The organism is Desulforamulus profundi (assembly GCF_002607855.1).
In genome coordinates, this window is record NZ_AWQQ01000069.1 from 1 (window position 1) to 57,671 (window position 57,671).

Annotated in this window: 54 protein-coding genes, 1 tRNA gene, 8 pseudogenes and 2 riboswitches (1 of these 65 running past the window's edge); of the genes and pseudogenes, 15 read left to right on the forward strand and 48 right to left on the reverse strand. The window is 46.3% G+C overall.

From position 1 onward, the window contains the following. Positions 1-476 precede the first annotated feature (476 nt). The 3 genes and pseudogenes from P378_RS11700 to P378_RS11710 all read left to right on the forward strand — a co-directional run bounded on the left by P378_RS11700 (position 477) and on the right by P378_RS11710 (position 3,731). A complete protein-coding gene (locus tag P378_RS11700; RefSeq protein ID WP_099083375.1) occupies positions 477-1,421 on the forward strand; it encodes an Rpn family recombination-promoting nuclease/putative transposase in 945 nt (314 codons plus the stop codon). Positions 1,422-1,586: 165 nt separating this feature from the next. After that, positions 1,587-2,513, forward strand: a complete 927-nt coding sequence (locus tag P378_RS11705; RefSeq protein WP_099083376.1) for an RpnC/YadD family protein — start codon at positions 1,587-1,589, stop codon at positions 2,511-2,513. 298 nt (positions 2,514-2,811) lie between these two features. Further along, positions 2,812-3,731: pseudogene (locus P378_RS11710) on the forward strand (Rpn family recombination-promoting nuclease/putative transposase). 680 nt (positions 3,732-4,411) lie between these two features. Here P378_RS11710 and istB read toward each other — a convergent pair. The 4 genes from istB to P378_RS11735 form a co-directional block, all read right to left on the reverse strand. Further along, the gene (gene istB / locus P378_RS11720; protein ID WP_238473165.1) at positions 4,412-5,062 is read right to left on the reverse strand and encodes an IS21-like element helper ATPase IstB; all 651 of its coding nucleotides are present in this window, start codon (positions 5,060-5,062) and stop codon (positions 4,412-4,414) included. Between the two features lie 133 nt (positions 5,063-5,195). Continuing rightward, complete coding sequence (locus P378_RS11725; RefSeq protein WP_099083377.1) at positions 5,196-6,095, reverse strand: hypothetical protein; 900 nt, start codon at positions 6,093-6,095, stop codon at positions 5,196-5,198. 26 nt (positions 6,096-6,121) lie between these two features. Next, positions 6,122-6,361, reverse strand: coding sequence for a DDE-type integrase/transposase/recombinase (locus tag P378_RS11730; RefSeq protein WP_099083378.1), 240 nt, complete (start codon positions 6,359-6,361; stop codon positions 6,122-6,124). A 219-nt stretch (positions 6,362-6,580) separates the two neighbouring features. After that, the gene (locus P378_RS11735; RefSeq protein ID WP_099083379.1) at positions 6,581-6,766 is read right to left on the reverse strand and encodes a helix-turn-helix domain-containing protein; all 186 of its coding nucleotides are present in this window, start codon (positions 6,764-6,766) and stop codon (positions 6,581-6,583) included. 69 nt (positions 6,767-6,835) lie between these two features. On the opposite strand from P378_RS11735, the gene P378_RS11740 reads away from it, so the two are divergent. Next, complete coding sequence (locus P378_RS11740; RefSeq protein WP_143338475.1) at positions 6,836-7,348, forward strand: hypothetical protein; 513 nt, start codon at positions 6,836-6,838, stop codon at positions 7,346-7,348. 270 nt (positions 7,349-7,618) lie between these two features. Here the strand turns inward: P378_RS11740 and P378_RS11745 are convergent, their stop codons facing one another. From P378_RS11745 to P378_RS11775, 7 genes and pseudogenes are all read right to left on the reverse strand, one after another. Next, entirely contained in the window at positions 7,619-7,858 is a 240-nt protein-coding gene (locus tag P378_RS11745; RefSeq protein WP_099083381.1) for a hypothetical protein, read from the reverse strand. Next, a complete protein-coding gene (locus P378_RS11750) occupies positions 7,845-8,270 on the reverse strand; it encodes a hypothetical protein (protein WP_180261077.1) in 426 nt (141 codons plus the stop codon). Before P378_RS11750 ends, P378_RS11745 begins: the two co-directional genes overlap by 14 nt. A 1,049-nt stretch (positions 8,271-9,319) precedes the next feature. Continuing rightward, positions 9,320-9,433, reverse strand: coding sequence for an IS66 family insertion sequence element accessory protein TnpA (tnpA, locus tag P378_RS24185; RefSeq protein ID WP_420795999.1), 114 nt, complete (start codon positions 9,431-9,433; stop codon positions 9,320-9,322). 117 nt (positions 9,434-9,550) lie between these two features. After that, a pseudogene (locus P378_RS23035) lies at positions 9,551-9,778 on the reverse strand (transposase domain-containing protein); the annotation flags it as partial. 183 nt (positions 9,779-9,961) lie between these two features. After that, positions 9,962-10,345 (reverse strand): DUF1670 domain-containing protein, encoded by a 384-nt coding sequence (locus P378_RS11765; protein ID WP_099083384.1) that lies wholly within the window; start codon positions 10,343-10,345, stop codon positions 9,962-9,964. Positions 10,346-10,630: 285 nt separating this feature from the next. Continuing rightward, positions 10,631-12,340: an IS200/IS605 family accessory protein TnpB-related protein gene (locus tag P378_RS11770; RefSeq protein WP_099083385.1), complete on the reverse strand. Its 1,710-nt coding sequence runs from the start codon at positions 12,338-12,340 to the stop codon at positions 10,631-10,633. Beyond that, positions 12,303-12,968 carry an IS607 family transposase gene (locus P378_RS11775; RefSeq protein WP_099083386.1) on the reverse strand — a complete coding sequence of 222 codons (666 nt, stop codon included), beginning with the start codon at positions 12,966-12,968 and terminating at the stop codon, positions 12,303-12,305. Before P378_RS11775 ends, P378_RS11770 begins: the two co-directional genes overlap by 38 nt. A 196-nt stretch (positions 12,969-13,164) precedes the next feature. Between P378_RS11775 and P378_RS11780 the strand changes: the two are divergent. Continuing rightward, positions 13,165-13,463 (forward strand): annotated as a pseudogene (locus P378_RS11780) (IS1380 family transposase); the annotation flags it as partial. 707 nt (positions 13,464-14,170) lie between these two features. Here P378_RS11780 and P378_RS11795 read toward each other — a convergent pair. Genes P378_RS11795 through P378_RS11825 form a run of 7 tightly spaced genes read right to left on the reverse strand, consistent with a single transcriptional unit; the run spans position 14,171 to position 22,897 of the window. Further along, positions 14,171-15,493 (reverse strand): TIGR03111 family XrtG-associated glycosyltransferase, encoded by a 1,323-nt coding sequence (locus P378_RS11795; RefSeq protein ID WP_099083388.1) that lies wholly within the window; start codon positions 15,491-15,493, stop codon positions 14,171-14,173. Further along, on the reverse strand, positions 15,462-16,685 hold the full coding sequence (locus P378_RS11800; RefSeq protein WP_099083389.1) for an archaeosortase/exosortase family protein: 1,224 nt from the start codon (positions 16,683-16,685) through the stop codon (positions 15,462-15,464). Before P378_RS11800 ends, P378_RS11795 begins: the two co-directional genes overlap by 32 nt. Next, complete coding sequence (locus tag P378_RS11805) at positions 16,682-20,167, reverse strand: 6-pyruvoyl-tetrahydropterin synthase-related protein (RefSeq protein WP_099083390.1); 3,486 nt, start codon at positions 20,165-20,167, stop codon at positions 16,682-16,684. Before P378_RS11805 ends, P378_RS11800 begins: the two co-directional genes overlap by 4 nt. A 32-nt stretch (positions 20,168-20,199) precedes the next feature. Beyond that, complete coding sequence (locus tag P378_RS11810; RefSeq protein WP_180261079.1) at positions 20,200-20,667, reverse strand: DivIVA domain-containing protein; 468 nt, start codon at positions 20,665-20,667, stop codon at positions 20,200-20,202. A 39-nt stretch (positions 20,668-20,706) separates the two neighbouring features. Beyond that, entirely contained in the window at positions 20,707-21,741 is a 1,035-nt protein-coding gene (locus tag P378_RS11815; protein WP_143338476.1) for a hypothetical protein, read from the reverse strand. 8 nt (positions 21,742-21,749) lie between these two features. After that, positions 21,750-22,298, reverse strand: coding sequence for a hypothetical protein (locus P378_RS11820; protein ID WP_099083393.1), 549 nt, complete (start codon positions 22,296-22,298; stop codon positions 21,750-21,752). Continuing rightward, complete coding sequence (locus P378_RS11825; RefSeq protein ID WP_099083394.1) at positions 22,226-22,897, reverse strand: hypothetical protein; 672 nt, start codon at positions 22,895-22,897, stop codon at positions 22,226-22,228. Before P378_RS11825 ends, P378_RS11820 begins: the two co-directional genes overlap by 73 nt. Before the next feature lie 549 nt (positions 22,898-23,446). Then, a riboswitch (molybdenum cofactor riboswitch) is annotated at positions 23,447-23,569 on the forward strand. A gap of 96 nt (positions 23,570-23,665) precedes the next feature. Between P378_RS11825 and P378_RS21780 the strand changes: the two genes are divergently transcribed. Continuing rightward, positions 23,666-23,869 carry a hypothetical protein gene (locus P378_RS21780; protein ID WP_238473166.1) on the forward strand — a complete coding sequence of 68 codons (204 nt, stop codon included), beginning with the start codon at positions 23,666-23,668 and terminating at the stop codon, positions 23,867-23,869. Between the two features lie 18 nt (positions 23,870-23,887). Beyond that, the gene (locus tag P378_RS11835; RefSeq protein ID WP_099083395.1) at positions 23,888-24,769 is read left to right on the forward strand and encodes an ABC transporter substrate-binding protein; all 882 of its coding nucleotides are present in this window, start codon (positions 23,888-23,890) and stop codon (positions 24,767-24,769) included. A gap of 115 nt (positions 24,770-24,884) precedes the next feature. Here the strand turns inward: P378_RS11835 and P378_RS11840 are convergent. The 12 genes and pseudogenes from P378_RS11840 to P378_RS11895 form a co-directional block, all read right to left on the reverse strand. Continuing rightward, positions 24,885-26,440 (reverse strand): annotated as a pseudogene (locus P378_RS11840) (ABC-F family ATP-binding cassette domain-containing protein). A 63-nt stretch (positions 26,441-26,503) separates the two neighbouring features. After that, entirely contained in the window at positions 26,504-26,722 is a 219-nt protein-coding gene (locus P378_RS11845; RefSeq protein WP_099083396.1) for a hypothetical protein, read from the reverse strand. Between the two features lie 264 nt (positions 26,723-26,986). Next, positions 26,987-27,902 (reverse strand): annotated as a pseudogene (gene metA / locus P378_RS11850) (homoserine O-acetyltransferase MetA). Positions 27,903-27,933: 31 nt separating this feature from the next. Then, positions 27,934-29,214, reverse strand: a complete 1,281-nt coding sequence (locus P378_RS11855) for a homocysteine synthase (protein WP_099083397.1) — start codon at positions 29,212-29,214, stop codon at positions 27,934-27,936. Between the two features lie 73 nt (positions 29,215-29,287). Then, a riboswitch (SAM riboswitch) is annotated at positions 29,288-29,398 on the reverse strand. A 123-nt stretch (positions 29,399-29,521) separates the two neighbouring features. Next, complete coding sequence (locus tag P378_RS19645; RefSeq protein ID WP_180261080.1) at positions 29,522-29,761, reverse strand: hypothetical protein; 240 nt, start codon at positions 29,759-29,761, stop codon at positions 29,522-29,524. 180 nt (positions 29,762-29,941) lie between these two features. Then, positions 29,942-31,378, reverse strand: a complete 1,437-nt coding sequence (cshA, locus tag P378_RS11865; protein ID WP_099083398.1) for a degradosome RNA helicase CshA — start codon at positions 31,376-31,378, stop codon at positions 29,942-29,944. 169 nt (positions 31,379-31,547) lie between these two features. After that, the gene (locus P378_RS11870) at positions 31,548-31,775 is read right to left on the reverse strand and encodes a hypothetical protein (protein WP_238473167.1); all 228 of its coding nucleotides are present in this window, start codon (positions 31,773-31,775) and stop codon (positions 31,548-31,550) included. 179 nt (positions 31,776-31,954) lie between these two features. Further along, positions 31,955-32,401, reverse strand: coding sequence for a CBS domain-containing protein (locus tag P378_RS11875; protein ID WP_099083399.1), 447 nt, complete (start codon positions 32,399-32,401; stop codon positions 31,955-31,957). A gap of 935 nt (positions 32,402-33,336) precedes the next feature. After that, positions 33,337-34,011: a glucosaminidase domain-containing protein gene (locus P378_RS11880; protein WP_099083400.1), complete on the reverse strand. Its 675-nt coding sequence runs from the start codon at positions 34,009-34,011 to the stop codon at positions 33,337-33,339. Positions 34,012-34,129: 118 nt separating this feature from the next. After that, positions 34,130-34,471 carry a hypothetical protein gene (locus tag P378_RS11885; protein WP_099083401.1) on the reverse strand — a complete coding sequence of 114 codons (342 nt, stop codon included), beginning with the start codon at positions 34,469-34,471 and terminating at the stop codon, positions 34,130-34,132. A gap of 50 nt (positions 34,472-34,521) precedes the next feature. Continuing rightward, positions 34,522-34,986 carry an alpha/beta fold hydrolase gene (locus P378_RS11890; protein WP_099083402.1) on the reverse strand — a complete coding sequence of 155 codons (465 nt, stop codon included), beginning with the start codon at positions 34,984-34,986 and terminating at the stop codon, positions 34,522-34,524. Positions 34,987-35,348: 362 nt separating this feature from the next. After that, a complete protein-coding gene (locus P378_RS11895; RefSeq protein WP_099083403.1) occupies positions 35,349-35,870 on the reverse strand; it encodes an O-acetyl-ADP-ribose deacetylase in 522 nt (173 codons plus the stop codon). A gap of 394 nt (positions 35,871-36,264) precedes the next feature. Between P378_RS11895 and P378_RS11900 the strand changes: the two genes are divergently transcribed. Continuing rightward, positions 36,265-37,431 (forward strand): type III PLP-dependent enzyme, encoded by a 1,167-nt coding sequence (locus tag P378_RS11900; RefSeq protein WP_099083404.1) that lies wholly within the window; start codon positions 36,265-36,267, stop codon positions 37,429-37,431. Between the two features lie 142 nt (positions 37,432-37,573). Here P378_RS11900 and P378_RS11905 read toward each other — a convergent pair. Continuing rightward, positions 37,574-37,926: pseudogene (locus tag P378_RS11905) on the reverse strand (GatB/YqeY domain-containing protein). 382 nt (positions 37,927-38,308) lie between these two features. Then, complete coding sequence (locus P378_RS11910; RefSeq protein ID WP_099083428.1) at positions 38,309-38,596, reverse strand: DVU0772 family protein; 288 nt, start codon at positions 38,594-38,596, stop codon at positions 38,309-38,311. A 147-nt stretch (positions 38,597-38,743) separates the two neighbouring features. Here P378_RS11910 and P378_RS11915 point away from each other — a divergent pair, with 147 nt between their 5' ends. Beyond that, entirely contained in the window at positions 38,744-39,370 is a 627-nt protein-coding gene (locus P378_RS11915) for a hypothetical protein (RefSeq protein ID WP_099083405.1), read from the forward strand. Between the two features lie 30 nt (positions 39,371-39,400). Here the strand turns inward: P378_RS11915 and P378_RS23615 are convergent, their stop codons facing one another. From P378_RS23615 to P378_RS11925, 4 genes are all read right to left on the reverse strand, one after another. Beyond that, the gene (locus tag P378_RS23615; RefSeq protein ID WP_338013910.1) at positions 39,401-39,928 is read right to left on the reverse strand and encodes a glycosyltransferase; all 528 of its coding nucleotides are present in this window, start codon (positions 39,926-39,928) and stop codon (positions 39,401-39,403) included. Beyond that, the gene (locus P378_RS23620; RefSeq protein WP_338013908.1) at positions 39,913-40,149 is read right to left on the reverse strand and encodes a hypothetical protein; all 237 of its coding nucleotides are present in this window, start codon (positions 40,147-40,149) and stop codon (positions 39,913-39,915) included. Before P378_RS23620 ends, P378_RS23615 begins: the two co-directional genes overlap by 16 nt. Next, positions 40,119-40,568, reverse strand: a complete 450-nt coding sequence (locus P378_RS23625; RefSeq protein WP_338013909.1) for a glycosyltransferase — start codon at positions 40,566-40,568, stop codon at positions 40,119-40,121. Before P378_RS23625 ends, P378_RS23620 begins: the two co-directional genes overlap by 31 nt. Positions 40,569-40,740: 172 nt before the next feature. Further along, positions 40,741-41,817: a 6-phosphofructokinase gene (locus P378_RS11925; protein WP_099083406.1), complete on the reverse strand. Its 1,077-nt coding sequence runs from the start codon at positions 41,815-41,817 to the stop codon at positions 40,741-40,743. A 151-nt stretch (positions 41,818-41,968) separates the two neighbouring features. On the opposite strand from P378_RS11925, the gene P378_RS11930 reads away from it, so the two are divergent. Beyond that, entirely contained in the window at positions 41,969-42,148 is a 180-nt protein-coding gene (locus P378_RS11930) for a hypothetical protein (protein WP_099083407.1), read from the forward strand. A 79-nt stretch (positions 42,149-42,227) separates the two neighbouring features. Here P378_RS11930 and P378_RS11935 read toward each other — a convergent pair. The 4 genes and pseudogenes from P378_RS11935 to P378_RS11950 form a co-directional block, all read right to left on the reverse strand. Next, positions 42,228-43,417: pseudogene (locus tag P378_RS11935) on the reverse strand (ABC transporter substrate-binding protein). Positions 43,418-43,660: 243 nt separating this feature from the next. Continuing rightward, positions 43,661-46,455 (reverse strand): annotated as a pseudogene (locus tag P378_RS11940) (UPF0182 family membrane protein). Between the two features lie 42 nt (positions 46,456-46,497). Beyond that, entirely contained in the window at positions 46,498-46,692 is a 195-nt protein-coding gene (locus tag P378_RS11945) for a hypothetical protein (RefSeq protein ID WP_099083408.1), read from the reverse strand. A gap of 196 nt (positions 46,693-46,888) precedes the next feature. After that, the gene (locus P378_RS11950; RefSeq protein ID WP_099083409.1) at positions 46,889-47,827 is read right to left on the reverse strand and encodes a D-alanine--D-alanine ligase; all 939 of its coding nucleotides are present in this window, start codon (positions 47,825-47,827) and stop codon (positions 46,889-46,891) included. A 448-nt stretch (positions 47,828-48,275) separates the two neighbouring features. On the opposite strand from P378_RS11950, the gene P378_RS11955 reads away from it, so the two are divergent. Beyond that, a complete protein-coding gene (locus P378_RS11955) occupies positions 48,276-49,670 on the forward strand; it encodes a monomeric [FeFe] hydrogenase (protein ID WP_099083410.1) in 1,395 nt (464 codons plus the stop codon). 23 nt (positions 49,671-49,693) lie between these two features. Here the strand turns inward: P378_RS11955 and P378_RS11960 are convergent, their stop codons facing one another. Further along, a complete protein-coding gene (locus P378_RS11960; protein WP_099083411.1) occupies positions 49,694-50,044 on the reverse strand; it encodes a hypothetical protein in 351 nt (116 codons plus the stop codon). A gap of 144 nt (positions 50,045-50,188) precedes the next feature. Here P378_RS11960 and P378_RS11965 point away from each other — a divergent pair, with 144 nt between their 5' ends. Next, positions 50,189-50,482: a hypothetical protein gene (locus tag P378_RS11965; protein WP_099083412.1), complete on the forward strand. Its 294-nt coding sequence runs from the start codon at positions 50,189-50,191 to the stop codon at positions 50,480-50,482. Positions 50,483-50,592: 110 nt separating this feature from the next. Here P378_RS11965 and P378_RS11970 read toward each other — a convergent pair. Beyond that, positions 50,593-50,668 (reverse strand) — tRNA-Trp (locus tag P378_RS11970). A gap of 245 nt (positions 50,669-50,913) precedes the next feature. On the opposite strand from P378_RS11970, the gene P378_RS19650 reads away from it, so the two are divergent. After that, positions 50,914-51,081, forward strand: coding sequence for a hypothetical protein (locus P378_RS19650; protein WP_180261081.1), 168 nt, complete (start codon positions 50,914-50,916; stop codon positions 51,079-51,081). A gap of 46 nt (positions 51,082-51,127) precedes the next feature. Here P378_RS19650 and fusA read toward each other — a convergent pair whose 3' ends face one another. Further along, positions 51,128-53,134: an elongation factor G gene (fusA, locus tag P378_RS11975; protein ID WP_099083413.1), complete on the reverse strand. Its 2,007-nt coding sequence runs from the start codon at positions 53,132-53,134 to the stop codon at positions 51,128-51,130. A gap of 309 nt (positions 53,135-53,443) precedes the next feature. On the opposite strand from fusA, the gene spoVB reads away from it, so the two are divergent. Together spoVB and P378_RS11985 are read left to right on the forward strand one after the other, a co-directional pair. Then, positions 53,444-54,994: a stage V sporulation protein B gene (gene spoVB, locus P378_RS11980; RefSeq protein WP_099083414.1), complete on the forward strand. Its 1,551-nt coding sequence runs from the start codon at positions 53,444-53,446 to the stop codon at positions 54,992-54,994. A gap of 275 nt (positions 54,995-55,269) precedes the next feature. Beyond that, positions 55,270-55,464 (forward strand): small, acid-soluble spore protein, alpha/beta type, encoded by a 195-nt coding sequence (locus tag P378_RS11985; protein WP_143338477.1) that lies wholly within the window; start codon positions 55,270-55,272, stop codon positions 55,462-55,464. Here the strand turns inward: P378_RS11985 and surE are convergent. The 5 genes in view from surE to P378_RS21790 are tightly spaced (at most 51 nt apart) and all read right to left on the reverse strand, a layout consistent with a single transcriptional unit that may run on beyond the window. Beyond that, entirely contained in the window at positions 55,461-56,231 is a 771-nt protein-coding gene (surE, locus tag P378_RS11990; RefSeq protein ID WP_143338478.1) for a 5'/3'-nucleotidase SurE, read from the reverse strand. The two genes, P378_RS11985 and surE, sit on opposite strands and share 4 nt — an antisense overlap. Before the next feature lie 9 nt (positions 56,232-56,240). After that, positions 56,241-56,387: a YpmA family protein gene (locus tag P378_RS11995; protein WP_099083429.1), complete on the reverse strand. Its 147-nt coding sequence runs from the start codon at positions 56,385-56,387 to the stop codon at positions 56,241-56,243. A 51-nt stretch (positions 56,388-56,438) separates the two neighbouring features. Then, a complete protein-coding gene (gene folE, locus P378_RS12000) occupies positions 56,439-57,005 on the reverse strand; it encodes a GTP cyclohydrolase I FolE (RefSeq protein ID WP_099083415.1) in 567 nt (188 codons plus the stop codon). Between the two features lie 13 nt (positions 57,006-57,018). Then, complete coding sequence (locus P378_RS21785; protein ID WP_238473170.1) at positions 57,019-57,369, reverse strand: hypothetical protein; 351 nt, start codon at positions 57,367-57,369, stop codon at positions 57,019-57,021. A 35-nt stretch (positions 57,370-57,404) separates the two neighbouring features. Further along, a protein-coding gene (locus tag P378_RS21790; RefSeq protein ID WP_238473171.1) for a 7-carboxy-7-deazaguanine synthase QueE crosses the window boundary here: on the reverse strand, positions 57,405-57,671 show its 3' portion. It continues 90 nt past the right edge of the window; 267 of the gene's 357 nt are visible here — the last part of the coding sequence; the start codon falls outside the window, past its right edge; the stop codon is at positions 57,405-57,407.

Below are 57,671 nucleotides of genomic sequence, written 5' to 3' on the forward strand. Positions count from 1 at the left end.
CTGCAAAATACTATACAGAAAACTTGGTATTGAATCCTTTGAACTGCAGCAAATGGTTAAAGCCATCACCAGCGAACCCATACTGGACTGGGTATTTGAACAAATAATTGACGTTACGGATAAAGAAACCGCCAAAAACACCATTCAAAAGGCCTTGGCTCAAGCAAAACAATAGGGAGTGGGTGTGATAGGGAGTGGGTGTGCCAGGCACCAAACTTATTAACTTATTGTGAACGAGTCAGAAAAGGGCCTCCGGAGAGAACCTCCGGGGGTCTTCCCTTTTCCGCCGAAGGGGTCGTACATAATTCAGACAATTCAAAGACATAAAATTCAAGTCAGGGACGGTTCTTGACTTGAATTTGTTTAACTCTTGCCGGGGCTTTGTGCATTCCTGTATCAGGTAGGATATTAAGGAATAATTGAGAATCTGGTATAATGTTGGCAAGAGAAACAAAGGGAAAGGGGGGTAAAAAATATTGGAGTTTAAGCCCATCAACAGGACAAACGACTACGCCTTTAAAAGGATACTGGGATCGGAAGAGGGCAAAGAGGCGCTCATCAGTTTYCTTAACGCAGTTTTAAAGCCACCGCCGGGCCAGGAACTGCATGATGTAGAATTACTGGACCGGGAGCTGGACCCCARGTACCTGCTGGACAAAGCGGCCCGGCTGGACATACTGGCCAGGACAGCCGCAGGAGCGCTGGTAAATGTGGAGGTACAAATAGCCAATAAATACAACATTGACAAACGTACTTTATTCTACTGGGCAGGGCTCTACCACGGGCAGTTAAGCAGCGGGCAAGATTTCATCCACCTCAGGAAAACCATCACCATAAACATYCTGGGCTTTGATTGGTTCAAAGGCAAGACAAAGTACCAMCACACCTTCCGCATCAGGGAAGACGAGACCGGTGAGTTACTGAACGATGAACTGGAAATTCATTTTTTGGAGCTGGAGAAGTTCATCCGGCTGAAACGCAGGCCGAAGGATGCGCTGGAAGAGTGGCTTTTGTACTTCAATAACATTGTTGGAGAAGAAATGGAGGAGATCGCTATGGGAAACCCCGGCATTCGCAAGGCCATGACCATCGAGCAGATATTCTTCAAGAACCAGCAAGAGCGCCGGCTGTATGAATTGCGGGAAAAGGCTGCCAGGGACGAAATTTCTATGATAAGCGGCGCAAGGGCTGAGGGTAAGGCTGAGGGTAAAGCTGAGGGATTGGTAGAGGGTAAGGCAGAAATGGCTAAGGATGCCATCTGCAAATACCTGGAAGCCAGGTTCCCTAAGATGTCCATCGACTTGCAAGCTGAGGTCCAGAGAATTAATGACTTAGTAATCCTGGATAAAATCATTAACAAAATCTACACTGTTAACAGCCTGGAGGAAGCGGCAGCTATTGTCAGGGAGGCGAACAAATAAGCAAGAAAATGTCAGATAACCAAAAGCCATGGAAGGAGAATAATCTCTTGCCGGGGCTTTGTGCATTCCGGCCCGAGGTAATCCCTGGCACTTCACTAAACAATAACATCTCTGGAACTCAAAGGAATGTGGTACAATACAGATATAAAGGTGGGAACCCATCCAATGCTCAGCATAGACATACCCATGAAGCGGCTGTTTCAGCGCCGGCCGGCAGACTGGGTAAAATTTGTGGAACCGCAATGCCGGGAAGAATGGATACGGCCGTACCAAACAGAATACACCCCTAAACAGCAATCCCGCCTGGATCATGTGCTGGAAGTAGAAGACCCGGAACGTGGCAGTTATCTGATAAACTTTGAACCCATGGGCTACTACGACATAACTCTGCCGGCCCGGATGCTGAGATACCGCAGCGATATTTGGGAAAGTACCCTGAAAAACGGCAGAGGGACCCCGCCCATCATACAGGTAGTCATCTTCTTTTACCCGGAAAACGACAACAAACTGCACCGGCTAAGCGACCGGTGGGGTGAATCCACCATGCTGGACTACCAATACCGGGTCATCAGAATCTGGCAAGAATCCCGCCGGACAGTGATAGACAACGAACTGGTGGGACTCTACCCCCTGCTGCCCCTTATGAAAGGGCAAAAACCAAAGGAACCACCGGCACAAGCGCTGCAGGAAAGTATAGCAACCATACAAAAACTGCCGGACCAATCACTACAGCAAGACCTGCTGGCCGCCATGGCCATCATGGTAGGCAGAAAAGGGAGTCAATACACCTCTGAACTAATACAATCCATGATAAGGAGGGAAATGATCATGGAATCACCGATCTATCAAGAGTGGGTAAAGCAAGAACGGGCAGAGGCCAAGGCAGAAGGGAAGGCAGAAAAAGCTCAGGATACCATCTGCAAAATACTATACAGAAAACTTGGTATTGAATCCTTTGAACTGCAGCAAATGGTTAAAGCCATCACCAGCGAACCCATACTGGACTGGGTATTTGAACAAATAATTGACGTTACGGATAAAGAAACCGCCAAAAACACCATTCAAAAGGCCTTGGCTCAAGCAAAACAATAGGGAGTGGGTGTGATAGGGAGTGGGTGTGCCAGGCACCAAACTTATTAACTTATTGTGAACGAGTCAGAAAAGGGCCTCCGGAGAGAACCTCCGGGGGTCTTCCCTTTTCCGCCGAAGGGGTCGTACATAATTCAGACAATTCAAAGACATAAAATTCAAGTCAGGGACGGTTCTTGACTTGAATTTGTTTAACTCTTGCCGGGGCTTTGTGCATTCCTGTATCAGGTAGGATATTAAGGAATAATTGAGAATCTGGTATAATGTTGGCAAGAGAAACAAAGGAAGGGGGTAAAAAATATTGGAGTTTAAGCCCATCAACAGGACAAACGACTACGCCTTTAAAAGGATACTGGGATCGGAAGAGGGCAAAGAGGCGCTCATCAGTTTTCTTAACGCAGTTTTAAAGCCACCGCCGGGCCAGGAACTGCATGATGTAGAATTACTGGACCGGGAGCTGGACCCCAAGTACCTGCTGGACAAAGCGGCCCGGCTGGACATACTGGCCAGGACAGCCGCAGGAGCGCTGGTAAATGTGGAAGTCCAGATAGCGAATAAATATAATATCGACAAGCGCACCCTGTTCTACTGGGCATGACTCTACCACGGGCAGCTGACCAGTGGGCAGGATTTCATCCACCTCAGAAAAACCATCACCATCAACATCCTGGGCTTTAACCAGTTCAAAGGCAAGACCAAATACCATCATACCTTCCATATCAGGGAAGACGAGACCGGTGAGTTACTGAATGACGAATTGGAAATCCATTTCCTGGAGTTGGAGAAAGTCATCAGGCTAAAACGCAGGCCGAAGGACGCCCTGGAGGAATGGCTGCTATACTTCAATAATATTGTAGGCGAAGAAATGGAGGCGATCGCTATGGGAAACCCGGGCATTCGCAAGGCAATGACCATCGAGCAGATATTCTTCAAAAACCAGAGGGAGCGCAGGCTGTATGAGCTAAGGGAGAAGGCTGTCAGGGAYGAAATCTCCATGGTGGCAGGAGCCTGGCCGAGGGAGAGGCTAAAGGTAAGGTTGCAATGGCTCAGGAGGCTATCTGCAAATWCYTGGAYRCCAGGTTCCCTGAAGATTCCGCTGGTTTACAGAGAGATATCCAGAAAATTAATGACATAGTCATYCTTGATAAAATCATCAACAAAATCTACACTGTTAATAGCCTGGAGGAAGCGGCAGCTATTGTCAGGGAGGCAGCCAAATAAGCAAGATAATGTCAGACATCACATAAATTAGCCCCGGAAGGAGATAGACCCTCTTTCCGGGGCTTCTTGTGTCTAATGCTCGAGGAAATCCCTGGCAGAAAACCGCTGCCAGGGATTTCCAAAAAGTGCCTGGCACTTCACTAAACTAAAGTGACGGTACTTTTTCTTTTCCGGGTCATCCTTTTGGGTCTGGTGGTTTCAATGAAAGGCCACCCAGGCGGTGCCAGGTACCGTCTCGCATGAAAGTTGTATACGAGCACAAAAAGTTACCGGCGGACGGAACCAGGCACCGCCCCCGGYAAATYGGGRAAATTGCACCAAAAAACACTTGCATTTTACGAAATTAAAATGCAAGTTCTTTTCTTTTTTGGGGGAATGGAACCTCCGGGGGCTCCCTYGTTCTCCTGGCCTCGCGCCGGTGCCCCGGSAGGCCGACTCCCGTTGGTGACATTCTTATAGGAGAAAACCTGATATTTTATAAAGCACCACCTAAATTCCTTCGTACAATAATAAATTTTTCATGTCTATTATAACTCCTGCTTTCATTAGTAAATCTAAACCAAGTAGCCCATTAATTTTCCCGTCCATGTCAATAACATGTGACCGTCAAGTAGAAATGAACAAATTTCGATAAATAATTTTTAACACCTAGTAAATTCCAAAAATGGTTGCCTCATAAATCACTCTTTGAGTGTTTTGATAATATCAGGCTGTAAAGGCCCGAAGATGGTTTGCCTATGCTTAAGCCGGTAGCTGTYTCCGGTTAAAGCCAGGACTTCACTCTTGTGAAGAATACGGTCCAAAATGGCCGTGGTGATGGCCGGATCACCCAGAATTTCTCCCCATTCCTCAGGCCCCTTGTTGGAAGTAATGATTAAAGAGGTCTGACCGTAAAGCTTGTTAATTAGCTGGAAAAAAAGATTGGCTTCCTGGCGGTCGATGGCCATGAACATCAAGTCGTCAATAATGACCAGGTCAGAGGTGGTTAGCCTTTTTATCCTRGCCCGGGAAGAACGGGTAATCTCCTGGGTTTTAAGCAGTCCCACAAGTTCTTCCATGCCGGTGAAATGGACTTTGTAGCCACGCCGGACAGCCTCTATGCCCAGTCCAGTTGCCAGGTGCGACTTACCGACGCCCGGCGGGCCAAGTAGTAGGAGATTGTAAGCCTGCTCCAGCCAGTGTAATTCTTGAAGCTGATTCAGCTGCTTCTGGCTTAAAGATCTTTGCTCGCGGACATCAAAGGTCTCAAGGGTCTTGTATTCMGGAAAGGCCGCCCATTTGAGCTGTTTTTCCAGGCGGCGTTTTTCCCGGGTGTTTACTTCATGGGCCACTAACTGGTAGAGAAATTCCTGGCAGGTTAAATCCTTTTTTGAGCCTCCAGCAACAGCTCATCCAAGATGCCGGCCGCCGCCGGTATGTTCAACGTAGTTAGATGTTGTTTGATAAGGGATAGACCGGGCTCCATTAAACGCCTCCTGTGTGTGAAAATTTATAGTTAATTAGATCCCGCACCTCCGGCTTAATTTTTAATTTGTAGCTGTTTTCCGGGTCAAYGGTCTTAATCTCCGCACTCGAAAACGGCTCAGTACCAAGGCTGGCGTTTTGCCGGAAGTAACCCACCGCATCACCAAAATCGCTGGCGCTGTAAAGCCTGTTCTTTAAGCAATAGTGAAGCGCTCTTTCAATTACTGACTTATCCATATCCTGGAGCGTGCTTTGGATAAGCTGCAGCTGGTCTCTTACGTACCGGGGTTTGGCGGAACGGATACCATCTAAAAAGGCTCCTAATTCAGGCAGATCGTGATGTTCTTCAAYGAAGTGGTTGATTAGCTCCTGTATTTTCCGGCTCCTGTCCCGCCCGTGATTGTTGTTTTTGATTAATTTTCCTTTATCTCTGCAGACGAGGTGGCGGGCGATAACCTCACCGGTTTGCGGGTCAATGATCTTAAGGTTATCAGCCTCTGACAGGTCGAGATAGACAAAGCTTTTCRTGTCTTTAAAAGTTCCCAGTGGCACACTGTAACGGTTGCCCTTGTAAACAATGGTATTGTTCTTTCTAACAGAAACTGCTATACTGCCGGTAACAGTTGTTTTTTGTACTTCGATTTTTTCTGTTACCGGCGTCAGGTGCCTGCGTTCTTCGCTAAACACCTGGGCCGGTATTTTCTTTATGGTGTTGTGCATCTTCCCGTTGCCGGTACGGTCAAGCCAGGCCCGGCATTCTTCGTTAAGCTTGTCGATATGGTAGAAAACGCGGTTGCGTGAGAAATTCTTTTTTACGAAGCCGACAACGTTTTCTATCCTGCCCTTGGTTTCGGGATCCTGCTTACGGCACATGTAAATTTTGAAGCGGCGTCTTGTCATGTACTGGGCAAATTCCTTGGTTAAGATCAGGTCACCGTGGTTTCACTGACCAAGATCAAGTGGTCCTGGTCATAGACAATCTCTTTAGGCATCCCTCCATAATATTCAAAGGCGTTTTCATGGGCCTGGATCACGTCCCGGGTGGTGAATGGACTGGCCGACCATTCTACATATTTGTAGCGGGAGTGGGCGAGGACAAAGCCGATAAACCAGAGTCTGACCGACTGCCCGTTTGCGTCCAAAAGCTTTGTTTCTCCGAAGTCCATCTGGCTTGATGCCCCATGGGCGGATCTTCGATTGCTTCGTATTGACGCTTATGGACAATTTTTGGGATATCATACTCCTCTCTCAGCCATCGAATATAGTTTCTGACTGTGCCTTCGCAAACGTTGGTAGAGAATTTTTTCTCCATTAGCCAGTCCAGCACCTGGGCTGCCGACAAATCGGGGTATGTTTTGAGCCAGCCCGCTATCTCCAACTTATATTCATCCAGTTTCTTTTGTCTGGTTTGGCCGGTTAATTCTTTCCAGGTCATCCGTTGTGGCGCTTAAATGTGTGTAAACCGTGTTCCGGCAGATACCCAGCCTCCTGGCAATTTGAGAGACGTTCAATCCCATTTCTTTAAGTGAYTGAATCTCGTAGTACATCTTCCACCTTTCTCTATTGTTCATAATTTCCTCCCGCCCATGATGAAGTGGTTTGAATAATTTCCAGTTCCATCATAGCCGAAAAGGAGGATTTTGGTATATAGTGTTCATTCTTATTTGTTGAAATTTGTTGATTTTATTTTATCAGTTACAGTTACCGCCCGCAATGCCTACCAGGCGGCGGTCAGTTTAGCCAGAGAAGACTCCTGGAATTATCACTCCAGCCTGGACAACGGCGCCTATGATGTGCCCGTCCGGATTACCCCGGTGCGGCTGATCCACAAGGAAAATATTTACCTGGTCCGCCAGCGCTGGCAGGACATTCTCAATGTCACCAAAAAAGAGGAACCTGCCAAGCCGGAAGTCAAGGCCCCACCCCAGGAAGAGGATAAAGAGGAAACGGATACCGAGCAGGAAGAATCCGCAACCGGGGACTCCAAAGAAAAGGACGGCGGCACAAAGAAACCCTCGGGTGTGCTGCGCATCACCACCAAGGACGGAAAAGTCATTGAGCTGCCGCTTAACGGCGAGATTACCGACATTAAAAGGGTCCCCACCGGGGAGCCGGAGGTAAAGGAACAGGAACAGGGCGACACCAAACCGTAGGAGTAGTTTGCAGGTATGAAGAAACAATGGGTTGGGTAACGGGTTTATCGCTTTAGTTCTCCCAGAGATAGCTATAAAAAGAAGAAAGCTGGGAATAATATCCTCAGCTATCTCCGACGGAACCATGTAGGGCGCTCGGGTTGCTCCAAAGCCATGTCCTATCTTCCCGACAGGTAAGAGCCATTATAACAATAAGATGTGGTAATAGGGATTTTCCCTATTATCCATACTATTAACAATGGTTGGCTTTAAAGCTTACCTACTTACTTTTTACCAGTGTCCATAGGTCACATGCTTTATAACTTTACAGATAATGAAGCAGCCTATTRGCATAAATACAACAAAAATCAGCGAAAAAAATATCTTGCCAATTATTRTGAGTGTGGGATCCATCCACTGTCCGATGACAGGTACTATGGCCAGTACGGCTACGGCAATGGGAAAATATTTTAAGAATCTAATCCCCAGTGCCTCACTTTCTTTTTTATTTCCTTTTTTAAACTTTAACATCTACTGATAAGCCTCCCCCAAGCAGTCCAGCTCCTACGTAGAAACTACCACCACTTAGTCCACCTGACAATCCGAAACCAATAGTACCAATAGCCGCAGAACCTCCAATARAAACGGTTTTTCCAAAAGCTTTAAAGTTAAAACTCCCGTCATATTTCACCACAGAGGCTTGCCCACCAATTGAAAACTGACCCTTGTTATTAAATCCTGCTGTTGCTTCAGCGTTTAATTTTTTGACACTATAATCATATCTATCAGTTTTTCTCCCTGCTTCTATTACACTGGCAGATACACTTGCATTCCTTGAGTTATTTTCATACGATAAGTTACCAGCTCTTGTATAGTAACCATTTTTAGAATTATTAGAAACAATTGCTGTATTGGGGGTTTTTTGAAGATTCCTTTCGGTCACTCTTAAATCCCCAAAGCCTTTACTGCCCCGGTAATTTCTCTCAATAGCCCTCAAATCTCCAAACCCAATTTTAAATTCCTCCTCTTTTTTTAATTATGATAATTACCTAATCCGTGACGTTTCCTGTTAAAGTGCTGTAAAATAGGGATTCACAAGGGGGAAACAGTTTCCTGTTGTGTGCTATTGTTTTATTTGAATTTAAGGTGTTTTGTCACGGACTTAGAAAATATTTATAGATATAATTAAAAATTCCTCCTTATTAGCATAAATTTTTTAATTTTCTTTCTTGTTATTTATTTATATTTTACAAACATAAGACATCTAAAAAATACTATATGATAGGGTAACTAATATAAAAACTTTTTAATATCTTAACCTTCTTTACGATGAATCTGGGTGCTTCCTGACTTAACGGATAGGACGCCCCCGGCGCAATCTTAGGAACCAACAATTTTAAGCTCTTTCGCCCAGTCAGCTTGGGAAAGTTCTTAGGGCTTGCTTTCAATAAAGTAAGAATTTGTTATAAGTAAAGACGGTATGTTCGCCAAGTTTCTGTTATTGACCAAAATGGTATAATATTAGATGGAACAGAAAGCAGGTGATCAACTTGGAATTCAAGTTAAAATCCCAATTTAAGCCCGGCGGAGACCAGCCCCGGGCCATTGAGCAATTGGTGACGGCACTCAGCGCCCATCCTACTCAGGTATGCCAGTAACCCCGCCGCGTCCCCGACGTAGCTTTCTATCGTCTTCGGGCTCTTTCCGTCCTCCGTCAGGTGCCGCCCGAAGCCCCGGAGCACCTTCTGCCGTTTTCAGCTTGCAATCCCCCTCCACGTATGCTCCCGGCAGCGCGTTCTCTGCCAAAATGTCCGGTTTTTCGGGATTGGGTATGTCGTGATATTACCAGAGCCTTTTTTGTGCTCCTCTGTACGAAATTTTTGCACTGTCGATTCCTCCTCGTCCAAGTTCTTTGAGTGTGCCCGCTGTCACACCCTTTTCTGGTTTTCGGGTAAGCGTCAAATAATCCCCACCTTCCAAGGAAAGTGGGGATTATTTGACGCTTACGACGCCGTGTGCGGCGCACCACTCTCTGACACTGAGGCCGCTGGCCTGATATGCCGCTATTCTGTCTTCCCATTCTTTTTGTCGTTGGGCTTTAGTCATAAAAAATCCTCCTCGTTTGTATCCTGAGGAAGATTATCCGTAAGCGATTAATAATCAGGTGCATACACAAAATTAAACCCCGAAACCAACACTTCAGGGTTTGGTATCTGCAAATATTTAGTGTTTTTCGTTACGGCAGTAGTCCGGTAGCTTTTGCGACCAGGGCATAAAATCCTCTAGCAGCGAAGGATCAGATTTAAAGTTAGTCCCAGGGATTTTGCTAAAGATATGTACCAAGTACATGTATACGTTAAGGTTATTCGCCTTTGCCGTCTCCACGACGCTGTACACGATGGCACTTGCGCTGGCTCCCTTTTTGGTGTCTGCAAACAGCCAGCCTTTCCTTGGCTGCCATAGGCTTCTTCACCGACTCGCGGGTAGAATTCGTCTCTTAACTGGCAGATATCGTCGGCAATGAGCTCAATGACTTTGTGGCTACCGATAAGCTTGTATTCCCGTTCGAGCATTTCTATGAGGGCGCTTCGAAATGTGCGCTTTCTTATGGCATTTTCTTTATAAAAGCCATTTTCATGAAACCGCCAGCCCCCCTTTTTGTTCTTGACCTGCTACGTTGCGGCTTGCTTTGGTGATCAGGTCTTGTAATCTTTCGGCATGTTCCGGGGTATTGTAGCGCAGGTAAAGTCCTGCGTATTCCCTAGCCAGGCGCTCTGATATGCCGGCGATATGGGCTGTTTCTGTCAAGCTCAAACCTTTTTGGATGCACAGGACTACCCGGGCAAAGTCCATAATATACCGTTTAATGGAGGTCGTTGAGTGCCGGGTTGTCCGGGCGATCTCGGAATAGGTCTTGTATTCGAGATAGATGCTGACAATCCACGCTTTGTGGGATATGCTCGGGCCTATGTCGTGATAAAGGCCGGGGGCACCATGCTTACGAAAGACCTGGTTCAAAAAAGTTCACAATACCTAACAATAGTTAGATTTTTGTAAACCCGGCCCCCCATGACCAGGCTTTACACCTCCATGAAAAATTTTCCCTGGGGTGACAGGGGGCCTCGGCCCCGGGGGTCTCACCCGGACAGAAAAACAGTGCTTTACGGGCGCAAAACGCGGCCATATGGAAAACCACGGGGGTTTCGTCTTGCGTTGACCGTCCAGCGAAAGCCTTGCGGCTCTGCTTCCCGCGATCTGTTAGATGCGGCCTACCGGTTGTTCCCGTACTCCGGCTAAACGGGGTCACCTACTTGATAAAGCAAGGTGCTTCAAGTCATGCCAGACGGAGTAAAACGATTCTTGTTTGAAACGGGTCAGCCCGTTGTAAATGGGAATTTTTCCGTCCAGCCGCTTGAAGAGTTGCTTCACCTTTCGGGTCATCCCTCTTCCTTCCCCAGGCAAGGAATTTACCTTTTGACTCAGCTTCTCTTTGACGGCCTGAACTTTCTGCTTTAACTCGTTGGTTATGTGCTCTTTGAAACCGATTGCCCGGCGGGCGATGACCAATGCCGCGGCGTGGTGGATAATTATACCGTAACGATCCATGTATTTGTAATAGCCGATGGTGGACGTGTGCGCCGGCCAGACTTGCTTTACACCGACGCCTTCTTTGAAGGCTTTACGGATGACGGCCTCGACCATCTTCTTGAACGGAAAATTGGCCGCCATGCGGTTGAATTTCCGGTTGGTGTCAAAACGGTCTTTGCCGAAGTCCAGGCTCTCTAAAGCGATGGGTTTGCCTAAAGTTTTAGCTATGTCCACCACTACTTTGGCAAGCACGCCAATTAAGTACGTGCGCCGGAAACCACGGCTGTAAGCCAGCTCGGGTACCTTGATGTAAAGAAACCCGTTCGGGTGTACCGTTACCTGGAACTCTCCGTCAAATTTGTGCAGGGCCTTCGGGTACGGTACCTCGAAACCTTTGGGCCAGGGTTCGGGCTGTCCGGTGTAACCGACGTTGGCCAGCGCTACTCCGTCGGGGTTGGTGTCTATACCCAGGTAACCCCGGTTGGGGTTGGTCACTAAAACGGGTGCTGTAACGGCAAAGGTGATGTGCACCCTATACCGGCTGTCCCTACCTTTGATTAGCTCCACAGTGTAAGGCGCACCTGATAATAGCAACTCCAGCACCTTTTGCCGGTGCTTCTCAGGCAGCCAGAGCTTGCCCGTTACCCGGGGTGCCCTGGTCATTATGGGTCTACCCTTCTTGTCTGTCCCTTTCTGCTCGGACAGGTGAGAGATGGTCACAGACAGGGTGAACTCTCCATTATGCCAGCTTATTTTGAGATTCGGGTTGCCGCCTTTGGTTTCGTCGCCGCGGGCGTATAGCCTGTCCTGCCGGGCCTGCCGCCATTCTTCTCTCGAAACCCTACCTCTGCACACTCGCTTCCACAGAGAACAGCCTCCGAAAATTACTTTTGGTATGGTGCCGTTGTCCTGGTGGACCTTTAGCTCGTCCAGCTTGTCAGCCAGCTTTTTTACCCTGGCTTTGCGGCCGTGTACGGTGTGCTTAAAGTCCTCGATTTTAGCCGGATTGTTTGCTTTAACAGCCCTGTCCAGGTCTTTTTCTGCCCAACTGAGTTTCTTCTTTGCGCGGGCCAGTTTCGTTTCCGTCTCTTCCCTTTCCAGTGTCAGCAGCTCTTTTTGCGATTCAATAACGACCTTGGCCTTTAGTATGGCGTCGTCGCAAAAACGAGAGTTTATACCAAATAACTCCTGGCCTTTCCTTTTGAGCTCTTCCCGGGAATTATCTTCCTGCAACCGGTTGAAGGCCCAGCGGGTGCAGGAACAAAATAGACGCATCTCGGTGCCCAGGGGGTCCTCCATCCCGCGGCTCCACTTTTGAGAGCGGAAGGCAGGGTAGACCTCTGGGAAAAATTCGCCGCAGACGGTGTAGCTTATGTCGCCGCCAGTCTTAGTCGGCTTCTTCTTGTTGTTCTTCCGTTTTTTCACCTTGAGATACCTCCGCTATCAGTTCCCGAAAACCCTGCCTGATCTTTTTGCCACCTCTGGCCCTATACAGCCGGGCCGAAAAAGACGTGACTATTGCCAATAAGTCCCTGACCAATTCGGATTGTGCGTCTTCCGGCTCTTTTTCAGCTATGGCTACGATCTCTACGCCACAGTACCTTAAATGCCGCTCAATGTACGAATACCCGAACCGGGCCAGCCGGTCGGGATATTCGATAATTAGTTTTTTGTACTCACCATGCTCTGCCAGCTTGAGCACGTTTGTCAGACCGCGGCGTTTTTGGTTTAAACCGCTGGCTACGTCCGTTAATTCCGCTTTGACGTTAAATTTGCGTTCTCGGGCATATTGGCGCAACCGTTCCATCTGCCGGTCCAGGTTGCCCGCGTCGGCCTGCTTTTTAGTGGATACCCGGGCGTAAAGCACAACTGCTTCTTGACTATCAGTTAATTGACCGGACTGCAAAAGCCTGTTTAGTTCGTCCATGGAATACCGACGCTGACCGCCAGGTAAACGGACAGGCTTGATCAAACCTTGCTTCTCCCAGTTGCGCAGGCTGTTCGGATGTACACCTAATTTCTTTGCCGCTTTGCTTATAGTTAATAGTTCCATAAGTTTATTGTATTATGTTTGTTAAGTTTTATCAAGGTTTGTCGGAAATAAGGTAGCTGTTACGTACCTCCTCTGCTTTGGTTTCCTCCAGTTTGCTAATTATAGCTTACAGGAATTTCTCGGGATTGTCTAACCCCGTTTTGGGAGGACAAATGTCCATATTTGTATTTTTCAATATTCACCTCGGGTGTGCTACATGAAAAAGTTGAAGAACAAAACCAAAAATAAGAACGACGATAAGCAAACTATTCTTTGTTATTGAACAAGGTAACGAGGACTGAACCACTCATTACGGTCTGGCTCTCATAGGTGCGTTACTGGCTAACACCAAGTTAAAAACACGCCTAAACAAAACAATGGCTACTGAGCAAAAAAATCCCCATATCTCTATATGGAAGCGTTGCTATTGCCTACATTGGCTTGGTGTGCCAGAGTAAGAGTGACTTTGACCATATAGAACCGTTCCGAGAAGATAATTTTTTCTCCATCTCATTACAGGAGTTATGCAGTATCAGGAAAATAGTTCCAACTCCATAACCCCAGTTTCAAATATTGCGGCCAGAATTTATCAATAAGACTTGAAAAACGCTCGGTTGCCGTGTCAAAATAGACTTGGATCAACTGCTCACAGCAGCGGATCCGACAGCTGGCGTTGAAAAAGTACCTTACCACTTCGCAGAGGGATGGGGCATGATTAACCAGGCCGCTAATGTAGGCAAAAGCTAGAAGCCAGGCCGGAGTCCCGGAGTCCCGGAGTGCTTGCGTATTCCGGACTGGGAAAACAGCAGAGACAGGTCAAACAAATCCCAGATTGACTTGAGGACCGGTATACCGGCACCTTTACCGTGATCTTTTTTCTCGAAAGTAGGTTTACATAGTTCCTTCATTCTTATCACCCATATCGCCAGAGTGATGGTAAAAAGTACCATCCAAAGCAATTATGGGGTATTTTCCGAAATGTCAAGTCTTTTTGTAAATTATCTGGATCTTTTTTAAAAAATCTTTGGGGTTATGAACTTCTATTTATTCCCACCAAGTGCATAACTCCTGAATAATAGATTATTTTGTTTAACAATTCAATGAATACAATTTGACAAATATCGTTAACTGCAAGCTAAGCCCGGTTTTTGGTTTACCAGCGGGACTGACCGTTCATTTCTGTGCAGTCCTGCCATAGCAGAAAGTTATTGATAAATGTTACATCATTTCCTTTGGGTACAATAACTCTTCAGTGCCTGAATTATTTGCTTGACAGGATTTTCCACTCGCCAGCTTTTTGGCTCAGTCACTCCCTGGACAATGCCGGCCAGGCGGAACCAGTAAGCCAAATAGCGGTAGAAGGGCAAGAAAAATATGACCCACCATATTTTTTTTAATTTTTCCCTGTAAGAATCTTTCACACTGTGGTAAGACACGACAAAATACAAAATTTCAAGTATCAGGTAACAAACAAATAATCCGATCATTGCCACCAACACCAACGGCAGGGAGTAACCAAGAAAGTATAAAAAGGGAATCAAGAAAGTCCATACCAACCTTGAAAATGCCAGCGTATGGTCCAGGATCAGGATCCGCCCCACAAAGTCTCGCATTGCCCGAAAGGCTACGGGAATCGTCTTGTTATACATGGCAATCACTTCAATTTCTCCCCGCTGCCAGCGGACCCGTTGGGAATACAACCGGGCTAATGATTCGATTGGCTCAACATAGGCAATTGCATCCACGCTGCCAATCCGCCTCCCGGTAGATTTAGTGATGTTTCTGATATGAAAAGTCAAATCGGTATCTTCTGAAACTGTCCGTTCTTGGTATAAAAAGGATTGTAGCATGGTTTCCCGGCGGAATATAGAAAAGGCGCCGGATAAGGTAAAAAGGGTATTGGTAATGGTTTGGTAACGCCTGCCTACATCGAAAGCCACCAGGTACTCTATCATTTCACAGTAATTAATCATGTCGATCAGCCGGGGGTTTCCCTTAACTTCCTTATCAACCCGGATGCTTCCGGTTGCCGCAACCAGTGCGGTGTCATTTTCAAATGTTTGAACAATATGCATGACCGCATCTTTATCCAGCCAGCTATCGGAATCCAAATTGATTAAATAGGTCCCCTGACCGGAATACATGCCAACATTTAAGGCAATCGATTTACTAGGCCGGTCCACCGAGGTCCACATAAGGGACATGTTCCGGTATTTGTATTGAAATTGCTGGAACACCTCAAAACTGTTATCTTTACTGCCATTATCCACACAGATAACCTGAATATATTCTACAGGGTAGGTTTGATTGATGATGGACAGCAGGCATTTTTCCAGGGTCGCAGCGGAATTGTATACAGGAACAACAATGGTGACATAGGGGTAATACGTTAAATGTTCCTTTTTCCCCAGCTTTCCCTCACCATAAAAGAGCAAGGTTGTAAAATAACCCACCGCCACAGAAACATCTGCAACCAGGGGCACTAACAGCCAGATCCCCCAAAAGATCATAAAGTCAAGTGCCCTTTCCAGTAATACTTGCGTCATTTTCGATGTTCTCCCGGACTATTTTTAATGATGGTTTGGTCAAAATCTCCCAGTACAGGGCAACAATCAGGATAAAGAATACCAGCCTGCCCAAAATTGAATGGGCAATAGAAGCAATATCGCGGCCAAACCAGTGAATAGAAAATACAACGATAAAAAGACGTAAGAGATTAATGGCGTAAACACAGACCACAGCCACCAGAGAGAATATCGCCTTTCTGGTAGGTTTGTAAGGAGGGTAGAATATAATCAACCCCAGTAAGATACACATTTCCAGGAGACCTGAGTTTTCGATGTCAACATTAAGGACAGTCCAGCTATTGTCTACCTCGGTCATAATTAAAAGAGTACCCACTGCACGGTCAAAAACATCAGTCCTGATATCAACATAATTTAACAAGTGGTGCAAGATTACGGCAGCCTGGTGTTCCAACTGGTATTCCACAAAAGAACCGCGCAAAAAGGAAACCAGTAGGAAGGTAAAACCCACAGCGCCCCAGATATAATAAAAAAGCCAAATACGGTGTCTGTAAAAAAATACTGTTACCGCTATCCAAAAGATTGATACAGCAGTAAGACTTAATTTGTTCTTAACCATAACAGGAAAAGGTGTCCACATGATATCGCCATAATCGGGTAAGCGATCACCGGCGCTCCCAATACCCGTTAAGTAAAAATTTACCGGTTGAGACGGGTAAACATTGAGATCCTCCATTGGAATGGCAAATTCGAATCTGGTTCCTCCCTCCCTGAGTCCGTCCCCCCATTCACCCCGGTAGTCGGATAAAAATTTACCGGTAACTGAATATAACCTAATATCAACTTCCCCACTACTCTCTCCTGGGTTAAAGGTGATTTCGGTAAATTTATCAATACTGTCCTTGTAACTTCCGTTGGCGTTGATATCAAAAAACATCCGGAATTGTAAAGTACCCGTTGGTTTACCTGTCACAGGATGTCTTTCAATCATAAAGTACAATTGTTTTTCATTTTCTGTAGTTCCCCAGGAGAGCTTTTTCAAATCAAGCCCGGCCGAACCATCACCCTCCCTGTCTGATAAAACAGTCCGGCCGCGCCAGTCTTCAAACTTTCCGTCCAACCTGATATTCTGTTCAGCCCCGGAGGAAGAGGCAAAAAACAAAAAGAGCAGAGCAACCAGTAAAGTTCCGAACATAGGACTTGTTTTTATCATGCAGTTTCACCCGCCCGCTTAACACGATAGAGGATAAAGATAAGTAAGAGGAGTGAACCTGCAGAAAGACCGATACCCAATAACTGGATGGGTATTAATGAGCGTTCTATGGTAATGACATGACTGCCGGCAGGTAGGTCTAATTGTAAAAGGTTTTCAAATTTACTATAGGGAGTTAAAACACCATCAATGGTTACTTTCATGTTATTCTGGGCTACTACCGGGACAATGGCCCCCAGGTTCCGCTCCGAACGGTAATGAATTTGATAACCATTTTTAGTCACCTTAAAATCAGCGAGGGGAATGATGTTCCAGGCATGATATTGGGAGCTAAGGCCTAAAATTTCCCTTAGCAGATCTAAAGTAACCTTGTCCCCGGTAAGAAAGGCCTGGTGAATCAGATTGCCTCCCAAAAAGCCGATCTTTTTCCCGTCCACCAGCTTATACCCGTAAACAGGAGCTTCATTACCATGATAGATAAATTTCAGTTCCACGTTATCCAATCCCAGCGGTACATAAAACGTTACCTTATCCAAACCTGCGGGGACGGGTGAATTTGGGGTGGCTGTTGCGGACCAGAGGGGTACAGAAAGGTTCTTTCCCTGTCCGAAAATCTCCAGGCGACTGTCCAGCAAAACCGGCTCACCGGCAACCCCTAAAAATTGTGGTGTTCCGGACAATACATTCTTTGACATCCCGGCCAGGTCTACCAATACTTGACCGCCTGCTGCCGCATAGTTCCTGACCGTTTCTTCCGCCTTTGATTTCACCTGCCACTCGGCCCCTGCCAGCAAAATCGTGGGATACTTCCTTAAAAAAGTGGGAGAATAGTCATCTATATAACGGGACACCCCCATCTCCACTTCAGGAAACAATAACCCTACGATTTCTGCATACTTTCCAATCACCAGGCATTTATAACTCTTCTCAACCAGATAGGGACCGTGATCATTGCTCAAGATGCTATAATAACCATCTGTTCCCCGCCGGTGGTAACCTGCAAGCATTGCAGCTTTGCGAAATTCTTCCGGATTTGTTAACACAGCGTCTGCAACCGCCATGTCTGTTATTCCCAGGTACAGGCCGGAGCGAAACAAAAATGGGTAATACTGTTGATCCAATCCATGGTTTGAAAAGATAATCTGTTTAGACGTCCAGTTCCCCTGCCAGACCCAACCGGTTCCTCGCCCATGACCGGGATGCGAGGAAAGTAAAAAAGACGGACTAGAATCTGCCTTTCTTAAATCAATCAAAGAATGACGCCAGCCGGTGGGATTCTGTAGTAATTCCGAACTTGGCAAACCAGGCCTGTCTTTTTCTGTCTTAGCCAGAAGTCCCAAAGAAAAGAGGCAATCTGTCATTAAAACCAGGAAAATCCCTGCCAGCAGTACCGCAGGGGCCTGTTTAAAACGTAATAACCAGTGCTGCTTGTTGCGTGTGGTGAAGGCAACCCCCGAAACCAGCAATCCAAGGGAAGCAAAATCGGTAAAACAGAGCGGCCAGGTCAGTTGACTCAAAGGAAGCAGGTGATAGATGGGCTCCAGGGAAGGAAAGGTGAGCACCATCAGGACAATGCCGCACATCGTTAAACTCCTGGCCCAGGACAGTTTTAACCGCCAAGTCAGGAAGTTTGCCAGAATTACAAAGAGTAAACTTATTCCCCAGTAAAAACTGTCGTGATCGGAAAAACGATAAAATGGGTCCAGGGCAATGGTGGCTGGAATGAGCCCGCTGCCGGCAGTGGATGTCCCGGTGTCCATGTGATTATTTAAAATAGGTAAAAGCCACCATGCAGATACCAAAATACCGGCTGTCAGGACAAGAATGCCCCGCAAGCAGTCCTTAAAACTGCACCCTTGAAAAATCCACAGGAAAAAGGTGAACAGGAACAGGCACAGGAAGTATCCCACACCGGTGTAAACCTGACCCAGGTTTACCAGTTGAAAAAGGAAAACAGTTATCGGAATGGCATAAATGGATTTCCTATTCTCCAGTACCCTGAGGTACATTTCAAGCAATACCGGCAGCAGGGCGGTAACCATGACCCTTGGCAGGTTGCCATCGACAAAGGCCACGTGGAGGTTAGTAATCCATACTGTCCAGATGATTCCGACTAATGTGGCGGGCCATAATCCCAGCCGCCGCTGAAAAATGAGACAGGAAAAACCCCCCAGCAGATAACACGTAAAAATAAAATACTTACCTGCTAAAATGAAGTCTCCCGTAATTGCACGGAAAAATGCCAGTAAATAATAAGACAGCGACCCCCAGTATATGAAGGGATCAAAGGAGGTATAGGAATATTCGAAAAACTGGGGAAAGTAATTTCCCTTTCTAAATTCATTATAAACATATTCTGCATGCCGGAGGTGCAACGAAGTGTCCGCCCCCCACGGGTAGTGCTGACCAGCCGGCGGGAAAAGGATGTTATAGTAAGCGACAATGGCAAATAGACTAATAACAGCCAGAGCCAACACCCAGTGTCCGGTGGCATACTTGCTGGGATTGCCGGTGGAAATTTCCCTGTCATTATGCTCGACAGCGTTTTCCTTATTTTCATCTTGTATTGGTACGGATGGCACAGGTTCTACACCGGCAGCGGCTTCTTTTTTAAACTCTGACGGCACCTCATACTGTTCCGGATTTTGAAGAATACGGTCAAACTCTTGATAGCGATTGGACACCTCAATGCCTCTGGTGGGTGTCTCCCAGACGGATAGTGTATTAAGACTCAGGCCAAGGTCTGCAAGGGTGTCTTCTAAACGGTTATAGAAATAAAGGGCCATGTTTTCAGTGGTTGGCTGAATGATGTTAAAGGGGTAAACTTCATTTAAGATGGTATTTTCATAGGGAACAAATACGGTTTTAATGGACTCGATAACTTTTGTAAAGGTTACCAGCTCCGGGTTGTCTGAGTTTACCCGGGCGCTGATTTGCACCTGCCAGGAGTGGGCGTGTACAGGCCCGGCAGTTCCGCTAAATGAAACAAAATGCCGCGCGTTCAAAAAGCAAACCATTTTAATGGTGTAGAGTGAGCCGTTTGTAAAGGGTTTAATCTCTTGAATGCTGACGGAATGTAAGTTTTCTCGGGAACTCCTGTCACCACCGGTGTTGTTTGTCTTACCAATGGTAATCAACTGGTTAACCAGATGATGATAAAGTTCAAGCTCTTTTTCCAACCGGGCTATTTCCGATTCAACAGACTTGATCAATGCTTCTTTTTCTCTGACAATTTTTTTCGTTTCTTCTACCGTTGATTCAGCCCGTTGTAGCGCTTGATCTTCAATTTCCCTCGCTATTTTCTTACTTTCGGCCAGGGCTCTTTCTACAGTCATCACTTCTGCTTCCCTGGCAGCCAGTTGGCATTTCAGAATGGTAATTTTATCCTCGGATTGCTTTTTCTGGTTGATTAGTGCTTGCAGTTCTTGTTTGAGTATTTCTATAACGTTATTTTCAAGACAAGCGATCTTGATCTCCCCCATTTTAGGAAGAACCACCCCAAGGTTTTGCCCGGCTATTGCTTAACAGCTAAGGTCGGTAAATACAAAACCTGACCGGTTAAGCCTTCCATCGTATCTAAGGATTGTTTGTATTTTTCAAGGATTTCTCCAAACTCTTGCCTGAAATGCTGTGCCTTCTGGCGCAACTTTTCCAGTTCCTGTTGTTTTTTCTGTAATTCTTCCTCAGCTTTTTCCAGCATCCTTTGAGCCGTTTCCCTGGCCTCTTCTTCAATCCTGGAGGCATTTTTTTGAGCAGTGATCAAAACATCTGCTATGGCATGCTCGCGGTCGATATATACCTGCAACTGTTGTTCTAAGGCCGCTACCCTTTCCCGAGATTCTGTCAGTTCATTTTTTAGCTTTGCAATTTCCTCCTGAAGGGAAGTGACCTTTTGCTGGTGTTCTTTGTCCATTTTTTCTATCTCATTGAGGACCTCGCCGGGCTTATAACCAAACAAAGTTTTGTTAAATGATTTAACCATGTTCATCACTCTCCGGTTATTCATTTCTATTTTTTTATTTTATTTTATTGAACCGAAAGTTTCAGCCACCTGTTGATAACCTTGTTTTAACCGGGTCCGGTAGGACGGTGTATCCCAGCCGGGCCACAAGTAGGGACTTATGCCTGTCTTAAAATCCTCTCCTGCTCTGGGCTGGTAATCCAGTAATTTACCGTCGTTTGTTACAGCAACATAGAACAGGAATCCCTCGGTCTTTTTAAAACCTATTTGATTTCTCTCAATCCTATCCTTTTGGGGGATAACCGGCCGTTGGTCGTAGAGAACCAGGTGAGAAGAGGGATCTCCCACGTTTAAAAGCAGCCAGGGAAGTCGTATATATAATCTTTGTCCGGAATCATCAACAAACCAGTGGGACAGTGAGTCATAGTCCGTGCTGGCCGGATCAAAATTACCGTAATGAAGTTTGCTTTCGTCCGCATAGATTTCCGGATGGATTGTGCCATCCTGCAGCGACACCTGCCGGCGGTTAACCAGGGGACGTACAGGTATAAATGATGGATCTTTCCCCGGGTTTGACATGAATTTAGGAACAGACCGGTTATAATCCGGTCTTGCCAGCAGGCGGGCTCCGCCGGAACCACTTATCTGCAGTAAAAATTCCGCCCCGCTGGGCAATGCCGGTAATCCTTGCAGCGGTAACCTGTTACTCCCATTCTGCCGGCCAAAGGTATCAATGGCAATGGATAACGCTAATTCTTTCTCTTTTGCGAAAAGCTCTAACCCCCTTTGGCCGGTTAGTTCTACCATCAGATAAAGATAGGCGGCATCCGCTTTTGCATAGAGAGCTGAAATAATATTTTGGTCATTGTGATCCGCCTGCCAGACTAAATCAAACTCACTGCCCAAAGGATGAAAGGGTGGTTCACAGGCCAGAATACCGTAATTTTGTTCGGGGTCCATAGCGTTATGCCAGTAGATATGTCGTTCATAGGGTATCATAAAGGGCTCTGTTATCCAGGTTTTCTTGGCCCATTCGTCAGCCCATTGGAAAATGCTCCCCCCGGCATATCCTTCTTTCATAATGGTTTTCATCATCCGGGCAATCATTTCACCCTGTTGCTTTTCACTGACACCGCCGTGATGCAGCCTTCCGGGTGCATGTGAGCCGTATTCAGGGAGGTTGACATGCCAAACTCTGCCACTAGCGCCGGGTAAGGCGGGTGTACTTCCATAAAATGCTTTAAATACCCACCGTAACGGAATACCCCCTGTTCATCGGTATACCCGGCATACCTGGCATCTCGATAGATAAAATCCGGGTAATTGGGATAAATGTGATAGGCCCCAAACAACCCGCCCAGTGACTTTGGACCGGGGAACAGGTGGGCCGGGTTTATTTCTTCGGCATCATCGGGATTCTTCCCTTGCATATATGCCGTTGTATGTTTCAGCGGGTCAAGGGTAGGCCAGCTGACAAAGGCCACCGGCATCTGCCAGCGATACTTATCAACTGAATAACTTACTGCAAAATCACACATTGCTGCCAGCCATACCTCAGAGGCACTGGCATTACCGGCTCTTATAAAGTTGCCGTTATATTCTTTTTTTTCTGGATTGGCCTCATTTGTGCTGTGTACTTCCTCAGGAAGCAACTCCCGTCCCACCATAAGGCCCAGCAGGTAAGGAGAAACATTTGCACGGTATGTCCCCCAGGCCCTCCCCGCTCTCTCGGTATATCCGCACAACCGTGAATTGCATCGATGACCCTTGCAATTTCCTGCCTGTAATTCTCTAAGTAAGTATTTTGATACAAATTACCATCCGGGACATCTTCATCCGGCCAGATTTCCTGTAGCAACCATAATCTTGGTCCGCCGGGTCTCATGTTAAATTCGTAGAGGGCCTCATAAAAAGTCGGGTCCAGCAAAGTGTAAACACGGATCGTATTGGCATTCATATTCGCGATCTGTTCAAACCATTCAAGATAAATCCTCTTGTTGGCCGGAAATTCCGTAAACCAGCGTCCGGGCAGGGCCGTTCCAATATTGACCCCTTTAACCGGTAAGCGATGCCAGGTACTTTCTGAATAGACCTCCAGATAACGCCCCGCGGTACGGGCCACCATCTTTATGCCGTCCTTTTCAGCATACTCCTGGGGTGTCTTGGTGTGATGATTACTGGGAAAACACCCGGGCAGAAGGATTAAACACAAGAAAAAACCTAACAAGTAAGGTGTTTTTGGCTTAAACATGTTCTAGCCCTCTCGTGAAAATATGTTATAACGTAATTTTTAATGCTTTTTGCAGGATTCTCTGACAAAATAATCCTTCGGTTCCCTCTATTATATCATTACAAGTTGTTCATAGTATAAAATGTTTATGAAGTTATATATAATTGACCAATTTTATTGTATCAGCGCATCTCTCGACATTTTCTCAACATGGAGTTTCCCAGATCAAATGATATAAAAAAGTGTGAATATAGAAAAGGAAATAATGGCTAGGAAGTAAAATATACAATTTTATAAGTATGGTATTTACATAGCATGATAGTTTAAGAAGGAGTTATCGCTTAAAATGTATTACATTGGGTATAGTGGGAAAGAGTACGTCTCATCTGAACCTACCTATGGACATTATTACGGTACAACCTGCCTTATCCTGGTGATAAAACATAAGACCACCAAAGTAAAGCACCCTTGATACTAAAATTCAAAAAAATTAACAAATTCGAGAAAAAGAAAAAGGAACTTTTATACTTTAGTAGAATACTGATACTTAAATGTGGATTTACAAAACCAAATACTATTAAACTCCGAGCTTCTGGACCTACAATAATTCTTTATCATGGTCCTTAAGCCGATAGGGTTTGTTTGGAAACGGACAAGCCTCCCGGTGCGGAAAGGAGGGAATCGACAGCGGTTTATATTGCCGTGTACTGCCTTTTTCGCACAGTACACGGCTTTTTATTTTATTAAGTGTACTGTGTATTCAACAACCATATTAAGGAGGGAAAAAGAATGAAAACAAACACTGTGTTGCTATTATTAGCTCTAGTATTTACTTTTTTGGCAGCTGGGTGCAGCAGCCAACCGGCCAAGGAAACCGCTACAAAACCGGCCGGGAAAACAAAAGAAGGACAAACCATTATCAAAGAATTCGGTGTTGATAAATACGGTGAACCTTTGTTCTTCCCCAACTCTGAGGAAGGCAAAAAATTATAATACACGGAGGTCGTTAAGATGAAAAAAAGGACTACAACACTCATTGCCCTGCTGTTAACAATGGTCATGCTGGTATTCGCCGGCTGTACCCAGCAGCAGACACCAAAGGAAGAGGCTAAAAAAGAAGAGGCTAAACCTGCAGCCAACAAGGAAGTAATTCTGGCTACCACCACCAGCACCCAGGACAGCGGCTTATTAGACGTACTGCAACCTGAATTTGAAAAGAAAACTGGCTATAAACTTAAGGTAATTGCCGTTGGTACCGGTGCTGCCCTGAAGATGGGTGAAAAAGGTGAAGCAGATGTACTACTGGTACATGCACCGAAATCCGAAAAACCCCTGGTAGACAGCGGCGTTGGCATTAACTACTCCCTGGTAATGCATAACGACTTTATTTTGGTAGGTCCGGAAAGCGATCCTGCCGGCATTAAGGATGCAAAAACTACAGCCGAAGCCATGAAGAAGATTTATGATAAAGGGATCATCTTTGTATCCCGCGGGGATGACTCCGGCACCCATAAAAAGGAGCTTGGCCTGTGGCAAGAAGCTAAGTTAGAACCCAAAGGCCAGAAGTGGTACCAGGAATCCGGTAGCGGCATGGGAGCAACCCTGAACATTGCTTCCGAAAAACAGGGCTACACCCTGACAGACCGGGCCACCTACCTGTCTCAAAAGGATAAAGTTAAACTGGCTATCCTTAAACAGGGCGACAAGTCCTTACTTAACATCTACCACGTAATGAACGTGAATCCTGAGAAGTTTAACAAAGTAAACGCCGAGGGTGGCAAAGCTTTTGTAGACTTCATGGTGTCTAAGGAAACCCAAGAAATTATCGGTAAGTTCGGCGTTGATAAGTACGGTGAACCACTGTTCTTCCCCGATGCCGGCAAAGATAAATAGAATTTATACTTCTGCATAGAAAATCCCGGTATACAATTGCCGGGACTTTCTCTTTTATAACAAAAAAGCCGCAACCCCTTATAATACAGGGGCTACGGCCTTGACTGGGCTATCCCTAAACGATCTTGGTGGTCCAGTCTTCTACGTTCCATATATCGGTTACCCAGTCCTCATAAAACTCCGGTTCGTGGGACACCAAGACAACTGTGCCCTTAAATTCTTTCAATGCTCTTCTCAGTTCCTCTTTGGCATCCACATCCAGGTGATTGGTCGGTTCGTCCAGCACTAACCAATTGACATCCTTCAGCATCAATTTACAAAGCCTGACTTTGGCATTCTCCCCACCGCTCAATACCATCATTTGACTGGTAATGTGCTCATTGGTTAAGCTGCATTTGGCCAGGGCCTGACGCACCTCGTAATTGCTAAGACCGGGATATTCGCTCCAGATCTCCTCCATGGCGGTGTTGCTGTTATTGCGGCTGCTTTCCTGTTCAAAATATCCGGCATGGATATTCTCCCCTAACTTTACTTCCCCGGAAACAGGCTTAATAATGCCTAAAAGGGTTTTTAACAGGGTAGATTTACCCAGCCCGTTGACTCCCCGGATGGCTACCTTTTGATTTCTTTCTAACATTACATTTAAAGGCTTTGTTAAGGCTCATCATAACCCAGAACTAGATCCACGGCCTCAAAGATAATTCTGCCGGGTGTTCTGGCTTCGTTGAATTTAAAAACGGGTTTAATTTTTTCCTTGGGTTTTTCCAACATTTCCATTTTATCCAGCTGTTTTTGGCGGCTTTTGGCACGACCGGTGGTAGAAATCCTGGCCTTATTGCGGGCAATGAAGTCTTCCAGTCTTTCCACTTCCTTCTGCTGCTTTTCATAGGCCTTTAAGTTCTGCCGTCTTTTTAATTCATATAACTGCAGGAATTGCTCGTAATTCCCGGTGTACCTGGTCAGAATGGTATTTTCCACGTGGTAAATCACATTGACCACGTCGTTTAAAAATGGAATATCATGTGAAACCAGGATAAAAGCATTTTCGTAATTTTGAAGATGCTTTTTCATCCATTCAATGTGCTCAAAATCTAAATAGTTGGTTGGCTCATCCAGAATTAAAATGGTTGGATTCTGCAGCAGCAGTTTGGTCAACAGCACCTTGGTTCTTTGGCCGCCGCTTAAATCAGCCACATCCTTGTTCAAGCCAATGTCAGCCAGGCCAAGGCCATTGGCGATTTCTTCAATTTTAGCGTCAATAGCATAAAAGCCGTTATGTTCTAAGATATTTTGGATCTCCCCCACGTCTTCCATCATGCGGGTTACTTCATCCTCGGATGCCTCGGCCATTTTATCGTAAATTTGAAACATTTCCGCTTCCAGGTCAAACATGCCTTGAAATGCTTCCCGTAAAACTTCTCGAATGGTTTTCCCTTTGGTTAGAACGGTGTGTTGGTCCAAATAACCCACGGTAACCCGGTTGGACCACTCTACTTTTCCCTGATCCGGCGTCAATTCGCCGGTAATAATATTTAAAAAGGTGGATTTACCTTCTCCGTTGGCCCCCACCAACCCTACATGCTCTCCCTTTAACAGCCGAAAGGATGCGTCTTCTAAAATAGCCCTGCCGCCAAACCCATGCGTCACATTTTCTACTGTTAATACACTCATTTTGCTTCTCCTTTTAAAGCATTATATTACCTTTGCCTTGTTTATTGTATCTTGCGGAAACTCTTAAGTCAAAAAGGAATCTTTCGTAAACGAGGAAAAGTTCCCCCAGCGACTGTTGTTTTTCTCTATTTCTTCTGCCGCTCGGTCCAGGAAGTTGCGGTCGTGGGAAACCACGATCAGGGCACTTGGGAAGTCATCAAGGTAATCTTCAAGAATGGTTAACGTTTGAATGTCCAGGTCATAGGACGGCTCATCCAAAAGCAATACGTTAGGGCTTCCCACCGGGTGTGTCTACCACTCCTATTTGGGGTAGTACCTACCGGGGGCAAATCGACTCTAGTAAAAAATAACCATACTCCGAGAAATAGCATTTTGCACGGGGTTGCTGACAAAGGACCCCATAAAAAAGAATAACAGGACAAGTGCCCAGGCGTACGGGGGGTATTGTATGGATGGAGGGATGATCGACCTTAGAATTCAGGGGGTAGAGCATTTGCCCCACCCCCTGAAAGTTTGGTTAGGTTATATGACCCGATATTCATGTGCTTATTTGATCTCGCTTATGTTATAGGGAGTTTCTTGATAGACATAATAGTTTAGCCAGTTGGAGAACAACAGGTTGGCATGACCCCGCCATCTAACCACAGGCGGGTTTTGCGGGTTATCTGCCGCAAAATAATTTTAGGTACGGCGATCTCAATACCCTTATGAAGATCCCTCTCATATTCACTCTTCAGGGTTAACGGGTCATACTCGGAATGACCGGTGACAAAGAACATCCGGCGGTTTTTTGTTGCTACCAGATAGATGCCGGCCTCCTCCGACTCCGACAGAATTTCAAGTTCGGGAACCCCTTCAATATCTTCTCTTTTAATTTCGGTGTAGCGGGAATGAGGGACATAAAATTCATCGTCAAAACCCCGCAGGAGTTTTATGTTTCTTTTATTGACACGGTGACTGAATACGCCAAACATCTTCTCAGGCAGTTTATATTTGGGAACGCCGAAATGAAAATACAACCCTGCCTGGGCTGCCCAGCAGATATGGAAAGTTGAAGTTACATTGTGCTTTGACCATTCCATAATTTCCTGCAGTTCTTCCCAATAGTCCACCTGGTCGAACTCCATATGCTCCACCGGCGCCCCGTAATAATAAGGCCGTCAAACTTTTGCTCCTTAACTTCCTCAAAGGTCTTATAAAAGACGGCCAGGTGTTCCTCGGGGGTGTTTTTGGAAACGTGGGTCCGGGTATACAGTAGCTCCACTTCCACCTGCAGCGGAGTATTCCCGAGCAGGCGGAGCAGTTGGGTTTCGGTGGTGATCTTGGTTGGCATGAGGTTCAGTATGGCAATCCTTAAGGCCCGGATGTCCTGGTGGACGGCCCGGGTTTCGGTCATGACAAAGATGTTTTCATTGGTCAGGATTTCCGTTGCAGGCAGGTGATCCGGTATCTTAATCGGCATGTCAACATCCCCTTCTTTTCCGTCGGTTTCTTTATGCTCTCAAGGCCTGGTCAAGGTCTGCCAATAAATCATCAATGCTTTCGAGACCAATGGACAGGCGCACCAGGTCGGGTGATACACCTGCTTTGCGCAGCGCTTCTTCGGACAGCTGGCTGTGGGTGGTTGATGCAGGGTGGATGACCAGAGACTTGGCGTCCCCCACGTTGGCAAGGTGGGAGAAAATCTTCAAACTGTCGATGAATCTTTTGCCGGCCTCTAATCCGCCCTTGATGCCGAAGGTAAGGATGGCCCCTGCCCCTTTGGGGAGGTATTTCTTCCCCAGTTCATAGGACGGGTGCCCTTTTAACCCGGGATAGGATACCCAGTTCACGTTGGGGTGTCCCTCTAAAAATTCCGCCACTTTTTGCGCGTTACTTACATGCCTCTCCATCCTCAATGCCAGGGTTTCGATGCCCTGGAGCAATAAGAAGGCATTAAAGGGGCTAAGACAGGCTCCCAGGTCTCTTAACAGTTGAACTCTGGCCTTGACAATGTAAGCTGCCAGGCCAATATCTTTGGCATAGGTAATGCCGTGGTAGCTGGGGTCTGGTTTTGTAAGGCCGGGATATTTATCATTCTGGGTCCAGTCAAATTTACCGGAGTCAATAATGACACCCCCTATGCTTGTGCCGTGACCGCCGATAAACTTGGTGGTTGAGTGTACCACAATGTCCGCTCCGAATTCAAAGGGACGACATAAGTAAGGAGTTGTGAAGGTGCTGTCAATGATCAGGGGGATGCCCGCTTCCCGGGCGATTTTGCTTACGGCTTCGATGTCCAGCACATCACACCTGGGGTTGCCGATGGTCTCTGCAAAGATGGCTTTGGTTTTATCCGTAACGGCCCTTCTGAAGTTTTCCGGGTCGTCAGGGTTGACAAAATTTACTTTTATCCCCAGCCTGGCAAAGGTATGGGTAAACAGGTTTACCGTGCCCCCGTAGAGATTGGTGGAGGAAACAATTTTGTCGCCGGCAGAGGCAATGTTTAAAATGGCTGTGGTGATGGCGGCGTGGCCAGAGGCCAGGGCCAGGGCGCCAACGCCCCCCTCAAGGGCGGACAGGCGTTTTTCGAGAACATCCGTTGTGGGGTTATCAATGCGGGTGTAGATATGCCCCTCTTCTTTGAGGCTGAACAGGTTGGCCGCGTGTTCGGAGTCCCGGAATACATAAGATGTGGTTTGGTAAATCGGCACAGCCCTCGAAAGTGTTTCACTGTCCGGCCGGTGTCCCGCGTGAAGCGCCAAGGTTTCAAATCCCAATTTTTTTTGAGTCATTTCAGATCCCCCTTCATTACATATAAAAATGAAAAACCCCTTCACAGATGAAGGGGATGTGTTTACTCACGCCCTCTCATCTGCCAGGAACAATCGTCCTGAAGGAATTAGCACCTGGTCAGTTTAAAAACTGACTGGTTGCCGGGTTTCATAGGGCCTTTCCCTCCACCGCTCTGGATAAGAGTATAATAATTATTCACTTGTTATGGGTTTAATTATATTTTGTTGAGCGAACTGTGTCAACACTCTGAATTGTTGATATCAACCTAAGCATCCATGATTATTTTCACGCCTTTGAGTAGTGCATTTAAGAATACCGAACGAATGGGTTCTGTGGCCAGGATTGTCTTAACCGGCCAAAAACAGAACGGGCAAATCTGTCGTCTTCCATCATGTATTGTTTGAAAAGCTGCGCCAGTTCCTTCATGGGCAGATCATCCCGGGCGCGCATAAAGGTAAATTCAAAAAAACTTATCACAACGGGCGCCAGCGCTACATAACGTTGGCCACTGTGTTCGATGTCAAATACTAAGCCCCTTTTTGCCATTTCACTGATCCTGCCGTTCAATTCCTCTTCCGGCAGACCCGTTTTTTGAGAAAGCTTCGCCAGGGGAGCAGGTCTTAGAGGAATTTGTCTGGCCAGGTTGGCTTCTGGACTAAGACCGCATATTCAGGACTTAGCCCTCTCTATTTTTATAAATGAACCGGTGTATTATTAAACAGGGTATTATACTAAAGTTTTACGTTTACTCCGTATGTTACCTCGGGTTGCATTCCCCTTGTTTGTATCCCTTGGACGATGTTTTTCTTTGTGGTAAGGTTTTAAAACATTTACTTTTTTCGACCGCAGGGGTCTTTCTTCCGTCAATTCAATCGGGGTTCGATTTGGTTCCTTTGTCAGCATCTTTAAAGCTGCAGCCAGCAGGGTAACCGAATCGGTTTCCACCAGCAGGTCCTCCGCCAATCCCCGGTATTGTTGGAAGTCTCCTTCTTCAACCACCCTTAACAGTTTTTCCATAGTCAGGCGTTGCTGCCCTTCAATGGTTTCCTTGATGGTAGGAACGGGTCGACGGGTGATCTTATGTTTGGTCAGGTTTTCAATAACTCGTAAATGGTTCATCTCCCTGGGGGTAACGAAAGTGATGGCCTCCCCTTTTTTACCGGCACGTCCGGTTCGTCCGATCCGGTGGACATAGCTTTCGGGATCCTGGGGGATGTCAAAGTTATAAACATGCGTCACGCCGCTGATATCCAGTCCCCTGGCCGCCACATCGGTGGCCACCAGGACCTCGATGGTTCCTTCCTTAAACTGCCGCATTACACTGTCCCGCTTGGATTGGGTAAGATCGCCGTGAATGCCTTCCGCGGAGTACCCCCGTTTGTTTAATGCTTCGTAAAGTTCATCAACCCGGCGTTTGGTGCGACCGAAAACAATGGCCAGATCCGGTGATTGATTGTCCAGAAGCCGGCAGAGGACATCAAACTTCTGTTTCTCCTGAACTTCGATGTAACTTTGCTCGATGCTGGGCACCGTGACTTCCTTGGCTTTAATACTGATAAACACAGGGTTTTTTAAGAAACGCTGTGCCAGTACTTGGATGGGCTTGGGCATGGTGGCGGAGAAAAGCAGGCTCTGGCGCTCTTCGGGAATCCGCTGTAAAATTGCCTCAATATCTTCGATGAACCCCATGTTAAGCATTTCATCGGCCTCATCCAGAACCACCGTTTTAATTCCCAGCAGGCGGATTGTCTTTCTTTCCATGTGATCCATCAACCGCCCCGGGGTGCCGACAATGATCTGGGGCCTTTTCTTAAGGGCTCTAATTTGCCGGTTAATATCCTGGCCGCCATAGACCGGCAGGGTGCGGATCCCTTTCACCTGACCGATTCTGTTTAGCTCCTCGGCTACTTGAACGGCCAATTCCCTGGTCGGTGTAATCACCAGACCCTGAATGTACTCCGATTCATTAGTGAATCTCTCAATCATAGGTATGCCAAAGGCTGCTGTTTTTCCTGTTCCGGTGTGGGCCTGTCCAATCAAATCCCGTCCGTCTAGAGCAACAGGAATGGTTTTTTCTTGAATTGGTGTGGCTTCTTCGAAGCCCATGTTTGTAAGGGATTGGATTACGGGTTTGCTTACTCCTAACTCAGAAAAGCTTGTCATGGTAATGCTCCTTTCTTATGTCTCATAAAATTATGCTTTCCATAAACTGGTCTTTTTAGTCTTAATACGTCCTTACCACAAGAAAGTTTTCTAGTGAAGAACATAATACCAGGCAGTTATAACGGCATAATCATCGTTAATTCTGTTTTAAGACTCTCCACCGTTCCCATTATTTCGGTTGAAATTCGCTGACTGCCGCTTTTTTAATTAAAATGACTTTACCTTTTCTCGTCTCGGCATGATAATGAACCAGGTCCTGCTCCAATTCTGAGAGCTTAACGATTATAAATCCTTGATTTCTGTAAGCCAGGTTATATATTTTCTGTAAAAACGCCCGGGGACAATAGGGAATTGGGTCTTGTGCTTTTATGTGGAAGATTCTTTCAATAATCGTCATGACAACCACTTCCTAACTATTGTAGTGGTCTTGTATTCATAACTAGTATAAAGCTTTCTGGCAGAGATTTCTATATGGTCTTATTTATCTCTGAATTTAGGAAGAAAAATTTTTACCCCAAAACTTAATTATTGATAAACACAAAAGCACCACCGGTTCTCCGGCGGTGCTTTATTTACTTACTCCACAAGGGTTTTGACAATGTCTGCCCTGCTGACGATACCAATGACTTTACCGTTTTCCACAACAGGGATGCGTTTGATGTTATGTTTAACCATCAGCGTAGCGATGGCTCTAACTTCGGTATCCTCGGATACGGTTATAACATTGCTTGTCATAATTTCAGAGGCTTTTAGTGCGGCAAGCTTTATAAAATCTTCTTTATACTGATCGACGCCCTCGAAATAAATCATAGCCCCTAAAATGCCGAAATATTTAGGTATCCTTGGATTTGCTTCTTTGCGTAAAAGATCTCCCTCGGTTACGATCCCCACCAATTTCCCCTCACCGTTTGCAACGGGGACGCCGGAAATTTTATGATCCGTTAGAATCCGGGCGATTTCCTCGATGGTTGTATCTTCCGATACTGTAATTACTTCCGTTTTCATAATATCCTTTGCTATCATTTTTTATCACCCCTCTACCCTATTTTATCCAAAATTTAGAAAGGCATCAATGAAAACATGTTATTCAATCTTTTTGGACACCTTATATTTTTCAAAGTCAATCACCTTCGGTCTTTTATCCTCCGAAAGACCGGATAGCAAGACGGTTAAATTTAATAACAAGTTGACCTCTTCGGAGTCGTACACTAATTTTTCACAACCGTCGCATATATGCCTTTACCATGTCCTTACCCTCTTGTCTAAATAAAATGTCATACCGTTTTTCTTTATATTTTTATGGATGTTTGAAAATACCTGCTCCTAAAAGCAATAAACCTTTATTTATGGTCATTAAAACAATGTTTTCACGAGGACAGGCAGATGATATAATTTATAGTCATAAAAGTATCATTGATTCTACTGCAAAAACCTCCGAAATTTTTGGAAACCCAACCCCCAAAAGTAGGAACTTAAGGCATGAATATCGAATTATATTAAAGAGATAAGAAGAAATTAGACGATTGAAAGATATAATTCTATATTAGGGGGATCTCAGATGTTCCGGGAAAACAAAGACCATTTACAAGAGCAACTTTTCAATAGTTGCTCAACTATGAATACAAAAACATTGCAGAAACTGCAGAATACATGTCTATGAGCATGTATTTTGCAAAATAGATGAGAAGCCGTTTGTGGTTCTTTATTGTTTAGGTAATGGTCGTCCTAACTTTCCTGTAACATCTTGCTTTCCCTGGAATTTATCAGGCACTTAAAAGGATTATACCGACGAAGAATTGATCGAACAATTTTACTTTAATTACCAGATCATGTATGCCGTTGGTCTGCGTACACTCGGCGAACTTTATCTGGCTCCGCGCACATTGATAATCAATATCCACTGCCCCGGGTATAAAGATAAAGTCCCAGGGCAGTTTTTTTAATTTGTGATTGCCTTATTAGTTTTTCTTTAAAAATGGTTGGGTTTGTGCCGCAATACCGGCCAAGATTTGCTCCAGACTTTGTATTCTCTGGTTTAATTGCTGGTTCCGTCTTTTCTCTTCTTCAAAAAGTGCCTTGTAATTGATGTTCTCCTCAATTTTATAGGCCAGCATTTTATTAAGATAATCCGTTACAATGGATTTGCCGTAATTAGGATTAGAGGCCCATTTTCCCCCCAGTTCCTCCACTGATTTAACGACTCCCCGGCCTACGACTTTGGCGACAATATCAAAGCGCGGATCGACTAATTTCCTGCCGGCGGGGATAGGATCTGTGGAAGCATAAGCAAAGAGATGCTGTATATGCGCCTCAACGCCTGTTGGAGGGTCCGGAAATGCCGCATGATCGGACGTTTTATCGCCGGAAGGCTTACTGGTTTTTAGGCCACAGAAATTATTCATATCCGGTTTTACTGCGCCGGCAAAGCGAAAATACCCGGTTTCCTTACAGGCTTGGGCCAGAGCGATATCCGGTCGAATGGAATAAATGGCTGATATACTCCAATACAAATCAACTAAATAGAGCCAGTTGGGTGCTTTCTCTTTTAGTAGCGCCTGCGCCTGCCCTTTACTGGCAACCGGTGACCCTACGATAGGGGTTCCTTCCCGTTTTATACTAAACTCCCCTTTCATTTAAAATTGCTTAACCTGATTATTCAAATTATTTTATTCTTTTTCCAACCAGTTAGTTACAAGTATACAGTAAATTTCTGAGGCTTTTGTCTGGAGCCTCAAAAAAGGTGTTTTGGCTTTATTTTAAACAAAGGGCTGTAACGTATTTTATAACCTCTTCCTTTTCCAATATTTTCATGTGTCCAAAGAGTTCTCTTATGGTAATGTTACTGGCTTTAACATTTACAATAAATCCTTCCGTAACAGGACTGCCTTTTTCGTCTACTATACACCCGGTAAACGGTCTAACAACTAAATCCTGATGGGTAGAAAAGGTCGCTACCCTCAAGCCATCCCTTTGAAGCTTATAAATGTCCCGCCGGCGCAGGGAAGCCATCTCTCTTTGGTGGTTGACTTCCCAAAGCAATTGTTTTATGGCCGGGCTGGTATAAAGGCAATTTGCAGAACCTAAAACATCCAAAATTTTTTCCGGCAGTTTGACGCTCGCCCCAAGTAAAGGGGAGTTCAGAGTTATAACCCCCTTGATTTTTTGCCTGATTTGGGCTCCGCCGAGCAGACAAAATCCAGCGCGATCCTCCCACCCAAACTATGACCCACCAGAATGTATTTGGCCTCCGGGTGGGCCTTGGAAAATTCGTGAATTAAAAATTCCAAACGGTTGACACTTAAAGGAATGGCTTGTCCTGTGTCTGCAGCTGAATATTTATTGGGATACCACTTACCTTTTTCAACGATCCCACCGGTATAGCTGTAAAGGAGAAAACGATGGTCAAAATAGGAATAGCCTGCTTTGGCCAGAGACTTTCTAATTTTGGGAAAACCAAGTCCCTCGGACAAATCACCCTTATACTTGCATCCTAAACCGTTTAAAAAAATGATATATAGATGATCGAGTTGGTGCATCTTTTTCTGAGGGATCTTTTGATTGGCCGCTTGTTCCCGGGAAGACTGCATAATGAAAAGCTGCTGGATCAATATGAGTAGAATTACTCCCAGTATGAGACTCCGCTTAAAAAATCTCCTGTTTAAGAAGAATGGCCTTGAAAGATGCAAACTGACCCCTCCGTTGACTCGTCCCTATTCTATAAAAAAACTGAACTTACTAAAGAGACATTATGTGAAATTTTGTGGAAAGATATGTATGAAAAAGTCTATTATTTGTTTGTAATTTTTTAGAAATATGTAAGATTTAGTTTAGAGGATAATATAATTTTTTTGGGTGTACTTGTGGACGTTGCCAACAGTTTGATTAAAGAAGGCAGGCTGAAAAGAGAAAACGGCAAGGTTCACGTGCTGGACTAAAATTTAAAGCCAGAAGCTTTTGCAAGCTCCTGGCTTTATTGATTTATGAACTTTTCCAAAACAGCCAAATGCTTTTGATAGGATGCTTCCCCAAAACAAACCAGGGTGACTTTTTCAATAACGGTATTTCTCTCCAGGAAATTTTTGATTTCTCTTACGGCAATTTCTGCCGCCCGTTCCACGGGAAAACGATAGACACCCGTGCTGATGGCGGGGAAAGCGATGGTTTTAATGTCATACTTCTCTGCCAGAGACAGTGAGTTTCGATAACAATTGGCCAACAGTTCGTCTTCACGGTTGCCGCCGCCTCGCCAAACGGGCCCCACTGTGTGGATGACCCACTTTGCGGGTAGGTTATAACCTCGTGTAATCTTTGCTTCGCCAGTAGCACAGCCATTCAATGTTCGGCATTCTTCCAACAACGCCGGCCCGGCTGCCCGGTGAATGGCCCCGTCAACCCCTCCGCCACCCAGCAGCGTGTTGTTGGCCGCATTCACAATGGCGTCCACATGGAGCCGGGTGATGTCACCCTGGGTGACTTCAATTCTCCCTTTCATCAAACATCCCCCCGAGTAACAGTTCAGGATGAAACTGTTTAATCTTCCCTTGTGGATAGAATAATATTCAATATCCGGTTTTGCAACCCCTTTTAACGGTTAAACCTTACCTACCACCGATAGGTAAATGACACTTTCCTCAGTGCCGTCCAATCCAATCTCCCTCCCCCAATTTATCACGGGAATACTTGGTCTGCTGCTGAAAGTCATCGCCTGCCCTGCCATCGATTCAAAACTCCTTTCCTTAAAACCTGATTGGAACTTCACTGTAAAAGTGAAATTTTTTTATATTTATGGTGCATATTTAACCATTTGTGTTGCATGTTGGCGAATCTATGGTACAATTTAATTCGTGTGTGTGTATAAACATAAGACGTTTGCGGGGGAATGTCCAGTGAAACAACCCTTTAAATTATCTTGGAACACAGTAGAAAAACTTGCTGAACTTTATACTACCCCATTTCTTGTTTTGTCACTAAGCCAGGGGGAATATAACTATAAGTTTCTCCAACAGTACCTTCCCGGAGTAAAGGTTTTTTACGCCATGAAATCAAACCCTGAACCAAGTCTTATCAAAAAACTGGCAGCGTTGGGTTCCTCCTTCGACGTGGCATCCGACGGTGAGATTTATGCGTTAAGTGAAATGGGGATTGCCCCGGAACGAATGGTTTATGCCAACCCGGTAAAAACCGCAAGGGGGTTGGCAGCCGCCAGGCAGGTGGGCGTGCGGCAATTTACCTTTGACAGCGCAAGTGAAATCGATAAAATTGCCGGTGTTATTCCCGGCGCCACCGTATTGCTGCGCATCAGAATCGATAATGACGCCTCCCTGGTTGACTTAAACAAAAAATTCGGGGCCGATGCCGGGGAAGCCCTTGGACTGCTGCGCCGGGCCAGGGAAAGGGGCCTGGATGCCGCCGGCCTTTGCTTTCACGTAGGCAGCCAAAATACCAGTGCCGAAGCGTATCTTTACGCCCTGTCCGTATCACGGCGCATCTTTGATGCGGCAGCCCACGAGGGAATCCGGCTACGCATTTTAGATATCGGCGGGGGCTTCCCCATTCCAACCGGTGATCTAAATGTCGATGTGAAAGCCCTGGCGGAACGAATTCAGAAACAACTGGCCATCTTTTTCCCGGATACCGAAATTTGGACGGAGCCAGGCAGATTTATCAGCGGGACAACCATGAATTTAGTGACCCGGGTCATTGGGACCCAGGTGAGAAACGGCAAACAATGGTACTTCCTTGATGAAGGCCTGTATGGTACCTTTTCCGGGATTCTTTTTGACCACTGGGAATATGAAATGGAAACCGCCAAAACGAAAAAAGGTCCTGAAATTGAGGCTACCTTTGCCGGACCCAGCTGCGACTCGCTGGATATTGTGTCCCGTGACCGGAAAACCGTCCCCCTGAATGTGGACGATTTAATCCTGGTTCCCAATTGTGGCGCTTACTCATCGGCCTCCGCCACCACGTTCAATGGCTTTGCCAAAGCGGAGATTGTGGTTTGGGAAGAAGTCAAAGAAAAGCTGCAGGAGAGCATGATGGCGGTTAGTTAATTCAAGAACAGTAACCAAAAGGGCTAAGACTTGCACAAAGTCTTAGCCCTCCATGCTGTAACGAGGTCTTTTCCTTATCCCAGCAATTCCTTGACCAAGCTGCTGACCAGTTTACCGTCCGCCTTGCCCTTTACTTTTGGCATCAGGCGCCCATGACTTTCCCCATATCTTTGGCCCTCTGGGCGCCTGTCTGGGTAATGGTTTCCTGTATGACCTGCCTTAATTCAGGCTCGGACAGCTGTTCGGGCATATATTCCATCAGGATGTTGATTTCCTCTTCCAGTTTAGCCAGTTCCTCCGGCCGGTTTGCTTTTTTGTACTCCTCCAGGCATCCCGCCTCATTTTAATCTCCCTGGTGATAACTTCTACGACTTCTCCTTCTGAGAGTTCCTTTTTACCGTTAATTTCAGCATTTTTAATGGCTGCGTTGACCATCCGGATGGTATCCACCTTTAACTTGTCTTTGGCTTTCATGGCTGCCTTCATGTCGTTCATCAAGCGTTCCTTCAATTGCAGTCATCCTTTCGGGGTATTTTACAATAACTTATTATACCATTGTCAGCCAAATAATACCAACTCCCTTATTGTGCTGCCTTGGTTTGAAAAACAAAAAACCGGCCAAAGAATTGGCCGGCTACGAACAAGAGATTCCCTTAAAGAGCCAGTTGAATTAAAAACACAATGCCAACCAGGGCTGTAAAAATAACGAGTTCAATCACAGGACTTACAGAGAAAACCGATAACAAACTGCAAATCGCTCTGACCAAGGACAAACACCTCCTAATTTGGTTAACCAGTTACACTCTATATATTCATGATGGATGTACTTTTTCCTTTCTTTATTTAAGACAATTTTTTAACATTGACATTTGCGTCGCTATTCTGCCAGCAGGTTTTTTTCGATCCACTTCCGGATTTCCGGGTTAATTTTGTACATACGTTCCCTGGACTCTTTTTGCTCCTTAACGGCTCTTTCCAGCATCTCCACCGGGGGTTGCTCCTGGGTGTGGTCGCATTTAATGCCAAAGGGAGTGAATTTATACAGGGCCAGTCTAGGACATTCCCAGGCATCAATAACAAAGGTGTAGCCCCTTTCCCTTTTTTCAAATTCCTTTTCAAAATCATAATCCCAATCAATTAAAGCTTTTATGATCGGTATCGCCATGTTGTAACCCCTCTCTTCACTTATGATACAGTTCTCCCTTATTTTTTCCACGAAATTATTTTAATTCCTTCAAAAACGAAGGACAACTCTTATTTAACCTTCTGCTAGGGAATAATAGCAATGGAGAAAATTCAAGGAGGCCTTTTTATGACAGAACAGAACAACGTGGTTCATTTGGAACAGGAAGTCATTCATAAGAATACAGAAATATTCATTGATATTACGAAGATTTTGGGGCAATTGTTAATCCAGGGGTTGGTTAACTTTTCCTTTAATTATAAAGAAACCGCCATCTCCTTTGATGCTTCAGACCAGGTGCAGGAAGCCTTTGCCCAATACTCCCCGGCCAGAGTTCAATCAGTAACCGAGGAAGTTATGGGTATCACTGTAAAGCTGCTGTATAATCAGGAAGATCAAATGTTAAAACAGGCCCAGGATGAGGGCAAAACCAACCACGGCATTTTACAGAAAAAAATAAATGCCGTCAAACAACATATCATAACGCCAAATCTCCAAAACGGGTTCAATTTTTACCGGACCTGTATCGGCAATGTACTGGAGCAGTTTGCTGCCCAGCGGGTGGTAAAACCGGCCAGCCAAAATTACCCCTCCATGGAAACTGTTCTGGTGAAGCTTGCCACCAGGGACAATATGGACAGCGCCGGCAGGCAGACCATGTCCTTTGAACTGTATGAGGACCAATTGGATGAGATCATCAAGGTGCTGACACAGTTAAAAAAAGAAAATCCGGTCAACAAAAATAAACCCCAATAAGGGGTTTTCTAATTGGGTCTGCCGTATATTTTATTGCGCCTTGACCTGCCACCCCGGGCGGTTAACACCGTCCAGGAGACTTTCATAATAGGTGACTAATTTTTCCGTGCAATTACGGGAAGAGAGTTGTTGAACGTTCTTTAACGCCCTGTCTCCCATGCGCTTTCTCAATTCATCATCCTCTATTAAAAGAACGATCTTTTGCACAAAGGAACGGAGTTCCGGGTTGACCAGAAAACCGTCGTCCCCGTCAACCACCATATTGGATACCCCGTAAGCATTTACAGCCACCACCGGGAGGCCGGCCGCCTTGGCCTCGGCAAGGACAATGCCCTGTGTCTCCGTCAAAGAACCGAAGACAAATAAATCTGCTCCACCATAGGCTTTTACCAGATCCTCGCTGGATAGTTTGCCGGCAAAAATTACGTGGTCCGTCAACCCAAGATCTCCGGCAAATTTTTTCAGATTCTCCGATTCGGGGCCTTCCCCCACCAGTACCAGTTTGGTCTTGGGATACTGCTTACGAACTTCTGCAAAGCATTCTATGATAAAGGGAATGTTTTTTCTTTACCTGCCCGCCCGACAAAAAGCAAGATGGTTTCATCGGGCGCCAGTCCGTAGGTTTTCCTAAGCCAGGACCTGTCAAGACCGGTAAACTCATCCAGTTGAATCCCGGTGGGAAGCCACTTAACATTTGCTTTTACTCCCATGTTTCGGATGTGATTGCTGATGATTTCAGTGGGTGTAATTACCAGGTCACAGCGATTGCAAAAATCCACGCACACTTTGCGGTGATACCTTTACTGAACTCCCTGGCAAAGGGAACGTAATGGGTATACTGGTCATAAAGGGTATGATAGGTGAAAACCAGGGGAACTCCCAGCTTCCTTGCCACCCTTGCCCCCAATCTCCCCAGCAGAAAGGGGGACTGCACATGAATCACATCCGGTGGATGCTGCTCCAGAAATCTTTCTAAACCTGTGGAAAAGGGAATTCCCAGGTAAAATCCTTTGTAAGTAGGGGTGGGAATGGCCGGAAACCGGAAGACATCCTTTTCTTTTTGCACACCCGGGTATTTAGGAGCGAATATGATAACTTCATGACCTAACTTTCTCAGTTCTTCGGTAAAGAGTTCAATGGACCGAACGACACCGCCGATATAAGGCTTATAGCTGTCTGTAAAGATGCCGATCCGCATAGGAAAATACACTCCCTTTTACTAACAACTAATAAGAGTATTAACAAAGGAGAGTATTCGTAAACATTTTATCTGTTATGCTGCTTTTGGTATATAAATCTAAATTTCTTCCACAGTAAATTCAATCGTATTGCGAATCATACCGAACACCCTTCACTTTGGGTATAAAAAATTAATCGCCCAGGGATATGCCAATTTTCCTGGCTGCCTTCACCAGGTCTCCCTCCACATCCACCTTGCGAATTCCCTTGGCAACTTCCGCCAGAGGGATGGGATTCAGATGTTCCCCGTCCAGGGAGACCACGTAACCAAACTGCCCATGGGCTGCCAGGTCCATGGCTGCCACCCCGTACCGGGTGGCCAGAATGCGATCGTAAGGAGTGGGGCTGCCGCCACGCTGCAGGTGACCCAGCACCGTTACCCGCGACTCGATACCCGTTAATCTTTCCAATTCACTGGCCACGGCTTGGCCAATCCCTCCCAACCGGAGGGGGTCCGTGCTTTCCGATATAACCTTCTGAATCACCATGTCTCCACCCAGGGGTTTGGCGCCTTCGGCCACCACCACCAGGCTGAAGCGTTTATTCTGACTCAAACGTTCGTTGATTTTTGCCACCACTTTTTCATAGGTGAAGGGTATTTCTGGAATAAGAATAATATCCGCTCCACCCGCCAGGCCGGAGTGCAAAGCAATATGTCCGGCATAGCGGCCCATCACTTCCAGAACAATGATCCTGTGATGAGATTCAGCCGTTGAATGGAGCCTGTCCAGGGCTTCGGTGGCAAAGGCATAGGCGGTGTCAAAACCAAAGGTTTTGGCCTGCCCCACTGCCAGGTCATTGTCGATGGTCTTAGGACAGCCTACAACATTGAGACCCTTTTGGGCCAGGTCATACCCGATGGAAAGGGAGCCGTCCCCACCGATGACAATTAAAGCATCGGCATGTTGCTTGATCATTTCAATGCACTGGTCAGATCTATCCTCAAATTTTCCTTCCGCAACCCGGTAATGAAACGGATTATCGCGGTTGGTCGTTCCCAGAATGGTGCCACCCCGGGGCAATATGCCGGACACCTCTGCCTCAGTTAATAAAGTGACCCGGTTTTCCATCACTCCCTTGAATCCGTCCCTAAAACCTACCACTTCAATGCCATATTCTCTGACGGCAGTCTTAACAATGGCGCGAATAACTGCATTTAAGCCGGGGGCATCCCCGCCGCCTGTTAACACAGCAACACGTTGAATCACCCTATCACCCCTTTGCTCCAATATAGCTTATTTTACCATAAGTGAACGATTTGTGGCAGACCCCCGGCTTGGATTTAAAAAATGAGAAAAAAGTCCTCGCAAATTAAACAGTTATGGTAGAATTGAGCATAAAACAAGCGGAGGTGCTTTTATGGAAAAAGAAATGCATGTCTGCAGCCTGTGTGAATATCATGAAGAAATTTGGGACCAGGTGGATGAAGGGGAAATATACGAAGACGGCTGTTTTTGCAAGTTAAACAGAAATGACTTGCATTTTGAGAACTGTCTTGAAGTTAATCCTAAAGGGTGCCCCCATTTTAAGAGAAAATAGTGATGACCAGATGGCTGAAATAAAAATGACAGGCTTTTCAGGTATGAAAAAGCCCGTCATTTTTGTGTTTAATTAAGGATTAAGGGTTGATCTGCTCCTTAAATACCTGCTTGCCGTCTTTTAACTCAAGGACCACAGCGCCCTTGACAGGGTTATGGTTGGCATCGAAGGTGTATTTACCGGTAACGGCCTGCACATCCTTCAGGCTGGCCAGGGCATCCTTAATCTTTTCGGGTTCTGCGGAACCGGCTTGTTCAATAGCCTTCACAAACAGGATGGCGGCATCGTAGGCCAGGGCTGCCAGGGCATCGGGAGTTTCGTTGTTGTACTTGGCCTTGTACTTCTTCACGAATTCCTGTACAGCAGGTTCCTGGGAGTCCGGAGAGTAGTGGTTGCTGAAATAGGTGCCGTTTAAAGCCTTAGCGCCGGCAATTTCGATCAGCTTGGGAGAATCCCAACCGTCACCGCCCATGAAAGGCACCGTAATGCCCAGGTCACGGCCCTGCTTAACGATTTTGCCCACTTGCTCGTAGTAGGCAGGAACGTAAATTACATCGGGCTTTAAAGACTTAATCTTGGTCAGGGTGGCACTGAAATCCTGGTCTTCGGTTAAGAATGCTTCTTTGGCTACGATTTTGCCGCCCTGTTCCTCAAAGGATTTAACAAAGAAATCGGCAAGACCCTTGCTGTAGGGAGAATTGTTTTCAACAAAAACAGCAGCAGTCTTGGCATTTAGCGTCTTGGTGGCAAAGGTTGCCATTACTGTACCTGGAAGGGATCGATAAACACGGAGCGGAAAACATAATCACGTACTTTACCGGTGGCGGGGTCCACGGTTACGTCAGGGTTGGTACCGCCGGTGGTCATTACGGGGACTTTGTTGTCCATACAGATCTGGGAGAAGCCCATGGTGTTGCCGGAGGTGATGGCGCCCAGGATGGCAACCACTTTGTCCTGGGTAATCAATCGGGTGGCCACGTTGGCAGCCTCTGTGGCCTCGCTCTTGTTGTCAAGGCAGATGAATTCTATTTTCTTGCCTAATACTCCACCCTTGGCGTTAACTTCTTCAAAATATAAATTAATGCCGTTTTTGGCCGAGTTGCCGAAGGTAGCCACCTGGCCGCTCAATTCATAGTTGCCGCCAATTTTGATGACTTCGGCTTCCTGTGCCTTAGGTTTGCTCTCCTGGCCGCCGCAGCCGGCAAGCAGACTGATAATTAAAAGGGTTACCAGTAGTAAGATGCCTTTACTCGCTCTCACTCTTCTCATCTTTGTACCTCCATGTTCATTAGTTGGACAATTAAATAGAAGGAACATTTAGAAACAAAATTTGCAGACTTCCCGCCACCCCCGTATTCCATATAAAGATATGTAAAACTTAAAACAATTGTAGCCGAGCCGGCCAAGGGCTGTCAATATAAATGTCAATCAATTCATAACGATTTATTAGCGAATATTTGTACAATGTTTTAAACATAAAAACGGGACTGCACGGTATGCAGCCCCGTTTTTTTACTGTGAAGATTGTTCTTGCAGCTTGTTGAGAACTTCTTTAAGCCGGTTTAAGGATTGGCCATAGCCGGACCAGTCCCCGGCCTTCAACCTGGCCTGTGCCTCGTCGTAAAGACGGTTCGCCTCGGCTGCCAGCTCTTTCAGAGTGGCCTGGGGAACGGGCTGCGATTCGCCCGGCTGATCGGTCTGGGGAGGCGTTCCCTGCTTGGGCGGTGCGGGTAAACCTGCCCCTTCGCCAAAGATCCTCTGCAGAGCCAGATCCAGGGTCGGCTCCATGACGATCTTGTCGCCGGAGGCCACAATAACCCTGCGCAGTTCCGGCATTTTACTCTGTTCGGACTGAAGGTAAAGGGGTTCAACATAAAGCAGCGAGTCTTTCACCGGAATTACCAGCAAGTTCCCCCGGATCACCGATGAACCCCGCTGGTCCCAGAGGGACAGCTGTTGCGAAATGGTGGTGTCCTGGTCGATTCTGGCCTCGATCTGCATGGGGCCGTAAACAAGTTCCTGTTTGGGGAACTCGTAGACGACCATTTTTCCGTAATTCTCACCGTCTGAGCGGGCTCCCAGCCAGGCAATCATGTTTTTCTTGTTCTGCGGGGTAAAGGGCATAATCAAGACATATTCCGGCTTCTGCTCTCCGGGTAATACCGTGATGGTGTAATAGGCCTCCATGGGCTTTTCTTCGCTGCCTACCTTTTCGGTGGGCAGTGTCCACTTGTCTTCCCTGTTATAGAATACCTGCGGGTCGGTCATATGATACAGGGCATACATGCGGGACTGAATCAGAAATAAATCTTCGGGATACCGGACATGGGACCGTAAATCCGAGGGCATTTGATCCAGGGACTTAAACATGCCGGGGAATATTTTGCTGTAGGCTTGAATGATCGGGTCATTGGCATCTGCAATGTAGAAACTGACATCCCCGTTATAGGCGTTTACGGTCACCTTGACGGAATTTCGAATATAGTTGTTGCCCCTGTTGTCAAAGGGCTCGGAATAAGGGTACATGTCACTGACGGTATAGGCATCCCACAGCCAGATGATTTCCCCCTTGGCATTAATAACTGGATAGGGATCGCTGTCATAGCTCAGGAAAGGTGCAATCTTGGGAACCCGATCCTTAATATTCCGGTAAAACAGCACCTGGCTGTCGTTGGTAATGTCGCTGGTCAACAGCATTTTATAATCTGCAAAATTGATGGCAAACAGAAGTTTCCGGACAAAGGAGCTGATTTTCACCCCGCCGGTTCCCTCATATTTGCTGTAAGCGTTGCCGTCGCCCTTGGGGTAATCAAACTCTTCTGTTTTGGTGTTAACGATGACATAACCATCGTCCGATTCTCCGTAATAGATCTCCGGCCGGGTTACTTTAATATCGGTGGAGGGCACCGGGGGAATATCTTTCAGGAAAAAACGAGGCAGGCCCTCGGCGGATACTTCATTGACCGGGCTCATGGCTACACCGTAACCGTGGGTATATTTTAACCGCTGGTTAATCCAGGTCTGGGCCTGCTGGGGCAGCTGGTCCTGGTTCATTTCCCTCACGGCTACCATTACCTGGCGATATCGTCCGTCTATTTGGTAGCGGTCAATATCAATATTTTTGAATTCATAGTACAAGCGCATTTCCTGCAGTTGGCTGTAGGTCTGCTGCAGCGGATGCCAGTCCCACAGGCGAATGTTTTCAATGGTGTTGCGGTTTTCCTGGATGTCCTTGGCCTGCAAGGTACGTCCGGCGGGAAATTCCCTTTGCTCAATGGTATCTAAATTATAGGCCTGTTGGGTTAACTTGATGCTATTGGCGATATAGGGCGCTTCTCGGGAAAATTCGTTGGGCAGCACCACGAATTTTTGAATGATTCCCGGGTACACGCCGCCCAGCAAAATAGAGGCCAGGATCAAACCTGCAATGGAATAGGCAGCCAGCCGGAACCGCTTGAGAAAAATGTTGGCGAGGATCACCACTGCGTGATCAATGAAAGAACGGTCAAGACCTTATAGGCCAGTAAGGTAGCATGAATATCGGTATAACCGGCGCCATGCACCACCCCTCCGGTGGAATACAGGAGCCCGTACTGGTCCAACCGGTAGCCCCAGCTCTTTAAAATAAAGAACAGGGCGGCCAGAACAGACAGGTGGTATCTGGCGGCGGGGAAACGGAAGATCTTGGCCGGGCCTCCCCGGGCTGTATCGGTTACCAGGTAAACCAGAGCCACTAACAGTATGTTAATAAAAATGGCAGAGGCCAATAACCTGTAAATAAATTCAAAAAAGGGCAGACTGAACATGTAGAAGCCTATATCTTTGCTAAAAATCGGGTCTGCAGTGCCAAAGGCAGTCTGGTTAAAATACTTGAGCACAGTGACCCAATCACCGGCAACGGTGGTGCTGTAGAGAAAACCCAGCACCAAACTGAGAGCGGTAAAAACCGCTGTCAGCCGGCCAGGCGTTATTTGTTCGCGCCAATTTGGATAACCGGGCTGATTGATGGTAGAAACATTGTCATCGTCCTGATAAAAGGGACGGAAAGGTTTTGCGGACTGAATTGCTTGCAGGACGGACTTTTTGGTCAACATCAGGTTGACAAGCAACAGCACAAACATGATAACGCCAACAAGAACCCGGAGTCCAATTTCGGACAGGATTCTGGTCGTAAAGACCTGGGGGTACTTTAGAGTGCTAAACCACAGCCAATCGATGTATAGCCCCGCTCCCCAGCCAACCATTGAAAGAAGCAAAGCTGCTGTCAGAAGAAAAAGGCCAATGGAAAACCGTGACCCGTGCTGCACGACAACACCTCCGTTAAATGATTTGAAGTTTCCTTATTTACCTTACATGGGTTTGGTGCCTTTCATCTGATCGTCCGACTCTTTACGCAGTTTCGCTTCGCAAAACTGGCAAAAGGATACAGATTTCTTGGGCTTGAGAATAAAATCATCCTCTTCTCCCCACGGGTCAACGGACTTTTCAATTACGATCACCCGGCCACACATAATACAGCGGACTTCATTTTCTTTGTTTTCCAATTCTGCCACCCCCGTTAGTACGCCCTAATTGAGCAGATTAGTAAGACAATTCTGCCTGGGATGACAAAAATCCTTCCTGTCCTTGCATAGAAGTAATAAAAATCACAACCCTCTGCCGTGCCGCGCCCCGCTCACGGTTTTCGGGGTTATGTTTTCTTAACAGAAAAAGACTGATTCATCCGCCTTTTTCTAAAACTTATTGTTCCTGGGCCAGTTTGACAAGCCGGTCGGCCAGTTCGGGGAAATCTATGCCTGCATGTTTTGCTGCATCCGGAAACAGGCTGGTGGCCGTCATACCGGGTAAAGTATTCACTTCCAGGGCGAAAATTTCGTCGTTTTTTACCATAAAATCAACCCGACCGAAGCCCCTACAGCCCAAGGCCAAATAGGCCCGGACAGCCAACTCCTTTATTTTGCTTTGTATCTCTTCGGGCAGCCTGGGCGGAATGATGTGGTCACTCATGCCCGGGGTATACTTGGCCTGGTAGTCGTAAACACCTGTCACAGAGGTGATCTCAATCAGGGGTAACGTAACGGGATCATGGTTTCCTAAAACGGATGCGGTGACTTCCATGCCGAAGATAAATTCTTCAATTAAAACATCATGATCATATTCCAGGGCGGATTCTATGGCAGCGCTCATTTTTTCTTGTTCGTGGACAAAGGAAATACCAATGGTAGAACCCTGGGTGTTTGCTTTGACCACAGCCGGCACGCCCACTTCCTTTATGGCCCTGGCGGCTGCCTGCTCCAAACCCTGGTTCAGCACTTCCCTTCGAGTTACAACGGTGAAGGCCGGGGTGGGAATTCCCTCCAAAGCAAATATTTTTTTGGCCGCAATTTTGTTAATGGCCAGTGCGCTGGCCAGTACACCGCTTCCGGTATAGGGGATCTCCAGCATCTCCAACAATCCCTGTATGGTTCCGTCTTCACCGTATTTCCCGTGTAAGGCCAGGAATGCCAGTTCTATTTTATTTTCCTTAAGCTGTTCCACCAGGTCAAATCCCACGTCTATTTTAAGCACATCGTGATAACCGGCGGCAAGCAGCGCTCTGTAAACGGCTTCACCGCTTCGCAAAGAAACCTCTCGTTCCTCTGAACGACCGCCACATAAGACTCCTATACGCAATGTCAAATTTCACCTCCCAACCGGTAAGCCCGGTAATAGTACAATTCTATTATATTCTGAGGACACTTACAAAATCCTTGCCGTAATTTGGATAGTTTCTTACACTTCATAGATTATTATGCCATCTTATGACAAAACATGAAATACTTTTAACGAAAAATGCATTTACATTTTATTATAAAATATATTAAACTATTTGGTTATGTGGTCGTCATATGTATGTATTTATTATAAACAAGTTAATCGCATTCAATCGTATGTCTGTAATATATAATAAACATAATATTCTAACCAATTGGCAATTGTTTAAATATTTTATCAACAACCCATTATCATAAATTTTCTAAATCGATTGATATTTTGCTAAATTGCAACATATTGTGATCAAATTGACTTGTACCTAACAGACATGAGATAATTTGCACAATTCAGATTACTATAGGAGGAGATTTGCATGAATCCTGTTTCAGAAGTAACAAAAATCCGCAGAGATATTTTTACCAGGATCGCCCGCTGGGCTCTTAATCAACCATTGGACGGTCCCTTTGAAATGGATATATCTGCTTTGGTAAAGGAAATTATTCCCGATGGACCTGCACGTTATCGGTGCTGTATTCATAAAGAAAGAGCAATTGTTGAAGAGCAGATTAAAATTGCTGTTGGGTTAACCCCGTTAAATAACCCGGTAACTGTAATTCCCGATGCATGCAACCGTTGTTCCTTAACGAAATATCTAGTAACCGATGTCTGTCAAAACTGTGTGGCTCACCCCTGCCGTAACAGTTGCCCTAAAAAGGCAATTTCTGTTATTCAAAACCGTGCCTTTATTGATCAGACTTCCTGCGCAGAATGCGGTAAATGTGCCAAAGCCTGTCCTTATAACGCCATCATTGAAATTACACGGCCCTGTGAAAGAGCCTGTGCCATAGGCGCCATTAAGGTTGATGAGTCCCGTAAAGCGGTGATCGATAACAGTCTATGTGTATCCTGCGGCTTGTGTGTAACGGTTTGTCCCTTTGGAGCCATCACCGATCTTTCACAAATACTGGATGTTATTTGCTCCCTGCGGATCAAGGAACAACCCCATGTGGCCATCGTTGCACCTGCCATCGCAGGTCAGTTTGGACCAAAGGTAACGCCGGAACAAATTAAAACAGGTTTACTGCAACTGGGATTTGATGAAATGGTTGAAGCGGCCCTGGGTGCGGATATTGTAGCGAAAGAAGAAGCCCATGAAATTATGGAGCATGTCGGTCAAAAAAATGTAATGACCAACTCCTGCTGCCCTGCCTTTGCCAATGCGGTGGCTGTTAAAATGCCGGAGCTGAAAGACATAATTTCCACCACCTTATCCCCCATGCGAGTTACCGGCCAGTTAGTTAAGGACAAGTATGCCAACAAGGTGACCACGGTATTCATCGGTCCCTGTATTGCCAAAAAAGCAGAAGCTACCCGGGGGGATGAAATTGACCTGGTCTTAACTTTTGAGGAGTTGGCTGCCATCTTCTCAGCCTCGGAGATTGATCTTTCCTCCCTGGCCCCTACCGAAGTAAAAGATGCCTCACCCAACGGAAGGCTGTTTGCAAGGGCCGGTGGCGTAAGCGCTGCCGTTCGCAAGCACATCAACAGCGATATGGATTTGGAAATATTGCAGGTACAAGGTCTGGGGCAGTGCCTGTCTGCCTTAAAAACCGCTGCTAAGAAAGTCAATGGTGCAGGCCTCACCTTCATCGAGGGTATGGCTTGTGAAGGAGGCTGTGTGGGCGGACCCGGGACCATAGTAACCATTGCTGCGGGTACCCGGGCAGTGGAAAAACATGCAGGTGAAAGCATCATATTACCTAAATAAAAACCGGCCCGGGGCCGGTTTTTTTACCTCTTTTTCTTGCTTTTCTCTTTTCCTGCGGCTTTCTTCTGCTGCAATGGTTCTGTTTGAGGCGCAAACAAAGCGTGAAACACTTTATCCCAAATCCATACCGTGGTGAATTTGGCGGTAAGGATGCCACCAACCAGCAGACCGGCGAACAGCTTCCAGTTATAAAATAATATAAAGCCTGAGAAACCAATAAACAGCAGGATAGAAAGTTTTAAAATAAATTGAACCGTCGGATTGCGATAGACCAAGGGTGTTTCTTTTATGTTGTCTTTATCATGGATGCCCTTTGTCATAACTAAGCCAAGAATTAAAAGAAAGACCATTGATACAATAATATTTGTTGCCATCCTTTACCCCCCTCAGGTGTTCCTTTACCTCAATTATAACAATAGAACTTAAGTTATTTGCAAGGCCTTTCTGATTACCGGAGCCAAAACTTACCTCCCATTCTTATAAAACTCATGTTATAATTGCTTAAAGGAGGGATCCCGGTGAGTGAGAACAAAAGCATGGAGCAAATGGTTAGCCAGTTGATTACCATGGTGGGCAAGGTTTTAGAGGGGCAAAACGACATAAAAGCTGAAATGTCTGAGATGAAAGCGGAAATGTCTGAGATGAAAGCGGAAATTGCCGGCATAAAGGTAGAAATGACCGAGATTAAAAACCGTCTGAACGACATAGACGGCAAACTGGTTTACCTGACAGCGGACGTTGAATTATTAGAGCACGAAACACAACAAAACAAAAAGGAAATTAACCGCATTAAAAAGCAAATCGAGGCTTAACGGGTGGTCCATGGCACCTCCCTTATTTTTTGCACTTTTACCGGATTATCCACTGCGGTTATTGAACATAAAAAACCTGCTATCCTTTTATAATAGCAGGTTTTACTTACTGGCGGGGGCAGAAGGACTTGAACCCTCAACCAACGGTTTTGGAGACCGCTACTCTACCAATTGAGCTATACCCCCGTAATTCAGTTGTTTTCCCTGACGCAAGAGTTAGTATATCAAAAACCCGGTTGTTAGTCAACATAAATAATGTCGCTTTTTTGCTATAAAAATTGTTCATGGTTATCTAATTTTTCCATTGGAGTGAACTGAATTTCCTTATGCTTATATTCAACCATAAAAGAATAAATAGATTTTATCAGCGAAAACTAATGATGACAAGGGTTCCATAACCAGGACAACAATGATGCAGGTAGGTGAATGAAATGGGACATTTTATCTATTTTGACCCGAATAAAAACAATATGGAGACTGCGGAGGAACTGCAGCCGGAACTGAGACCCAAAGGAGTTGACCTGATTTCCCCGGAACAGTGGACGTACTGCGAGAAGGAAAAAGAATTAACCCGTTTTGCCGAACGCAATAAAGAATAAGTATAATGAAGGAAAACCCAGGAGCAAATGCCCCTGGGTTTTGGTATTACTTACTGGCTTCCTTTTCTTCCCTGGCCTTTTTAATCACCATTTCAGCTTCACGACCGGAGAATTCCTCGTAACTGGAGAATTCCATGGTGAAGGAGCCGCGACCCTGGGTCATGGACTTCAGGTCGATGGCGTAACGGTACATTTCAGACAGGGGAACCTGGGCACGGATTTTCACCAGTTTACCCATGGGTTCGGTGCCGAGCACACGACCGCGCTTGGTGTTGAAGTCGCTGATAATGTCGCCCATGAAGTTTTCCGGCACGGTAACTTCTACGTTTTGGATGGGCTCCAGCAGGGCCGGGCTGGCCTGTTCGCAACCTTTCTTGAAGGCTAAATGAGCTGCAATCTTAAAGGCCATTTCAGAAGAGTCTACCGGGTGGTAAGAGCCATCGTACAAGGTGGCCTTCAGACCGGTAACAGGGAATCCTGCCAGCACCCCTTCTTCCAATGCTTCTCTTAAACCCTTTTCAACGGCCGGGAAGAAGTTCCTGGGAACCGCGCCGCCGAACACTTCTTCACCAAAGACAAAGTGTTCATCCGTGGGCTCAAAGCGAATCCAGACATGTCCGTACTGGCCACGGCCGCCGGATTGCTTCTTGTGCTTGCCTTCCACTTCAACCTTCTTGCGAATGGTTTCGCGATAGGGCACCCTGGCTTCTTCCAGTACCACATCAACGCCGTATTTCTTCTTCAGGCGGTCAACCATAATCTGAGTCTGTGCTTCACCCATGGTGATCAGCAGGGTTTGCTTGGTTTCGGTATTCTTCTGAACCTTAATGGTGGGATCTTCTTCGGTTAACTTTAACAGGGCATCACCCAGTTTGTCTTCGTCGTTTTTACTCTTGGGCGCCACCGCAGTGGTCAGGGTGGGAACCGGGAACTCGATGCCTTCCAATTCCAGGGGCTTATCTTTGTCGGCCAGGGTATCTCCGGTGCTGGTATCCTGAAGTTTCACCAGTACCGCCAGGTCGCCGCAAGGAACTACATCGGTTTGTACGGTGGTTTTGCCGCGTACATAGAGGATCTGGCCGATTTTTTCCGCTTTGTCTTTGGTTACGTTAACAACGGCAGAGTCATTCTTTAACTGCCCCCGGAATACCCGGAAGAAGTTCATTTTGCCTACATAGGGGTCGGCAATGGTCTTAAATACCAGGGCGGCCACAGGACCTTCCTCAACCTGGGGAGCCGGGAAATAAGCAGCCAGGAAATCAAGAATTTGCGCTACGCCAATTTTCTTGGTGGCACTGCAGGACAGCACAGGCACAAATTTACCCAGGGCTAGGCTCTTGCGGAAGCCGTCTTTAATTTCATCCGGGGTAAGCTCTTCCCCTTCCAGGTACTTCATGGTCAGCTCGTCGTCGCCCTCAGCGGCGGCTTCCACCATGGCCTCACGATAGACCTCCATTTGATCCGCCAGATCTCCCGGTACAGGAATTTCTTTGCCTTTGCCGTCACCGGTGAAGGCCTTTTGTTCCATGACATTGACAACACCGCTGAAATCGGTAAAAGCGCCAATGGGAAGCTGGATGGGTACAAAATTTGCCCCAAACTTTGCCTTCAAATTATCCAAAACCTTGTCAAAGTTCGCATTTTCACGATCCATTTTATTGATAACAACGATCTTGGGCAGCTCATCCGCCATATCCCAGATCACTTCATGCTGAACCTGGACACCGTCTACGGCGGAAACCACAAATAAAGCGCCGTCGGCAACACGTAAAGAACCTTTTACTTCACCTATGAAATCCGAGAAGCCGGGGGTGTCTAACAGGTTAATCTTTGTATTATTCCACTCAACGGGTACCAAACTGGTATGAATGGTCATTTTGCGGGCGGTTTCTTCAGGATGGTAGTCCGAAACAGTGGTACCGTCCTCCACTCTGCCAAGTCGGGAAAGAGTTCCGGTGTTAAACAACATGGCTTCTACCAGAGAAGTCTTGCCAGAACCGCCGTGGGCAACCACTGCGACGTTGCGGAGTTGATTGGATTGGTAATTTTTCAAAGTTCAGGCCTCCTTTTGTAAATAATGGTATCCTCTCTTAACAAATTATATACACATTTAACCAATTTCAGGTAAATATGGCAGGGTTGTCATGTACTATGACATTTACCAAAAATCAAGGTTTATAGGATTAAATTTATGTTAACGTTTCTACACGTATTATCCAAATCCTCTTAATATAACGAAAATTGAATTTTAAATTTTCACTGCCATTTTTTTCTTTAGCTTACTTTTCATACCAGGATGCCCGTTGTCATAAACATAACATAGTGGAATATCTGGCCTTGTCAGGGCGAAAGGAAAATGGACATGTCTCGACAATCCTTTGTTACAGGTGCTTTGATTTTACTGGCAGCAAGCTTTATTAACCGTATTATCGGGTTTATTTATCAGATCGTTATTATCAGGCTGATCAAACCCGAGGGAATCGGCTTGTTTAACATGGTTTTTCCTGTCTATATTCTGGTCCTGGTCCTGGCAACCATGGGCATCCCTGTAGCCATTGCCAAGCTGGTGGCGGAGGAAATGGCCAAGAATAATGTCAGAGGGGCGAGCCGGATCTTTAAAATATGCCTCTTAATTTTGGTGGTCTCCAGTGTTTTGTTTACTGCCCTGCTGGTAATGGTTTCTCCCCTGCTGACGAAGTATGTCTTTCCCAACCCGAAAGTGTACTATATCTTCCTTTGCCTGATCCCCGGGGTCATTGTGGTTTCTGTCTGTTCCGCCTTCCGGGGATACTTTCAGGGTCTGCAGCAAATGACCCCGACGGCCATTACCCAGACCCTGGAGCAGATCGTCCGGGTCATCGCAGGCCTTTGTATCGCTTATCTTCTTTTACCAAGGGGAGTTGAATACGCCGCCGTCGGTGTTTCCCTGGGTGTGGTGATCGGCGAATTTGTAGGCTGCTTAACCATGATTTATCTCTATTTCACCCGAAAACAACCGGTCCCCGCAGGGGCAAGACCGTTGTATGAACCCTTTAGACAAACTCTCTCCCGCATTTTTGGCCTGGGGATCCCCATTACGCTCACCCGTTTTGTCAGTACCTTGCTCATATCGGCAGAAGCCGTGCTAATCCCCATACGGCTGCAGACTGCGGGGATGGATATTCACCAGGCCACTTCCGTCTATGGCCAGCTGGTAGGCATCGCAGAAACCTTACTTTTTACTCCGACGATGATTACCATTGCTCTGGCCACCGCTCTGGTGCCGGCTATCTCAGACGCCCTGGCCTTGGAAAACTACAGGCTTGTGCAAACCCGCACTTCCAAGGCCCTGCGAATTACCATCGGCGCCGGTTTGCCCTGTACCGTTGCTTTCATTTTGCTGCCTGATGAAATGTGCGGCGTGTTGTTCGGCTACGCTGAGGCAGGCATCATTTTGGCTGTCCTGGCCATTGGCGGTCCCTTTCTTTACTTTCAACAAACAACCACCGGCATTTTGCAGGGGATGGGTGAAGCCGTCAAGCCCTTTAAAAACCTGGTCATCGCCTCTGTCTTTAAAATTTTGGGACTTTATTACTTAACCGCCATTCCCTCCCTGGGAATACTGGGTTCTGCCATCTCTCTCAGTGTCAGTTTTATTGTCATGGCGATATTAAATTATCTTGATTTACATCAACTGGTCGGTTATCGAATTCATTTATCCCACGACATTCTTAAGCCCAGCCTGGCGGCCTTAGGTATGGGAGTTGTGATCTGGCAAATCAAGCTGGTATTATTGAGTTTTTCTCCGTTATTGACCTTAATTGTTGCACTGACAGCAGGCGGTCTGGTTTATATAATTCTCCTGTTGCTGCTGGGGGGCATTCACCGGAAAGATTTTCTTCAAATTTTTCGCCTGGTAATCAAACGCTTTTAATTTGATAAATTTAATTTTTCACTGGTTTTGTCGCCAAATTTTTACTAAATAATTTAGTAAAATGCAACACATACTAAGTTCAACCCTGAGGGTACAATAAATATTTTGACTTGCGCTGCATTGCTCTGGTTTCACTGCCTGAACCATTCTGAGAAGGTAACCGCTCATACTTTTGCCGAATAAAGGCCCCTTTGGTTAAAGTCATCCAGCACAAGATTTAGCCAGAGCGGATAGAAATTCGGCGCAGCAAACTTTTTTGTAAGGGAGGATAAATTATGGCAAGAAATAAAGTAATGGACCACCGAATGAAACACTATGCCGCCAGCGTGCAGGGAGTGGAAGGATTAATTTTAGGTGAAAAAAGCGACTACGGCAATTTAACTTCCCGCCAGTGCGGCAACTTCGTGCGCATCGCGCTGGAAAGGCCAATGAATTGGTATAAAAAAGCCCTCCTAAATAAGAGAGCTTAAAAGAACCTACTTGGTCGGCAGCCAGCCGGCCATTTTTTTCGGAAAGCATAATCCGTGACGTCCAGCTGCAGCGGCGTAACGGATACAAATCCCTCGTTAATGGCTGCGGCATCGGTTTCCGGATCGTCTTCGTCCAGGTTATGGGGTTCCCCGGCCATCCAGAAATAGATTTTACCCCTGGGGTCCACCCGCTTGTCAAAGCATTTGATATAGCGGCGCCGGGCCAGCCGGGTGACCCTGACGCCCCGCCCATCGTAATGGTTGGGCACGTTTACGTTTAACAAAGTACCGGGGTCTACGGGATTTGCCATCACCAGGGGCACAAATTCCTTCATGAAGTCCGCGGCCGCTTTATAATCAAATTTCTCCCAGGCGGCCAGGGAGACGGCAATGGCCGGCACATGATTAATCACGCCCTCAAAGGCGGCGGAAACCGTACCGGAGTACAAAACATCGGTGCCCAGGTTTGGACCCAGGTTAATGCCGGATACCACCAGGTCCGGCGGCCCTTCTAAAATGGACTCCAAACCCAGCTTGACACAATCCGCCGGGGTGCCGTCCACAACCCAACCCTTTGCTTTACCGGACTTAAATCTATGAATCTTGGCCCTGAGAGGCCGGGTCACCGTAATGCCGTGACCGCAGGCGCTTCGTTCCCGGTCCGGCGCCACTACGTAGACCTCGTCTGCGATTTGTTCCATAGCCTTCCGAAGTTCGCCGATGCCGTCGGCATAGATTCCGTCATCATTGGAAATGAGTATCCTCATTACGACCTCCTAGGTTTCATAGATCGAAATTGTCATTTTACCGTCTTTGCTTTTGGTTAAGCCAAAAATAATTTGTTTATCCTTTAACGTTCTGTTTAAAAAATCTACAATTTTATACATTTCCGGATAAGCGGTAAAACTCTGCTGGGCAATCATTTCCAGCTTATCCGACCCCTTACTTTCACTACTCACAAATTCCCCTCCCGATTATTCGTTCTTCAAAATTAAACTCAGGGCTTCTGCCCGGGAAGCCTCGTTTTTCTTAAAGATACCTCGCACTGCAGAGGTAACGGTTTTTGCACCCGGTGCCCGCACCCCTCGCATGGACATGCAGAGGTGTTCCGCCTCCACCACCACCAATACACCGTAGGGGTTTAAACGGGACATGATGGCATCGGCAATTTGTTTGGTCAGTCTTTCCTGAAGCTGCGGGCGGCGGGCATAGCCGTTGACCAGCCTGGCCAGTTTGGATAAGCCGGTAACATTGCCGTTTCTCGGAATGTAGCAGACATGGGCCTTGCCAATGAAAGGTATCAAATGATGTTCACACATGCTGAACAAACGAATATCCTTTACCAGCACCATTTCTTCATGTTCTTCGGAAAAGGTTTTATCCAGGTGTTCTTCCGGATCTTCATCAAGGCCGGCGAAAATCTCCTGGTACATTTTGGCCACTCTGGACGGCGTCTCCACCAAACCCTCTCTGTCCGGGTCCTCGCCAATGGCTTGTAAGATCATTTTTACAGCTTGTTCTATTTTAGCAAGATCAAACATTTCTTCAACTCCTCTATAACTGCCCCATCATCAGGTGAGTCTGCGGGATCACCCTCACGTTTTTCAAGACTTTAAGAGCCTGTTCCTGAAACTTGAGGACCCTGTCAACGATCCCCGCACCAATACCTCCCTTTGCTGTGACAGGCTGCAGGATCAGTTCAATTTCAGGATCAATGCTGCCGATGAGTTTCCCTGTTTGTTCAATTTCTGCTTCCTTTGTTGCCGCAGAAATCACAACTTTCACATACACCTTTTTTTGTGCCGCTATGGCTAGAAATTCCTTATGTACATCCCAGGGGGTTTTTGTTTTGGTCGAACTCTCCAATTTAATGTCCATGCTTACGATATCAATACAGTGGATCACCGAGGACAATTCTCCGGGCAGTGTGCCGTTGGTTTCTAAAAAAATGCCCGCCCGGGTGCCGAGATTCTGGGGATGAGTTCCTTTAGAAAATGTGTGTGCAGCAGCGGTTCACCGCCGGTGAGACTGACGGAATGATGCAGGGTTAAATCATAATGGCGCGCAACCATTTCAGCCAGCTGCTGGGGTTCTACCGGGTTCGGCAGGGTCATAAAGTCCCTGCATCCGGGTGTTTTTTCCAGAACCCAGGTCTCCGGTGCCGGATCGGTGGGTGTGTCACAGTATGCACAGGTCCAGTTGCAGCC

Bases quoted from the DNA above. Each gene is read 5' to 3' on its own strand.
- P378_RS11855 (WP_099083397.1), bottom strand. From the start codon at position 29,214: ATGACTCAAAAAAAATTGGGATTTGAAACCTTGGCGCTTCACGCGGGA.
- P378_RS11815 (WP_143338476.1), bottom strand. From the start codon at position 21,741: ATGATGAAAACCATTATGAAAGAAGGATATGCCGGGGGGAGCATTTTC.
- P378_RS11915 (WP_099083405.1), top strand. From the start codon at position 38,744: ATGACAGAACAGAACAACGTGGTTCATTTGGAACAGGAAGTCATTCAT.
- P378_RS11910 (WP_099083428.1), bottom strand. From the start codon at position 38,596: ATGGCGATACCGATCATAAAAGCTTTAATTGATTGGGATTATGATTTT.
- folE (WP_099083415.1), bottom strand. From the start codon at position 57,005: ATGTTTGATCTTGCTAAAATAGAACAAGCTGTAAAAATGATCTTACAA.
- spoVB (WP_099083414.1), top strand. From the start codon at position 53,444: ATGTCTCGACAATCCTTTGTTACAGGTGCTTTGATTTTACTGGCAGCA.
- P378_RS23625 (WP_338013909.1), bottom strand. From the start codon at position 40,568: ATGCGGATCGGCATCTTTACAGACAGCTATAAGCCTTATATCGGCGGT.
- P378_RS11795 (WP_099083388.1), bottom strand. From the start codon at position 15,493: ATGACGCAAGTATTACTGGAAAGGGCACTTGACTTTATGATCTTTTGG.
- P378_RS11895 (WP_099083403.1), bottom strand. From the start codon at position 35,870: ATGAAAGGGAGAATTGAAGTCACCCAGGGTGACATCACCCGGCTCCAT.
- P378_RS21780 (WP_238473166.1), top strand. From the start codon at position 23,666: ATGAAAACAAACACTGTGTTGCTATTATTAGCTCTAGTATTTACTTTT.
- P378_RS11880 (WP_099083400.1), bottom strand. From the start codon at position 34,011: ATGAAAGGGGAGTTTAGTATAAAACGGGAAGGAACCCCTATCGTAGGG.
- P378_RS11775 (WP_099083386.1), bottom strand. From the start codon at position 12,968: ATGGAACTATTAACTATAAGCAAAGCGGCAAAGAAATTAGGTGTACAT.
- P378_RS11800 (WP_099083389.1), bottom strand. From the start codon at position 16,685: ATGATAAAAACAAGTCCTATGTTCGGAACTTTACTGGTTGCTCTGCTC.
- P378_RS11930 (WP_099083407.1), top strand. From the start codon at position 41,969: ATGGAAAAAGAAATGCATGTCTGCAGCCTGTGTGAATATCATGAAGAA.
- P378_RS11705 (WP_099083376.1), top strand. From the start codon at position 1,587: ATGCTCAGCATAGACATACCCATGAAGCGGCTGTTTCAGCGCCGGCCG.
- cshA (WP_099083398.1), bottom strand. From the start codon at position 31,378: ATGACAAGCTTTTCTGAGTTAGGAGTAAGCAAACCCGTAATCCAATCC.
- P378_RS11805 (WP_099083390.1), bottom strand. From the start codon at position 20,167: ATGGGGGAGATCAAGATCGCTTGTCTTGAAAATAACGTTATAGAAATA.
- tnpA (WP_420795999.1), bottom strand. From the start codon at position 9,433: ATGACTAAAGCCCAACGACAAAAAGAATGGGAAGACAGAATAGCGGCA.
- P378_RS11960 (WP_099083411.1), bottom strand. From the start codon at position 50,044: ATGGCAACAAATATTATTGTATCAATGGTCTTTCTTTTAATTCTTGGC.
- P378_RS11875 (WP_099083399.1), bottom strand. From the start codon at position 32,401: ATGATAGCAAAGGATATTATGAAAACGGAAGTAATTACAGTATCGGAA.
- P378_RS19645 (WP_180261080.1), bottom strand. From the start codon at position 29,761: ATGGCAAAAAGGGGCTTAGTATTTGACATCGAACACAGTGGCCAACGT.
- P378_RS11985 (WP_143338477.1), top strand. From the start codon at position 55,270: ATGGCAAGAAATAAAGTAATGGACCACCGAATGAAACACTATGCCGCC.
- P378_RS11825 (WP_099083394.1), bottom strand. From the start codon at position 22,897: ATGTTTAAGCCAAAAACACCTTACTTGTTAGGTTTTTTCTTGTGTTTA.
- P378_RS11955 (WP_099083410.1), top strand. From the start codon at position 48,276: ATGAATCCTGTTTCAGAAGTAACAAAAATCCGCAGAGATATTTTTACC.
- P378_RS11730 (WP_099083378.1), bottom strand. From the start codon at position 6,361: ATGGACTTCGGAGAAACAAAGCTTTTGGACGCAAACGGGCAGTCGGTC.
- P378_RS11870 (WP_238473167.1), bottom strand. From the start codon at position 31,775: ATGACGATTATTGAAAGAATCTTCCACATAAAAGCACAAGACCCAATT.
- surE (WP_143338478.1), bottom strand. From the start codon at position 56,231: ATGAGGATACTCATTTCCAATGATGACGGAATCTATGCCGACGGCATC.
- P378_RS11995 (WP_099083429.1), bottom strand. From the start codon at position 56,387: ATGATTGCCCAGCAGAGTTTTACCGCTTATCCGGAAATGTATAAAATT.
- P378_RS19650 (WP_180261081.1), top strand. From the start codon at position 50,914: ATGGGACATTTTATCTATTTTGACCCGAATAAAAACAATATGGAGACT.
- P378_RS11835 (WP_099083395.1), top strand. From the start codon at position 23,888: ATGAAAAAAAGGACTACAACACTCATTGCCCTGCTGTTAACAATGGTC.
- P378_RS11810 (WP_180261079.1), bottom strand. From the start codon at position 20,667: ATGGTTAAATCATTTAACAAAACTTTGTTTGGTTATAAGCCCGGCGAG.